The 56,125-nt window shown below is 66.9% G+C and carries 50 protein-coding genes and 1 tRNA gene (1 of these 51 cut by a window edge); 30 read left to right on the top strand and 21 right to left on the bottom strand.

Features of this window, described 5'->3' with window-relative positions; genetic code table 11:
* Window positions 1-53: 53 nt before the first annotated feature.
* From ACWIEX_RS03705 to ACWIEX_RS03680, 6 genes are all read left to right on the top strand, one after another.
* A complete protein-coding gene (locus ACWIEX_RS03705) occupies window positions 54-596 on the top strand; it encodes a c-type cytochrome (protein ID WP_061965247.1) in 543 nt (180 codons plus the stop codon).
* A gap of 177 nt (window positions 597-773) precedes the next feature.
* Window positions 774-2,642: an extracellular solute-binding protein gene (locus tag ACWIEX_RS03700; RefSeq protein ID WP_454031778.1), complete on the top strand. Its 1,869-nt coding sequence runs from the start codon at window positions 774-776 to the stop codon at window positions 2,640-2,642.
* 7 nt (window positions 2,643-2,649) lie between these two features.
* Window positions 2,650-3,735 (top strand): microcin C ABC transporter permease YejB, encoded by a 1,086-nt coding sequence (locus ACWIEX_RS03695; protein ID WP_454031777.1) that lies wholly within the window; start codon window positions 2,650-2,652, stop codon window positions 3,733-3,735.
* Between the two features lie 2 nt (window positions 3,736-3,737).
* Window positions 3,738-4,910, top strand: coding sequence for an ABC transporter permease (locus tag ACWIEX_RS03690; protein WP_454031776.1), 1,173 nt, complete (start codon window positions 3,738-3,740; stop codon window positions 4,908-4,910).
* Complete coding sequence (locus ACWIEX_RS03685) at window positions 4,907-6,535, top strand: ABC transporter ATP-binding protein (RefSeq protein ID WP_454031775.1); 1,629 nt, start codon at window positions 4,907-4,909, stop codon at window positions 6,533-6,535. The genes ACWIEX_RS03690 and ACWIEX_RS03685 overlap by 4 nt, the downstream gene beginning before the upstream one ends.
* A 2-nt stretch (window positions 6,536-6,537) precedes the next feature.
* Complete coding sequence (locus tag ACWIEX_RS03680) at window positions 6,538-7,755, top strand: phosphopentomutase (protein ID WP_454031774.1); 1,218 nt, start codon at window positions 6,538-6,540, stop codon at window positions 7,753-7,755.
* 3 nt (window positions 7,756-7,758) lie between these two features.
* Here ACWIEX_RS03680 and ACWIEX_RS03675 read toward each other — a convergent pair whose 3' ends face one another.
* On the bottom strand, window positions 7,759-9,216 hold the full coding sequence (locus ACWIEX_RS03675; protein WP_454031773.1) for a methyl-accepting chemotaxis protein: 1,458 nt from the start codon (window positions 9,214-9,216) through the stop codon (window positions 7,759-7,761).
* A complete protein-coding gene (locus ACWIEX_RS03670; protein ID WP_454031772.1) occupies window positions 9,213-9,587 on the bottom strand; it encodes a hypothetical protein in 375 nt (124 codons plus the stop codon). Before ACWIEX_RS03670 ends, ACWIEX_RS03675 begins: the two co-directional genes overlap by 4 nt.
* Before the next feature lie 179 nt (window positions 9,588-9,766).
* Here ACWIEX_RS03670 and ACWIEX_RS03665 point away from each other — a divergent pair, with 179 nt between their 5' ends.
* Both ACWIEX_RS03665 and ACWIEX_RS03660 read left to right on the top strand, forming a co-directional pair.
* Complete coding sequence (locus ACWIEX_RS03665) at window positions 9,767-10,195, top strand: TadE/TadG family type IV pilus assembly protein (RefSeq protein ID WP_454031771.1); 429 nt, start codon at window positions 9,767-9,769, stop codon at window positions 10,193-10,195.
* Window positions 10,196-10,234: 39 nt separating this feature from the next.
* Window positions 10,235-11,971 (top strand): pilus assembly protein TadG-related protein, encoded by a 1,737-nt coding sequence (locus tag ACWIEX_RS03660; protein ID WP_454031770.1) that lies wholly within the window; start codon window positions 10,235-10,237, stop codon window positions 11,969-11,971.
* Window positions 11,972-11,977: 6 nt separating this feature from the next.
* Here ACWIEX_RS03660 and ACWIEX_RS03655 read toward each other — a convergent pair whose 3' ends face one another.
* From ACWIEX_RS03655 to ACWIEX_RS03630, 6 genes are all read right to left on the bottom strand, one after another.
* On the bottom strand, window positions 11,978-12,382 hold the full coding sequence (locus tag ACWIEX_RS03655) for an arsenate-mycothiol transferase ArsC (RefSeq protein ID WP_454033454.1): 405 nt from the start codon (window positions 12,380-12,382) through the stop codon (window positions 11,978-11,980).
* A gap of 107 nt (window positions 12,383-12,489) precedes the next feature.
* Window positions 12,490-12,978, bottom strand: coding sequence for a UPF0262 family protein (locus ACWIEX_RS03650; protein WP_454031769.1), 489 nt, complete (start codon window positions 12,976-12,978; stop codon window positions 12,490-12,492).
* A gap of 37 nt (window positions 12,979-13,015) precedes the next feature.
* On the bottom strand, window positions 13,016-14,308 hold the full coding sequence (hisD, locus tag ACWIEX_RS03645; RefSeq protein WP_454031768.1) for a histidinol dehydrogenase: 1,293 nt from the start codon (window positions 14,306-14,308) through the stop codon (window positions 13,016-13,018).
* Window positions 14,309-14,349: 41 nt separating this feature from the next.
* The gene (locus ACWIEX_RS03640) at window positions 14,350-14,796 is read right to left on the bottom strand and encodes a DUF2948 family protein (protein ID WP_454031767.1); all 447 of its coding nucleotides are present in this window, start codon (window positions 14,794-14,796) and stop codon (window positions 14,350-14,352) included.
* Window positions 14,797-14,827: 31 nt separating this feature from the next.
* Window positions 14,828-16,117: a UDP-N-acetylglucosamine 1-carboxyvinyltransferase gene (gene murA / locus ACWIEX_RS03635; RefSeq protein ID WP_454031766.1), complete on the bottom strand. Its 1,290-nt coding sequence runs from the start codon at window positions 16,115-16,117 to the stop codon at window positions 14,828-14,830.
* A gap of 61 nt (window positions 16,118-16,178) precedes the next feature.
* Window positions 16,179-16,340: a hypothetical protein gene (locus ACWIEX_RS03630; protein WP_170843316.1), complete on the bottom strand. Its 162-nt coding sequence runs from the start codon at window positions 16,338-16,340 to the stop codon at window positions 16,179-16,181.
* Window positions 16,341-16,761: 421 nt separating this feature from the next.
* Between ACWIEX_RS03630 and ACWIEX_RS03625 the strand changes: the two genes are divergently transcribed.
* From ACWIEX_RS03625 to ACWIEX_RS03610, 4 genes are all read left to right on the top strand, one after another.
* Entirely contained in the window at window positions 16,762-17,703 is a 942-nt protein-coding gene (locus ACWIEX_RS03625) for an enoyl-CoA hydratase-related protein (RefSeq protein ID WP_454031765.1), read from the top strand.
* Window positions 17,704-17,860: 157 nt separating this feature from the next.
* On the top strand, window positions 17,861-20,191 hold the full coding sequence (locus ACWIEX_RS03620; protein ID WP_454031764.1) for a putative bifunctional diguanylate cyclase/phosphodiesterase: 2,331 nt from the start codon (window positions 17,861-17,863) through the stop codon (window positions 20,189-20,191).
* 105 nt (window positions 20,192-20,296) lie between these two features.
* Window positions 20,297-21,742, top strand: coding sequence for a dihydrolipoyl dehydrogenase family protein (locus ACWIEX_RS03615; RefSeq protein WP_454031763.1), 1,446 nt, complete (start codon window positions 20,297-20,299; stop codon window positions 21,740-21,742).
* Window positions 21,743-21,753: 11 nt separating this feature from the next.
* Window positions 21,754-23,202: a sensor histidine kinase gene (locus ACWIEX_RS03610; RefSeq protein WP_454031762.1), complete on the top strand. Its 1,449-nt coding sequence runs from the start codon at window positions 21,754-21,756 to the stop codon at window positions 23,200-23,202.
* A 14-nt stretch (window positions 23,203-23,216) separates the two neighbouring features.
* Here the strand turns inward: ACWIEX_RS03610 and ACWIEX_RS03605 are convergent, their stop codons facing one another.
* Window positions 23,217-23,846: a S24 family peptidase gene (locus ACWIEX_RS03605; RefSeq protein ID WP_454031761.1), complete on the bottom strand. Its 630-nt coding sequence runs from the start codon at window positions 23,844-23,846 to the stop codon at window positions 23,217-23,219.
* 167 nt (window positions 23,847-24,013) lie between these two features.
* On the opposite strand from ACWIEX_RS03605, the gene ACWIEX_RS03600 reads away from it, so the two are divergent.
* Together ACWIEX_RS03600 and ACWIEX_RS03595 are read left to right on the top strand one after the other, a co-directional pair.
* The gene (locus ACWIEX_RS03600; protein ID WP_454031760.1) at window positions 24,014-24,358 is read left to right on the top strand and encodes a DUF952 domain-containing protein; all 345 of its coding nucleotides are present in this window, start codon (window positions 24,014-24,016) and stop codon (window positions 24,356-24,358) included.
* The gene (locus ACWIEX_RS03595) at window positions 24,355-25,443 is read left to right on the top strand and encodes a quinone-dependent dihydroorotate dehydrogenase (RefSeq protein ID WP_454031759.1); all 1,089 of its coding nucleotides are present in this window, start codon (window positions 24,355-24,357) and stop codon (window positions 25,441-25,443) included. Before ACWIEX_RS03600 ends, ACWIEX_RS03595 begins: the two co-directional genes overlap by 4 nt.
* A gap of 3 nt (window positions 25,444-25,446) precedes the next feature.
* Here the strand turns inward: ACWIEX_RS03595 and ACWIEX_RS03590 are convergent, their stop codons facing one another.
* The 3 genes from ACWIEX_RS03590 to ACWIEX_RS03580 form a co-directional block, all read right to left on the bottom strand.
* Window positions 25,447-25,701 carry a DUF6460 domain-containing protein gene (locus tag ACWIEX_RS03590; protein ID WP_454031758.1) on the bottom strand — a complete coding sequence of 85 codons (255 nt, stop codon included), beginning with the start codon at window positions 25,699-25,701 and terminating at the stop codon, window positions 25,447-25,449.
* A gap of 103 nt (window positions 25,702-25,804) precedes the next feature.
* Window positions 25,805-26,485, bottom strand: coding sequence for a response regulator transcription factor (locus ACWIEX_RS03585; RefSeq protein WP_454031757.1), 681 nt, complete (start codon window positions 26,483-26,485; stop codon window positions 25,805-25,807).
* 145 nt (window positions 26,486-26,630) lie between these two features.
* Entirely contained in the window at window positions 26,631-28,268 is a 1,638-nt protein-coding gene (locus ACWIEX_RS03580) for a cisplatin damage response ATP-dependent DNA ligase (RefSeq protein WP_454031756.1), read from the bottom strand.
* Window positions 28,269-28,381: 113 nt separating this feature from the next.
* On the opposite strand from ACWIEX_RS03580, the gene ACWIEX_RS03575 reads away from it, so the two are divergent.
* On the top strand, window positions 28,382-29,152 hold the full coding sequence (locus tag ACWIEX_RS03575; RefSeq protein ID WP_454031755.1) for an SGNH/GDSL hydrolase family protein: 771 nt from the start codon (window positions 28,382-28,384) through the stop codon (window positions 29,150-29,152).
* Between the two features lie 7 nt (window positions 29,153-29,159).
* Here the strand turns inward: ACWIEX_RS03575 and ACWIEX_RS03570 are convergent, their stop codons facing one another.
* Window positions 29,160-30,224 carry a ligase-associated DNA damage response exonuclease gene (locus tag ACWIEX_RS03570; protein WP_454033453.1) on the bottom strand — a complete coding sequence of 355 codons (1,065 nt, stop codon included), beginning with the start codon at window positions 30,222-30,224 and terminating at the stop codon, window positions 29,160-29,162.
* Between the two features lie 29 nt (window positions 30,225-30,253).
* Here ACWIEX_RS03570 and ACWIEX_RS03565 point away from each other — a divergent pair, with 29 nt between their 5' ends.
* The 4 genes from ACWIEX_RS03565 (at window position 30,254) to ACWIEX_RS03550 (ending at window position 34,827) form a co-directional block, all read left to right on the top strand.
* On the top strand, window positions 30,254-31,213 hold the full coding sequence (locus ACWIEX_RS03565; protein WP_454031754.1) for a methyltransferase domain-containing protein: 960 nt from the start codon (window positions 30,254-30,256) through the stop codon (window positions 31,211-31,213).
* A 234-nt stretch (window positions 31,214-31,447) separates the two neighbouring features.
* Window positions 31,448-33,934 carry a ligase-associated DNA damage response DEXH box helicase gene (locus ACWIEX_RS03560; protein WP_454031753.1) on the top strand — a complete coding sequence of 829 codons (2,487 nt, stop codon included), beginning with the start codon at window positions 31,448-31,450 and terminating at the stop codon, window positions 33,932-33,934.
* Between the two features lie 44 nt (window positions 33,935-33,978).
* Entirely contained in the window at window positions 33,979-34,641 is a 663-nt protein-coding gene (gene pdeM / locus ACWIEX_RS03555) for a ligase-associated DNA damage response endonuclease PdeM (protein WP_454033452.1), read from the top strand.
* A 111-nt stretch (window positions 34,642-34,752) separates the two neighbouring features.
* Window positions 34,753-34,827: transfer RNA gene (locus tag ACWIEX_RS03550), tRNA-Thr, on the top strand.
* A 319-nt stretch (window positions 34,828-35,146) separates the two neighbouring features.
* Here the strand turns inward: ACWIEX_RS03550 and ACWIEX_RS03545 are convergent.
* Both ACWIEX_RS03545 and ACWIEX_RS03540 read right to left on the bottom strand, forming a co-directional pair.
* On the bottom strand, window positions 35,147-35,836 hold the full coding sequence (locus ACWIEX_RS03545; protein ID WP_454031752.1) for a response regulator transcription factor: 690 nt from the start codon (window positions 35,834-35,836) through the stop codon (window positions 35,147-35,149).
* The gene (locus ACWIEX_RS03540; RefSeq protein ID WP_454031751.1) at window positions 35,833-37,281 is read right to left on the bottom strand and encodes a sensor histidine kinase; all 1,449 of its coding nucleotides are present in this window, start codon (window positions 37,279-37,281) and stop codon (window positions 35,833-35,835) included. The genes ACWIEX_RS03545 and ACWIEX_RS03540 overlap by 4 nt, the downstream gene beginning before the upstream one ends.
* 278 nt (window positions 37,282-37,559) lie before the next feature.
* Between ACWIEX_RS03540 and ACWIEX_RS03535 the strand changes: the two genes are divergently transcribed.
* The gene (locus ACWIEX_RS03535; protein WP_454031750.1) at window positions 37,560-38,162 is read left to right on the top strand and encodes a hypothetical protein; all 603 of its coding nucleotides are present in this window, start codon (window positions 37,560-37,562) and stop codon (window positions 38,160-38,162) included.
* 266 nt (window positions 38,163-38,428) lie between these two features.
* Entirely contained in the window at window positions 38,429-42,550 is a 4,122-nt protein-coding gene (locus ACWIEX_RS03530) for an autotransporter domain-containing protein (protein WP_454031749.1), read from the top strand.
* Window positions 42,551-42,683: 133 nt separating this feature from the next.
* On the opposite strand, the gene ACWIEX_RS03525 is transcribed toward ACWIEX_RS03530, so the two are convergent.
* On the bottom strand, window positions 42,684-43,784 hold the full coding sequence (locus tag ACWIEX_RS03525; protein WP_454031748.1) for an NAD/NADP octopine/nopaline dehydrogenase family protein: 1,101 nt from the start codon (window positions 43,782-43,784) through the stop codon (window positions 42,684-42,686).
* 68 nt (window positions 43,785-43,852) lie between these two features.
* Here ACWIEX_RS03525 and ACWIEX_RS03520 point away from each other — a divergent pair, with 68 nt between their 5' ends.
* Genes ACWIEX_RS03520 through hydA form a run of 6 tightly spaced genes read left to right on the top strand, consistent with a single transcriptional unit; the run spans window position 43,853 to window position 49,038 of the window.
* Complete coding sequence (locus tag ACWIEX_RS03520; protein ID WP_454031747.1) at window positions 43,853-44,719, top strand: substrate-binding periplasmic protein; 867 nt, start codon at window positions 43,853-43,855, stop codon at window positions 44,717-44,719.
* The gene (locus ACWIEX_RS03515) at window positions 44,719-45,480 is read left to right on the top strand and encodes an amino acid ABC transporter ATP-binding protein (protein WP_454031746.1); all 762 of its coding nucleotides are present in this window, start codon (window positions 44,719-44,721) and stop codon (window positions 45,478-45,480) included. The genes ACWIEX_RS03520 and ACWIEX_RS03515 overlap by 1 nt, the downstream gene beginning before the upstream one ends.
* Window positions 45,481-45,482: 2 nt before the next feature.
* On the top strand, window positions 45,483-46,154 hold the full coding sequence (locus ACWIEX_RS03510) for an amino acid ABC transporter permease (RefSeq protein WP_454031745.1): 672 nt from the start codon (window positions 45,483-45,485) through the stop codon (window positions 46,152-46,154).
* Between the two features lie 5 nt (window positions 46,155-46,159).
* Complete coding sequence (locus ACWIEX_RS03505) at window positions 46,160-46,813, top strand: amino acid ABC transporter permease (RefSeq protein WP_454031744.1); 654 nt, start codon at window positions 46,160-46,162, stop codon at window positions 46,811-46,813.
* A 29-nt stretch (window positions 46,814-46,842) separates the two neighbouring features.
* Window positions 46,843-47,589, top strand: a complete 747-nt coding sequence (locus ACWIEX_RS03500; RefSeq protein WP_454031743.1) for a GntR family transcriptional regulator — start codon at window positions 46,843-46,845, stop codon at window positions 47,587-47,589.
* Between the two features lie 6 nt (window positions 47,590-47,595).
* Window positions 47,596-49,038: a dihydropyrimidinase gene (hydA, locus tag ACWIEX_RS03495; protein ID WP_454031742.1), complete on the top strand. Its 1,443-nt coding sequence runs from the start codon at window positions 47,596-47,598 to the stop codon at window positions 49,036-49,038.
* 47 nt (window positions 49,039-49,085) lie between these two features.
* Here hydA and ACWIEX_RS03490 read toward each other — a convergent pair whose 3' ends face one another.
* Window positions 49,086-49,874, bottom strand: a complete 789-nt coding sequence (locus ACWIEX_RS03490; protein ID WP_454031741.1) for an AraC family transcriptional regulator — start codon at window positions 49,872-49,874, stop codon at window positions 49,086-49,088.
* A gap of 210 nt (window positions 49,875-50,084) precedes the next feature.
* Between ACWIEX_RS03490 and ACWIEX_RS03485 the strand changes: the two genes are divergently transcribed.
* From ACWIEX_RS03485 to ACWIEX_RS03475, 3 genes are all read left to right on the top strand, one after another.
* The gene (locus ACWIEX_RS03485) at window positions 50,085-52,313 is read left to right on the top strand and encodes a TonB-dependent siderophore receptor (protein WP_454031740.1); all 2,229 of its coding nucleotides are present in this window, start codon (window positions 50,085-50,087) and stop codon (window positions 52,311-52,313) included.
* A 5-nt stretch (window positions 52,314-52,318) separates the two neighbouring features.
* On the top strand, window positions 52,319-53,461 hold the full coding sequence (locus ACWIEX_RS03480) for an ABC transporter substrate-binding protein (protein WP_454031739.1): 1,143 nt from the start codon (window positions 52,319-52,321) through the stop codon (window positions 53,459-53,461).
* Between the two features lie 86 nt (window positions 53,462-53,547).
* The gene (locus ACWIEX_RS03475) at window positions 53,548-53,727 is read left to right on the top strand and encodes a hypothetical protein (protein ID WP_454031738.1); all 180 of its coding nucleotides are present in this window, start codon (window positions 53,548-53,550) and stop codon (window positions 53,725-53,727) included.
* 38 nt (window positions 53,728-53,765) lie between these two features.
* Here the strand turns inward: ACWIEX_RS03475 and ACWIEX_RS03470 are convergent, their stop codons facing one another.
* The 4 genes from ACWIEX_RS03470 to ACWIEX_RS03455 form a co-directional block, all read right to left on the bottom strand.
* Window positions 53,766-54,239 (bottom strand): nucleoside deaminase, encoded by a 474-nt coding sequence (locus tag ACWIEX_RS03470; RefSeq protein WP_454031737.1) that lies wholly within the window; start codon window positions 54,237-54,239, stop codon window positions 53,766-53,768.
* 16 nt (window positions 54,240-54,255) lie between these two features.
* Window positions 54,256-54,849: an ankyrin repeat domain-containing protein gene (locus tag ACWIEX_RS03465; RefSeq protein ID WP_454031736.1), complete on the bottom strand. Its 594-nt coding sequence runs from the start codon at window positions 54,847-54,849 to the stop codon at window positions 54,256-54,258.
* 178 nt (window positions 54,850-55,027) lie between these two features.
* Window positions 55,028-55,948 carry a DMT family transporter gene (locus tag ACWIEX_RS03460; protein WP_454031735.1) on the bottom strand — a complete coding sequence of 307 codons (921 nt, stop codon included), beginning with the start codon at window positions 55,946-55,948 and terminating at the stop codon, window positions 55,028-55,030.
* Between the two features lie 52 nt (window positions 55,949-56,000).
* Window positions 56,001-56,125 carry the end of an ArgE/DapE family deacylase gene (locus ACWIEX_RS03455; RefSeq protein WP_454031734.1) on the bottom strand. The gene runs 1,165 nt beyond the window's last position, so only the last 125 of its 1,290 coding nucleotides appear in the window; its start codon lies off the right edge, out of view; its stop codon occupies window positions 56,001-56,003.

The following is a 56,125-nucleotide window of genomic DNA, read 5'->3' as shown; positions in this document are numbered from 1 at the left end:
CGCTATCTCGTCTCCCGCGCCTCGGACGCGGAGGGCACCAGGGTTCGGATACGATGAACATCGAAGCCAACAAGATCGCCGGCGCGGTTCTCTCCACGCTGCTCGTCGTGCTGGGCCTCAATATGACGGCCGGTATCGTCTTCGCGCCGAAGAAGCCGGCAGTGACAGGCTTCGACCTGCCGAGCGAGGAGCCGGCTGCCGCAGGTGGCGCCGCCGCTGCCCCCGCAGCCGAGGAGCCGATCGCGGTGCGCCTCGCCAAGGCCGATCCCGCCAAGGGCGAGAAGGCCACCGCCGCCTGCAAGGCCTGCCACACCTTCGAGAAGGGCGGCGCCAACAAGGTCGGCCCGCATCTCTACGACGTCTATGGCCGCAACGAAGGCACGGTCGCCGGTTTCGGCTACTCGGCCGCGATGAAGGGCCGCAACGACAAGACCTGGGATGCCGAAGGGCTCGACCATTTCCTGAAGGGCCCGAAGGCGTATGTGCCCGGCACGATCATGGCGTTCGCCGGCATCGCCAAGCCCGAGACCCGCGCCGATGTGATCGCCTATCTCAACAGCCTCTCCGAAGCGCCGAAGCCGCTGCCGAAGCCCTGAGACGGCCCGGCAAACAGCCGATCAGCGATCACGAAGCCGGGCTCTGCCCGGCTTTTTCGTTTCGTGCCTTGCTCCCGCCCTGCGGCTGCCCGCACAATCCGCGCCTCACCAGCCATTGCGGTCGCGCCGCACGCAGGCGACACAGGACAACGGCGAATCAGACGGAGACGCGAAACGATGGCGATGCGCATCACACGCCGCAGATTGCTGGAAGCCGCAGGCACGGCCGCGGTCGCGGGCACCCTGCCCGGGTTTTCCGGCACGGCGCTGGCGCAGGATGCCGAATCGCATGGGCTTTCGACCTTCGGCGAACTCGCCCTGCCGCCGGACTTCCCGCATTTCGCCTATGTGAATCCGAAGGCGCCGAAGGGCGGCATGCTGACCGTCCAGATCAAGCGCGGCGGCGGCAACCAGAGCTTCGACACCTTCAACACGCTCAACACCTTCGTGCTGCAAGGCGATGGCGCTGCCGGCATGGATGCCTGTTTCGACAGCCTGATGGCCGGCTCGGGCGACGAGCCGGGCTCGCTCTACGGCTTGCTGGCCAAGAGCGTCGCGGTCTCCGCGGACAAGCTGACCTATCGCTTCCGCCTGCGGCCCGAAGCGAAATTCCATGACGGCTCGCAGGTGACGGCGCGCGACGCCGCCTTCTCGATGAACATCCTGAAGGCGAAGGGCCACCCGTCCTACCGCCTCCTGCTCAACGAGCTCGTGTCGTCGGAAGCGGAGGGCGACGACATCCTCGTGGTGAAGCTCTCGCCGAAGCGCGGGCGCGACCTGCATCTCGTCGTCGCCGGGCTGCCGGTCTTCTCCGAAACATACTGGTCGACGCGGGACTTCACGGCGTCGACGCTGGAGCCGCCGCTCGGCTCCGGCGCCTACAAGGTCGGGCGCCTCGAGCAGGGCCGCTTCATCGAATTCGATCGCGTGCCGGACTACTGGGCCAAGGACCTGCCGGTGAATGTCGGCACCAATAATTTCGACCGGGTGCGCTGGGAGTATTTCCGCGACCGGCAGGTCGCCTTCGAGGCCTTCAAGGCGGGCGCCATCACCTTCCAGGAGGAGTTCACCTCGCGCATCTGGGCGACGGGCTACGACTTCCCCGCCCTGCACGAGGGCAAGGTCAAGAAGGAAGCCCTACCGAAGACCGAGCCGGTCGGCTCGCAGGGCTGGGTCTACAATACAAGGCGCGAGAAATTCGCCGACCCGCGCATTCGCGAGGCGCTGGGGCTCGCCTTCGATTTCGAATGGACACGCAAGAACATCATGTTCGGCTCCTTCGAGCGCATGACCTCCTATTTCGAGAACTCGGATTCGAAGGCGGTCGGCAAGCCTTCGCCGGAAGAGCTCAAGCTGCTGGAGCCCTGGCGCGGCAAGGTGCCGGACGAGGTCTTCGGCGAGCCCTTCCTGCCGCCGGTCTCGGACGGCTCCGGCAGCGACCGCGCCCTCCTGCGCAAGGCCGACGAGATGCTGCGGGCCGCCGGCTGCAAGCGCGACGGCAACGTGATGAAGCTGCCGAACGGCCAGCCCTTCGAGATCGAGTTCCTCGATTCCAGCCCGGCGCTCCAGCCGCACACCCAGCCCTTCCAGGCCAATCTCAAGCGGCTCGGCATCAACGCCACTTCGCGCCTCGTCGATCCCGCGCAGTATCAGCGGCGGCTTCAGGAGTTCGATTTCGACATCATCAGCATGGCGCTCTCGGGCGGCGCGATCCCGAGCGATACGCTCAGCATCGTCTACGGCTCCGAAGCCGCCAAGACCAAGGGTTCGCGCAATGTCGGCGGCATCAGCCACCCCGCCATCGACGCGATGATCGAGACGATCGGCCAGGCCAAGACCTATGCCGACTGCATCGTGGCCGCAAAATGCCTCGACCGGCTGCTGCGCGCCGGGCGCTACTGGATCCCGATGTGGTGGAACGACGAGGAATGGCTGGCCTATTGGGACATGTACGACCGGCCGGCGACCAAGCCGAAATACTCCTCCGGCGCGCCGGGCATCTGGTGGTACGACGCCGAGAAGGCCAAGCGGATCGGAAAGGCGTGACCCGGGCATGCTGAGCTATATCGCCCGGCGCCTCGCGCTGATGGTGCCGACTTTGTTCGGCATCCTGCTCGTCTCCTTCGTCATCGTGCAGTTCGCGCCGGGCGGGCCGGTCGAGCGCGTGATCTCGCAACTCCAGAACCCCAATAGCGGCGCGGCCGACCGCGTCGGCGGCGGCCAGGGCGGCGATGCCGGGGCGCAGGGCGACGGATCGGCCTATCGCGGCGCGCAGGGGCTCGACCCCGCCTTCATCAAGGAACTGGAGAAGCAGTTCGGCTTCGATAAGCCGGCGCATGAGCGCTTCCTGAAGATGCTCGGCGACTATGCCCGCTTCGATTTCGGACGGAGCTATTTCCGCGACGCGCCGGTGCTGCAGCTCATCAAGGAAAAGCTGCCGGTCTCGATCACGCTCGGGCTTTGGATGACGCTGATCTCCTACGCGATCTCGATCCCGCTCGGCATCCGCAAGGCGATGAAGGAGGGCTCGCGCTTCGACACCTGGACGAGCGCCGTCGTCATCGTCGGCTATGCCATCCCGAGCTTCCTGTTCGCGATCCTGCTGATCGTGCTCTTCGCCGGCGGCTCGTTCTGGCAGATCTTCCCGCTGAGAGGCCTGACCTCCGACAACTGGGCCGAGCTCAGCCTGATCGGCAAAGCGAAGGACTATCTCTGGCACATCACCCTGCCGGTGCTCGCCATGGCGCTCGGCGCCTTCGCAACCTCGACGCTCCTGACCAAGAACTCCTTCCTCGACGAGATCAGGAAGCAATACGTCCTGACCGCGCGGATGAAGGGGCTCAGCGAGCGGCGCGTGCTCTACGGCCATGTCTTCCGCAACGCGATGCTGATCGTCATCGCCGGCTTCCCCGGCGCCTTCGTGCATGCGCTCTTCGCGGGATCGCTCCTGATCGAGACGATCTTCTCGCTCGACGGTCTCGGCCTCCTCTCCTTCGAGGCGATCGTCAATCGCGACTACCCGGTCGTCTTCGCCAATCTCTTCATCTTCTCGCTGATCGGCCTCGTCGTGCACCTGATCACCGACCTGACCTATAGCTGGGTCGACCCCCGCATCGATTTCGAGAGCCGGGAGGCGTGAGCATGGACACGCTGATCGACGCTCCCCCGCCGGCCCTGCGCAGCGACGTCCCCCTCGCGCCGGCCGAGGCCAAGCAGGGCTGGCTCAAGCTCTCGCCGATCAACCGGCGCAGGCTCAACAACTTCAAGGCCAACAAGCGCGGCTGGTGGTCGCTCTGGCTTTTCCTCGCGCTGTTCGTGCTGACGCTCTTCGCCGAGTTCATCGCCAACGACCGGCCGCTCGTCGTCCGCTACAAGGACGAATGGCTGTTCCCGGTCGCGGTGAACTATCCGGAAGAGAAATTCGGCGGCTTCCTCGCGACCACCGATTACCGCGACCCGGTCATCGCCAAGGAGATCGCCGCCAACGGCTTCGCGATCTGGCCGCCGATCCGCTACTCCTATCGCACGCACAACCTAGACCTGCCGGTGCCGGCCCCAGCTCCGCCGACCTGGCTGCTCAAGGACGAGCAGTGCAAGCCGATCGCGGAACGCACGGGCGGATCGAGCTGCCGCGACCTCGAATGGAACTGGCTCGGCACCGACGATCAGGGCCGCGACGTCGTGGCGCGACTGATCTACGGGTTCCGCATCTCCGTGCTGTTCGGGCTGATCCTGTGCGCCTTCTCCTCGGTGATCGGGATCACGGCCGGCGCGATCCAGGGCTATTTCGGCGGCTGGACAGACCTGATCTTCCAGCGCCTGATCGAGATCTGGACCTCGATCCCCGCGCTCTATCTGCTGATCATCGTCGCCGCCATCATCACGCCGAGCTTCTTCGTGCTGCTCGGCATCCTCCTGCTGTTCTCCTGGGTGGCACTGGTCGGCGTGGTGCGCGCCGAGTTCCTGCGGGCGCGCAATTTTGAGTATGTCCGCGCCGCCCGGGCGCTCGGCCTCTCCGACCGCACCATCATGATCCGGCATCTGCTGCCGAACGCGATGGTCGCGACGCTGACCTTCCTGCCCTTCATCCTGAACGGCTCGATCACCACGCTGACGTCGCTCGACTTCCTCGGCTTCGGCCTGCCGCCGGGCTCACCGTCACTCGGCGAGCTATTGGCGCAGGGCAAGGCCAATCTCCAGGCGCCCTGGCTCGGCCTCTCCGGCTTCATCGTGATCGCGCTGATGCTGTCGCTGCTGATCTTCATCGGCGAGGCCGTGCGCGACGCCTTCGACCCGCGGAAGACCTTCGCATGAGCGCACCGCTGCTTTCCGTCGAAGACCTCTCCGTCGCCTTCCGCCAGGGCGGGCGGGAGACGCTTGCGGTCGATCATGTCTCGTTCTCGATCGCCAAGGGCGAGACGCTGGCGCTGGTCGGCGAATCCGGCTCCGGCAAGTCGGTCTCGGCGCTCTCAATCCTGAAGCTGCTGAACTATCCGGCGGCGCATCATCCCTCCGGCAAGGTGATGTTCAACGGGCAGGACCTGATCGCGGCCGACGAGGACGCGATGCGCAAGGTGCGCGGCAACGACATCACCATGGTCTTCCAGGAGCCGATGACCTCGCTCAACCCGCTGCATACGATCGAGCGGCAGATCGGCGAGATCCTCGAACTGCACAAGGGTTTGCGCGGCGAGAAGGCGCGCGCGCGCACGCTGGAACTGCTCGACCTCGTCGGCATCCGCGACGCCGCGAGCCGGCTCGATGCCTATCCGCACCAGCTCTCGGGTGGGCAGCGTCAGCGCGTGATGATCGCGATGGCGCTCGCCAACGAACCGGAGCTGCTCGTTGCCGACGAGCCGACGACCGCGCTCGACGTCACCGTGCAGGCGCAGATCCTGACGCTGCTCAAGGAGCTGCAGGGCCGGCTCGGCATGGCAGTGCTGTTCATCACCCACGATCTCGGCATCGTCCGGCGCATCGCCGACCGGGTCTGCGTGATGCTGAAGGGCAAGATCGTCGAGCACGGCCCCGTCGCCGAGATTTTCGGCAATCCGCAACATGACTACACCAAGCGCCTGCTCGCCGCCGAGCCGAAGGGGCGCCCTGCCCCGGTTCCGGCAGATGCCGCGACGCTGCTGGAGGCCGGGCCGGTCAAGGTCTGGTTCCCGGTCAAGTCCGGCCTGCTGCGCCGCGTCAGCGGCCATGTGAAGGCGGTCGACGGCATCTCGGTGAAGGTGCGCGAGGGCGAGACGCTCGGCGTCGTCGGCGAATCCGGCTCGGGCAAGACCACGCTCGGTCTCGCCATCCTTCGCCTGATCGCGTCGGAGGGACCGATCGTCTTCCTCGGCGACCGCATCGACGGCTTGTCCAGCAAGCAGGTCAGGCCCAAGCGCAAGGATTTGCAGGTCGTCTTCCAGGACCCCTATGGCTCGCTCTCGCCGCGCATGTCGGTGGCCGAGATCGTGGCCGAAGGGCTCGCCATCCAGCAGCCGAACCTGAGCTATGAGCAGCGCCGCGAGGTCGTGGCGCAGGCGCTCGCCGATGTCGGACTCGATCCCACAGCGATGGACCGCTACCCGCACGAGTTCTCCGGCGGACAGCGCCAGCGCATCGCGATCGCGCGGGCGATGGCGCTCGATCCGAAATTCGTGGTGCTGGACGAACCGACCTCGGCGCTCGACATGTCCGTGCAGGCGCAGATCGTCGAATTGCTGCGCGGCCTGCAAGCCAAGCGCAAGCTGGGCTATCTCTTCATCAGCCACGACCTCAAGGTCGTCAGGGCGCTGTCGCACCGGGTGGTGGTGATGCAGAACGGCAAGGTGGTCGAGGAAGGCCCGGCGGAAGAAATCTTCGCTTCGCCGCGCGAGGCCTATACGCAGGCGCTGCTGGCGGCGGCCCTCAACCTCGATACCGCCAGTACCGCCGCGGTGAGGGACTGAGCATGGCCCGCGCGCTCCTGATCGTGCTGGACTCGGTCGGCTGCGGCGGCGCGGCCGATGCGGCTGCCTATGGCGATGCCGGCTCGGACACGCTCGGGCACATCGCCGAGGCCTGCGCGAACGGGCGCGGTGATCGGGAGGGGCTGCGCAGCGGGCCGCTCAAGCTGCCGAACCTCGTTCGCCTCGGGCTCGCCCATGCCTGCGAGGCCTCGACCGGCCGACCGCTGGCCGGCGCGACGAAGCCGGCCCAGCCCGAGGGTCGCTGGGGCTATGGCGTCGAAATCAGCCAAGGCAAGGACACGCCATCGGGCCACTGGGAGATCGCCGGCTGCCCCGTACCATTCCAATGGGGCTATTTCACCGATCTGGAGCACTCGTTCCCGGCAGAGCTGATCGCCGGCATCGTCAAGGAAGGAGCGCTCCCCGGCATCCTCGGCAACAAGCATGCCTCGGGCACCGCCATCATCGACGAGCTCGGGCCGGAACACATCCGGACCGGCAAGCCGATCTGCTACACCTCGGTCGACTCGGTGCTGCAGATCGCGGCGCATGAGGAGCATTTCGGGCTCGACCGGCTCTATGCGCTCTGCAAGGTCACGCGCGGGCTCGTCGATCCGCTGCGGATCGGTCGCGTCATCGCACGACCCTTCGTGGGATCGCCGGAGGACGGTTTCACCCGCACCGCGAACCGCAAGGATTTCGCCATTCCGCCGCCGGGCGAGACGCTTCTCGATCGACTGACGACGCAAGGGCGGACGATCGTCACCGTCGGCAAGATCGGCGACATCTTCGCCCACCGCTCGACAGGGACGGAGATCAAGCCCTTCGGCAATGCGGCGATGCTGGACGCGGCGCTGGAGGCTTGGGATGGGCTGCCGGATGGCGGATTCTGCTTCGTCAATCTCGTGGATTTCGATACCGAGTTCGGCCACCGACGCGACATTCCCGGCTATGCGGCGGCGCTTGAAGCCTTCGACCGCCGCCTGCCCCATATCGAAGCGGCGCTGAGAGCGGGCGATATCGCCGTGATCACCGCCGACCACGGCAACGATCCGAGCTGGCCCGGAACCGACCATACGCGCGAGCATGTGCCGATCCTGGCCTTCGGCCCCGGCATCGGCACTGAGCCGCTCGGGCGCCGCGGCAGCTTCGCCGATATCGCGGCGAGCCTCGGCAGCTTCCTCGGCATCGGGCCGGTCGGCCCCGGCCGTCCCTGGTAGAATTCAGCCTGTAGCGACCCGGCCGCAGAAGCTCGCCACGTCCTGGCGGATTTCCTGCGCCTGCCGCGCGAGCGCGCTGGCCGCGTCCTGCAATTGCTGGGCGGCGCCATGGGTCTGGCGGGTCATGACCTCGAAGCCGCCCGCGACATCGGCGCTGCGCTGCGCGCCCTCGAAGGACAGACGGACCTGATGGGCGATCTCGGCCGTGGCGCGGCTCTGCTCATCGACGGAGAGCGCGATCGCATTGGCGACGCTCTCGACATCGCCAATCGCCTCGACGATATCGCGGATCGCCTTGAGCGAGCGCTGCGAGGCCTGCTGCATCGTGCCGATCTGGTGCGAGACCTCGTCAGTGGCCTTGGCCGTCTGGGCCGAGAGCGTCTTGACCTCGCTGGCGACGACTGCGAAACCGCGCCCCATCTCGCCGGCGCGCGCCGCCTCGATCGTGGCGTTGAGCGCCAGCATGCTGGTCTGGGCGGCGATGCCGCGGATGATCTCGACGACGGCGCCGACATTCTCGCTGCTCTGGGCGAGATGCTCGATCTCGGCGCTCGCGCGCCGCGCCAATTCCGCCGCCGCCTTCGAGCCATCGGCCGATTGCCCGGCATTGCGGCCGATCTCGCCGATGGAGGCGACGAGCTCCGTGCTCGCAGCCGATAGATGGTCGATGCTGTCCATGGTGCCGGCAGCGGAATCGGAGACCATCGCGGTCTGGCGCCGGACATGGTCGGAGGTTTCGGTCAGCGCCCCGGCCTCGGTGTTCATCGCCGCAGCGGAGTTGTCGAGCACGGCCATCGCCTGCTCCATCTGCAACCGGAAGCCGGCAACGACGTCGCGCAGCATCTCGGCGCGCCGCCCGAGTTCCTCGGCGAGATTACGCTCCTTCTCGCCGGCCACGCGCTCGCGCTCCGCCACTTCCTGCGCCCGCGCCAGGTTCTGCTCGTTGACGGCGAACATGCGCTGCAGCACCACGGCGAAGACCGCGAGGAACGACGTCTCGATGATGACGATCACCGCATGGAGCATCACGCGCCACAGGTTGCCGCCCTGGTAGAAGACGGCGGCCGGCAGGGCGTATTGCAGCACGAGATGATGCGCGGCCGTCAATGTCGCGCCCATCAGGATCGGGCGCCAGTCGCAGAAGCCGGCCAGCAGCGCCAGCACGGCGAAATAGTACATGTGGATGTCCGGCTGCCAGGGATGGCCGGCGAAGCTGAACACCAGGATCGAGACCTGCCCGATCAGCACAGCCGCGATGACGAGCTGCGTCACGATCGCCGGGCCGGCGAAACGATAGACCAGCACGGCGGCAAGGGCCGCCAACCCCGCCATGACGGCCGGGACCGCGCCAGAAGCTCCATTCGCCCAGAAGCCCAGTGCGATCAGCGGGACATGGAGCAGCCCGAGCGCGAGCAGGGCCTGCGTGACCCTGTGGCGTACCGCTGACAGGGACCAGATCATGACAATGCTTCCGTTCCGGCTGGGCTGTCGAGGCATCCGGCAAGGCCGGCCAGGACGAGGGAAAGCCACGCGCCTTTCGGCAAGGCCGGTGCCTGCCCGTTCAGGGTCGGGGCGACGACGACGATCGCACTGAAGCGGCCACTGCGCAGGACGCGGTGGCCGGCGGCGAAGCTCCGTACCACGGCTTCCGCGCCATCGACCCAAGGCGGAAAGACGATCGCGACCGGCGCGGTGCCGTCGGTCGCCCGCGGCAGGCTCGCAAGGGCTCCGACACTGACCAGCAGGCAGACCAAAGCGACGAGAAGACCGCCGCCAAGCGACAACCGTTCCGCGCCAGCCGCACCGGGTTCCGCAGGAGATGTGGAGGGCATTGGTGGTGAATCACTCGGAGCGACGGCGGCGTATCGGCGAAGCAAACCCACTCGCGTAAAATTTTACTTAAGCGATTCACGCGCGTGGAACGGCGATTACCCGCTCTGGCCCGCATTTACCTTTCATCAACAGGAGAGATTTACAACCACTAGTTGCATTGATTGATTGAGGAACGGCCATGCTCCGCGCACTGTCCCGCCTCTTGCGAAACCAGCACGCGACCACCGCGATCGAGTTCGCCTTCATCGCTCCGATCCTGCTGCTGCTCCTCGTCGGCATCATGGGATATGGGTATGTCTTCGGCATCTATCACAGCATTCAGCAGATCGCAGCCGAAGCGGCACGCTCGTCCGTATCAGGCCTCAGCGACACCGAGCGCTCCCAGATCGCGCGCGATTTCATCATGGCTCATGCCGGCGCCTACGCCTTCATCGATCCGGCGAAGCTGCGCATCAGAACCGGTCAGACCGGCCCACAAATGCAGAGCTTCGAGGTCTCCGTCGCCTACGACATGAGCGGCTCGATCTATGACGACCTCAGCCGGCTGGTTTCGCTTCCACAACCCATGATCGAACGCCGGGCCGTCGTCCAGCGCGGCGGATACTGAACGCTTTTTCGTGGGCTCAAGGCCAAAAGGGGGCCATCCATGCTCAGGCTCGTGAACTTCGCCGGGAATCAGAGAGGCGGCGCAGCCATCCTCTTCGCGGCCTCCGCGACAGTCCTGTTCGGCTTCGGTGCGATGGCCGTCGATGTCGGCAATTTCTATTACGAGAAGCGCAAGCTGCAGACTGCCAACGATCTTGCCGTTCTCGCGGCGGCCAGCGACCTGCCGCGCGCCCAGGCCGCGGCCCGGGCCAGCGCGATGCAGAACGGTTTTTCCGGCAGCGCGATCCAGATACTGCAGACCGGCATATACACACCCGATCCGAAGCTGGCGGTGGGGGCACGCTTCGTCCCGAGCTCGGCCGCCAGCGTCAACGCCGTCAGGATCGACATGCGGACCACCACGCCGCTGCTGCTCGGCCGGGTCCTGGCATCGTCAACCGCGACATCGCCGACAACGGGCGCGGCCCCGAGCCCTGCCGGGGCCCCGCAGCCCGTGGCGAGCCTCCGCGGCGGGGACGTGCCGATCGGTTCCAGCGCCATCGCCTTCCAGGATGCCCAAGCCTCGTTCGCCGTCGGTTCTCGCCTGCTCAAGCTCGATGGCGGCCTGCTCAACAGCCTGCTGGGTGGCCTGCTCGGGGGCGGCGTCTCGCTCTCCGTGATGGATTACGACGCCCTGATCAAGGCGCGGGTCGACCTGTTCGACTTCTCGAAGCACCTCGCCACCCGTCTCAACCTGACCGCGGCGACCTATGACGACGTGCTCAAGGCCGATGCCCGCCTCGGCGACGTACTGGCGGCGATCGTCGACGCTTCGCGCGATCACGACACGCGCAGCGGCACCGCCACCGCGGCACTGGGCCGGCTCGCGAGCGCGTCGGCGAGCAACCTGCCGGTCAATCTCGCCTCGCTGATCTCCTTCGGCCCGGCCGGCGACAAGCCGCTCTCCGGGCCGAAGCCGCTCGCGGCCTCGCTCTCGGCGCTGGACATCGTCTCGGCGGTCGCGCAGATCGCCAATGGCAACCGCCAGATCGATGTCGGGCTCAACCTGAACCTGCCCGGGGTCGCGGCCGTATCGCTGAAGCTCGGCATCGGCGAGCGGCCGATCGGCACCAGCCTGGTGCGGGTGGGCCGTGCCGGCGCCAGCGTCCACACGGCGCAGACCCGGCTGCTGCTGACGGTCGACCTCCTGGGCTCGGGCGCTGCCTCGCTGGTTCGGCTGCCGCTCTATCTCGAACTTGCCGCGGCGACGGCCCGGATCACCGGAATCCAGTGCTCGCCGGGCGACGTCTCGACCTCGCGCGTCACACTCGGCGTCACGCCCGCCGTGGTCGACGCCTGGATCGGCCAGGTCTCGATGGCCGAGTTCAACAATTTCAGCAGGGCGCCGAATCCGCCCGCCGCGACGCTCGTCAACGCCGCCGGGCTCGCCAAGGTCACGGGCCGCGCCCATGTGACGATGACCAATCTCTCCGAGGCCGCCGTCAGCTTCAGCTATCCGGAAATCCAGCGCAGCGACAAGAAGACGACCTCGACCCAGAATTTCGTCGCGACCTTGCTCGGGCGGCTCGTGGGAGATCTGGAGCTGCGCGTGGAGGCCCTGGGGTTCGGCCTCGGCCTGCCCGGCCTCGACGGGCTGGTCAGCGGCGTCATCGGCAATGCGGCGACGCCGCTCGACCAGATCCTGAACGGCGTGCTCGGCACGCTCGGCATCGGTCTCGGCCAGGCCGATAGCTGGGTCAGCGGCGTGCGCTGCGGCGGGGCCGTACTGGTGCGGTGAGCACCGTCAAACCTGGAGGCGGTGCTTGATCCGCTTGATCAGGCCGTCCCGGACATCGCGATAGGCGTCGAGCTTCTGCTCGCGCGAGCCCTGGAAAATGGTGGGATCGACAGTGGGCCAGTATTCCACCTCGGCGGCATGGGTCCGCGTCAGGTCCAGAGCCTTGTGATGCGCTTCCGGCGAGAGCGTGATGATCAGGTCGAAGTTGAGCCCCTCCCATTCCTCCAGCTCTTCGATCGATTTCGGCTTGTGCTTGCTGAGATCGATGCCGATCTCGTCGAGCACCGCCAGCACGAAACCATCGGCCTCGCCTTTGCGGGCGCCGGCCGACTGGACATAGATCGACTTGCCGAAGAAGTGCTTGGCCAGAGCCTCGGCCATCGGCGAGCGCACGGCATTCATCGCGCACATGAACAGCACGCTTTGTACCTTGCGCGGAACGTCACGCGCATTCGGCGCATTTTCGACAGGCGAGCCGGGGGCCAATTCGCTCGAAAATGCGTTGGGCTTCAAGCGCGTCAGCCCTTCCAGTGCAGGGCGTAGATCAGCGTGAAGAGGCGGCGCGCGGTGTCGAAATCGACCTCGACCTTGTTCGCCAGCCGCTCTGCCAGGATGCCGGCTGCCTCGTCATGCAGGCCGCGCCGGCCCATGTCGATCGCCTCGATCTGCGCCGGCGTCGAGGTCCGGATCGCCGCATAATAGCTGTCGCAGACCATCTCGTAGTCCTTGATGATGCGCCGGAACGGGCTGAGCGAGAGATGATGCGTCACGACCGGCGCGCCATCCGCCTGCTTGATCTCGAAGACGAGGCGCCGCTCGACCATGGCCAGATGCGCGAGATAGGGGCCGCCATCATGCTCGGGAATGACGAAGCTGTTGCGCTCGATCAGGTCGTAGATCGCGACCGCGCGCTCGTGTTCCTGGTCGGGCGAGCCCCGGCCGAGCGAGGTCTCGTCGAGGGTGAGGCCGACCAGGCGCCGGTTGGTGTCAGTCGAGACGTCGGACATCGCTCCTCCGGCCATGGCGCCGCCTGTCGGACGGAGCTCAGATATTCAGTCTGATCGTCACGGATCGGCCGTGCGCCTGCAAGCCCTCTGCCTCAGCCAATCGCGTCGCGGCCGAGGCCAGGACGCGCAGGCCTTCCGCGCCGCATTTCAGCAGCGAGGTCCGCTTCATGAAATCGCCGACGCCGAGCCCAGACGAGAAACGAGCCGAGCGCGCCGTCGGCAGGACGTGATTGGGGCCGCCGACATAGTCGCCGATCGCCTCCGGCGTGTGGCCGCCGAGGAAGATCGCGCCGGCATTGCGGATCAGCCCCGCAAGGCGCTCGGGATCGGCCGTCATGATCTCGAGATGCTCGGGCGCGAGCCGGTCGACCAGCGGCACGGCGGCTTCGAGATCGGCAACGAGCAGGATCGCGCCGAATTCCTGCCAGCTCCGGCCGGCGATCGCCGCCCGCGGCAGCGTCGCGAGCTGGGCCTCCACCGCCTTCTCGACCTCGGCGGCCAGTGCGGCATCATCGGTCATCAGGATCGACTGGGCGGAGACGTCATGCTCGGCCTGCGCCAGCAGATCGGCCGCGATCCAGTCGGGATTGGCGCTGCGGTCGGCGATGACCAGCACTTCGGAAGGGCCGGCGATCATGTCGATGCCGACCTGGCCGAAGACGCGGCGCTTGGCGGCGGCGACATAGGCATTGCCGGGACCGACGATCTTGGCGACCGGCGCGATCGTAGCCGTGCCATAGGCCAGCGCCGCGACGGCCTGCGCACCGCCGATGCGGTAGACCTCGTCGACGCCGGCGAGCCGGGCGGCGGCGAGCACGAGCGGATTGGTCTCCCCGCGCGGCGTCGGCGCGACCATGACGATGCGCGGCACGCCAGCGACCTTCGCCGGAATGGCGTTCATCAGCACGGAGGAGGGGTAGCTCGCGGTGCCGCCGGGCACATAGAGGCCGACCGCCTCGATCGCGCTCCAGCGCCAGCCGGCCCCGACGCCCGCCGCATCCTCGACCCAGGAATCGGCCGGCTTCTGGCGGCGGTGATAGCTCTCGATGCGCTCGCCCGCCGTCTCCAGCGCCGCCAGCAATTCGGGCGAGCAGGCGGCGACGGCCGCATCGATCTCGGCCTCGGAAACGCGCAAGGTTTGAGGCGTCAGATCGAGCACATCGAAGCGGGATGTGTAGTCGATCAGCGCCGCATCGCCCCTCTTCCGGACATCTGCGATGATATCGGCGGCGACGCGGTCGACCTCCTCCGACACTTCGCGCTTGGCGGAGAGCAACGCCGCGAAGCCCTCAGTGAAGCCGGCATCCCTATCGTCGAGCCTGATCGGCATCGCTGGTCCTTGGACTATTGTCGAGAAAGGGCGTTGGAGACTCAGGCGCCGTCGGGATGGCCGGGTGTCGCCACGGCTTCCCAGACCGGGCCGAGATCCTTCATCTGGGCCTCGATGCATTCGACGGACAAGCGGATCGCTGCCCCTTCCGAGAAATGCAGCGTCACCTCGCCGGCCGGGTCCTCGCCGAGATCGAAGGTAATGGCGAGGAGATTCAGGACCTTGTCCGGATCATTCTTGTCCAGCTTGGCGCTACGCACCGTCTGGACGCGGTCGAAATGCAGCGCGGTCAGGCGCCGCCGTCGCTGGCCGTGCTGAGCGCCTTCCCAATCGAAGCGGCGCAGCGCGAGCGCGAAGCGCTGCTCGCGCGGCAGGTAGACGAGGTCGGCCGCCTTCAGCACCGCATCCTGGAGATGGGCTGAGACGATCGCGAGATCATCGGCGTCGAGTGCGATGAGCTTCAGCGGGTCGGCGGCAGCGTCTGACATGGTTTTGTTCTGACGAGCCGCCCCGAGAAAATCAACTGCTGATGCGTTCCACCAGCGCGCCGCAGCGGCTGAGCTTCGCTTCGAGCGCCTCGAAGCCGCGATCGAGATGGTAGACGCGGTTGATCGTGGTGTCGCCCTCGGCAGCGAGACCGCCGATGACCAGCGAGACCGAGGCGCGCAGGTCCGTCGCCATCACCGGCGCGCCGGTCAGCTTCTCGACGCCCTCGACATGGGCGACATCGCCGTCCAGCCGGATCTTCGCGCCGAGGCGGGCGAGCTCCTGCACATGCATGAAGCGGTTCTCGAAGATGGTTTCGCGAATGCGCGAGGTACCCTTGGCCTTGGTCATCAGCGCCATGAACTGCGCCTGGAGATCGGTCGGGAAGCCGGGGAAGGGATCGGTATCGATGTCGACCGCCTCGATGCCATGGCCGTTGCGGCGCACGCGGATGCCCTCGTTGGTCGAGTCGATCTCGACCCCGGCCTGACCCAGCACATCGAGCGCCGATTGCAGCAGCTCCGGCCGGGCGCCTTCGAGGACGACGTCTCCGCCGGTCATCGCCACGGCCATCGCATAAGTGCCGGCCTCGATGCGATCGGGCAGCACGGCATGATGCGCGCCGCCGAGGCGCGCCACCCCGGTGATCACGATGCGCGAGGTGCCTGCGCCCTCGATCTTGGCGCCCATCTTGACGAGGCAGGCGGCGAGATCGGTGACCTCCGGCTCGCAGGCGGCGTTCTCGATCACGGTGGTGCCCTGGGCGAGCACGGCCGCCATCAGCGCGGTATGGGTGCCGCCGACCGTCACCTTCGGGAAGACGATCTCGCCACCCTTCAGGCCCTTGGGCGCGCGCGCCAGCGCATAGCCGTTCTCGATGACGATCTCGGCACCGAGCTTTTCCAGCGCCATCAGCAGCAGATCGACCGGGCGCGTGCCGATGGCGCAGCCGCCCGGCAGCGAAACCTTGGCCTCGCCCATCCGGGCCAGGATCGGCGCGATCACCCAGAAGCTCGCCCGCATGGTCGAGACCAGTTCATAAGGCGCGCAGGTGTCAACGATCTGGCGGGCCGTCAGCGAGATGGTCTGGCCGGTCTCGGCGGACTGGCCGATGCGCTTGCCGGCGACAGTGCGGTCGACGCCCTGGTTGGACAGGATGCGCGAGAGCGCCGTCACGTCCGAGAGGCGCGGCACATTGGTCAGCGTCAGCGTCTCGTCGGTCAGCAGGCTGGCGATCATCAGCGGCAGGGCGGCGTTCTTCGCGCCGGAAATCGGGATGGCGCCATTGAGGCGCTGGCCGCCGGTGATGCGGATCTTGTCCATCGTCGGGTCCTGCTCGGCCGGCCGGGCACAGGGCCGGCGGCGCATGGGAGAATAAGGGAGTTCAGGTCCGGGAGGAATCGGCCTGAGAGGGCGGGGCCGGCTCACGCGCTTGCGCTTCGTCCGAACGACGAGCGCGAGCCTGGGCCTTGCGGCGCTTCAGGTTCTCGCGGAGCGCGGCGGCAAGGCGCGCCTGCTTCTCGTCCTCGGCTGTCTGGCGGGTCACGGCATCAGCTCGGCAAAAGATGTTTGAACGCGGGAACGCGGCGAATTCGCGGCGGTATCGTTAGACCCACAGCCGCCGGGGGACAAGCGCTGTCGATCGCCGACCGCCCTGCCCCATGACGGGCCAGCATCGTGCCGGAGCGAGCCAGCTCCGATCCGGTTTTCCCGCCGGGGAACGATCCTTCCCCTACCGGCCGCGACAGGGACCGTTTGTTTCCGGATTCCAGCCCTCCACGCAATGATCGTTCGCATCGCGGCGGCGCGGCTCTTGCCTGGTCGGAGGCCGAGCGTCCCGGAACGCATCACATGACGCAGCGTCATCGAAAAAAGCTTAATGCTATTAACCATTTCCGCCTGATTTCGTTTACACTTCGTTAAGCTCGTTTACGCTGCGGGCATCAAGGAGTTCGTGGGGTAGCGTCATGTTGCAGTCCTTGAAGACCAGAGCAGGAAGCCTTGCGCCGACCCTGCTGGAGAGTTGCGAAGTCATCGATGCGATCCGCTACAAGGCAGGCTTCCTGCCGGAGGTGGAGATCGCCTACGAGCCGGACATCAAGACGCTCTGGGTCACGATCCGGCCGGAGCTGAAGCCGGTCTTCACGCTGCAGCTGCTCGACAGCCTGGTGAAGATTCAGAGCGCGATCGTCGCGCTATGGGGCGCGCCCGACCAGTATCACCGCGCCCCGGTGCGCTTCCTCGCCTTCCGCGGCACGGGGCCGTTCTTCACGCTCGGCGGCGATCTCGATTTCTACCTGGACTGCCTGGCCAAGAACGATCGCGCGTCGCTGACCGAATATGCCCGGCTCTCGGCGGAAGGCGCGATCTTGAACTCCGGCGGCCTCAACGGCCTTGTGGTGACGCTCTCGACGATCCACGCCAAGGCGATCGGCGGCGGCATCGACGCGCCGCGCTCATGCAACGTCATGATCGCCGAAGAACAGGCCTCGTTCGTCTACCCGGAGATCAAGTTCAACCATTTCCCGATCACGGCGGTGGCGATCCTGTCGCGGCGCATGGGCCAGCGCGCCGCCGAGCAGATGCTGCTCTCCGGTGAGGAGATGAGCGCGCAGGAATTCATGGCGGCGGGCGGTCTCGAGGCCGTGGTCCCGGCCGGCACGGGCGAGGACTGGATCCGCAAGTACTGCGCCGACTCGCTGCCGATCCACGCGGCCAAGACCGCGCTGTTCTCGGCCTTCAACCGTCGCCATGGCGACCTGCGCGAAGAACTCGGCCATCTCGGCGATATCTGGACGAACTGCATGCTGCGCCTCAGCCCGAGCGCGATCTCGAAGTTGCAGCGCATCGCCCAGACGCAAGACCGGATGCTGGCCCGCGTCTATCAGCGCCACCTCGCCCCGGTCTGATCGAAGGCGCGTATCAGGTCCCGCCAGATTTTCGAGGGAACGGCCCCCGGAAAACCACACGAAGCATTTACCTCTGCTCTCGTACAACCCTTCGGCACGATGCGCGACGTGCGAGCTTCGCGCGTTGTAATGCGCGGGGCGGCAAAGGCAGGAGTAGATGGCAGGCGCGCTCAAGCGACTGATGACAGCTGGCGAGCGCGAGCAGGGCGAGACCGTCGACCTGACCGGCTATACGCTGCTGGTCAGCTCGCTGTTCTCGTCGCCGGCCTCGATCGTCCCCGGCGGCATCGCCGGCATCCTGACGCCGTTCCTGTGCTGGGTGTCCACCGGCATGGACATCTTCATGGTCCTTACCGTGCTGGTGACGCTCATCGTCATCCTGCGCATCATGACGGTGATCGCCTATCGCCGGCGCAACCACGCGCAGGACAGCTATGCCGAGACCCGCCGCTGGGACCGCGACTATTTCATGGGCGCAACGGCGTTCAGTGCCGTCCTCGGCTACAGCTGCTATGTCGCGCTGGTCCAGACCGACGATGCCGCCGCGCATATCACTTCGGTCGCCTCGACCATCGCGCTCGCCTCCGGCTATGTCGCGCGCAATGCCGGCCGGCCGAAATTCGTCGCGGTGCAGCTCCTCACCTTCTGCATCCCGATGGCGATCGGGCTGATCGGCGCCCATAATCCCTATTACCGCTATATCGGCTATTTCGCCTTCCTCTACGTGGCGGCCAATATCGCGATCACCAACTCGCTGCATCGCAACCTGCTCGCGCTGAGCGACGCCAACAAGCAGTCGAAGGCGCTCGCTTCCGCCCTGCACTCGCAGAACCTGACGCTCGATGCCGCGCTCAACACCATGATCGACGGGCTGGCGATGTTCGACCGCAGTCTCAAGCTCGCGGTCAGCAATGCCCCCCACAGCACGCTCTACGGCCTGCCGGAGACGCTCGCCCTCCCCGGCACGCCCTTGACGGCGATCGCGCGTTTCCTGGTCGAACGTCAGGTGATCAGCCAGGACCAGTTGCGGGACATCCGCACGGCACTGACGGAGGTACAGGCGACCCAGCAGGCGACCAGCCGCGAGCTGGTGACTCGGGGCGGCCTCGTCCTGGTCGTGACGCTGGCGCCTGCTGCCGAGGGCGGCATCCTGATGCTCACCGAGGATGCCACCCAGCGCAAGGCGACCGAGGCGCGCATCGAGCAGATGGCGCGTTTCGACGAGCTCACCGGGTTGGCGAACCGGTTCGAGTACAGCACGCAGATCGCGGAAGCCTTCGCCAAGCTCGAGCGCACCGGCGATGCCTTCGCGCTGCTCTACCTCGACCTGGACGGCTTCAAGCAGGTCAATGACAGCCTCGGCCACGATACCGGCGACCACGTGCTGATGGAGACCGCGAGCCGCCTGCGCAGCGCGATCCGCAGCAACGACCAGCTCGCCCGCTTCGGCGGCGACGAGTTCCTGCTGATCCTGCCCTCCGCAGACCATGCCGTCGTCACCGCCATCGCCCATCGCATGATCGACGTGATGGCGCGGGCCTTCGACGTCGACGGCAAGACCATCTACGTGACGGCGAGCATCGGCATCGCGATGGCGCCACACGACGGCGCCAATCCGGCCGACCTGCTGCGCCATGCCGATACCGCGCTCTACAAGGCCAAATCGGCTGGCCGGAACACCGTGATGTTCTTCAACCCGGCCATGGCCGAGGAGATGATGGAGCGGCACGAGATCGAGATCGATCTGCGCAAGGCCTGCACCGACGGCACGCTCGAACTCTATTACCAGCCGATCATCGACCTGAAGACCCAGAAGGTCGTGTCGCGCGAGGCCCTGATGCGCTGGCGCCACCCGACCCGCGGCATGGTGCCGCCCGGCGTGTTCATCCCGATCGCCGAGCAGTCCGGCCTGATCGCCGGCATGGGCGACTGGGCGATCCGCCAGGCCTGTCGCGATGCCGCAAGCTGGGAGCCCGGCATCGGCGTCTCCGTCAACGTCTCGCCGCTGCAGTTCCGCGAACCGCGCCGGATCGTCGAGACGGTCAAGGAAGCGCTCCTCGCCTCGCATCTCGAATCGCGGCGATTGATGCTCGAGGTCACCGAATCGCTGCTGATCGAGGACGACAAGCTGGCGTTGTCCGTCCTCGACGAGTTGCGGGCTCTGGGCGTCACTTTCGCGCTGGATGATTTCGGAACCGGCTATTCCTCGCTCGCCTATCTCTCGACCTACCCGTTCGCGCAGGTGAAGATCGACCAGAGCTTCACACGCGAGGTCCACACCAACGAGGCCTCCAAGGCCGTCATCGAGGCGGTCTGCCAACTGGCGCGCCGCCTCCAGATGAACGTCGTGGTCGAGGGCATCGAGACCGAGCAGCAGCGCATCGCCGTCCAGCTCCTCGGCGCCCATCGCGCCCAGGGTTTCCTGTTCGGCCGCCCCGAGCCGCTCGCCGGCATCAAGGCCAGGAACGGCAGCCGCAGCGTGGCCTGAACGGGCGAGCACCGTTCTTTTTCCGAAGCGCCTGCGCAGCGGCCTTGATTCCGCCGGCCCGGCAACGCATCAGCGATTGGACAAGCGAGCGAAACGGGACATCCGGTGAGCGACGGCACGGCCAAGGCGGCGAAACCAGCCGCGTTGACACCCGATATCTGCGTCATCGGCGCGGGCGCGAACGGCATTGCGCTCGCGATCGCCGCGGCGACTTTCGGCGTCCCGGTCGTTCTGGTCGAGCGCGACGCCATCGGCGGAAGTCGCGGACCGCTCGCAACTCAAGCCCTTATCGCGATCGCCGCCCGGGCGCAGGCGCTGCGCGATGCGGCACGCTTCGGCCTCGCGGCGGCCGAGCCGCAGCCGAACCCGGCCCAGATCCACGACCATATCCAGCGCGCCCTGTCCGCCGACGGCGCCAATCATTCAGCCGAGCGCCTGGCTGCGCTGGGCATCACCATCGTCCAGGGCGAGGCCCATTTCACCAGCCGCAGCACGGTCACCGTCGATGGCCGCCCGATCAAGGCACGCCGCTTCGTGATCGCCACCGGCGCGCATGTCGTGCCGCCGGCGATAGCGGGGCTCGATTCCGTCCCTGTTCTCCATGAGGCGGACCTCGCCGGCCTGACCCGATTACCCGAACGGCCGATCGCGATCGGCGGCGGGGGCATCGCCCTGGCCCAGGCCCTGCGCCGCCTCGGGTGCCTCGCAAAGCTTGTCGCTCCGGACGGGCTGCTCGCAGGTCACGACGACGAAGCTGCAACGATCCTGCGGCGCCGGCTGCTGCGCGAGGGGCTGGATCTCCATGAAGGCTGTGAGCCGCTGCGGGTGGAACGCAGCCGCTCGGGGCTTCGCCTCGTCCTCGCGACGCCCGCGGGCGAAACCACGATCGAAGGCTCGCATCTTCTCGTCTGTGGCCAGCGCCGCCCCGAGATCGGCAGCCTCGACCTCGATCTCGCCGGGATTCGGCACGATGCATCCGGTGTCAGCGTCGACCGGAGCCTGCGGACGAGCAATCGCCGCGTCCATGCTATCGGGGCCTGTGCGGGTGGCGCAGCCGCCGCCTCGCCCGACCGGGCCGGCGACGACCATGTCGGACTCGTGCTGCGCAACGTCCTGTTTCGCCAGCCGGTGAAGATCGATCTGGCGAGCGAGCCGCGCGTCGTCTGGAGCCGGCCCCAGGTCGCCGCGATCGGTATGACGGAGGCTGACGCCCGTGCCAGGGCCGGAGCGATCCGGGTGCTGCGCTGGCCGTTCTCCGAGAACGCGGCCGCACAGGCTGCCGGTGATACGGAAGGTTTCGTCAAGGCGGTCGTCGACCGCAAGGGCCGCATCCTCGGCGCCACCATCGTCGGCGACGATGCAGGGGAGTTGATCGCCCCCTGGTGCATCGCAATGCGGGCCGGGCTCGGCGTCGGCGAGCTCGCCGGCATGCCGCTGCCCGCAACCGCCCGCTCCGATGCCTCGCGCCGCGCCGCGCTCTCGTTCCATGCGACACTGACCACGCGGCCGGCCTTGCGCCGCCTCATCGGCTTTCTCAGGCGTTTCGGCTAAGATCACCGACGATGCATGCACCCAAGTCAGCCTTGTCGGTCAGCCAGCCGCGCGGCCTCACGCGCCTCGGCCTTTCGGCCAAGCTGCTGCTCGTCACCGTGCTCTTCGTCATGCTGGCGGAGGTGCTGATCTATCTGCCCTCCATCGCGAATTTCCGCCGCAACTGGCTGCATGACCGGATCGCCGCCGCCCAGGTCGCGGCGCTGGTGCTGGAGGGCGCGCCGGAGGACGGCCTGCCCGAGGGCAGCGAGAACCGCCTGCTGATGGGCGTCGGAGCCCGCGCGATCGCGGCGCGCGTCGGCGGCGCACGCCGGCTGCTCAGCCTCGACTCGATGCCGCCGCCGGAGGTTTCCCGCTCGATCGACCTGCGCAGCCTCGACTGGATGAATGCGATCAAGGAGGCGCTCGCCGTCCTCGTCGCACCCGCGACCATGCCGATCCGCGTGGTCGGCGAAGCCGTCGGCGGCGCCGATTTCGTCGAGATCGTCATCGATGAGGCGCCGCTGCGCCGGGCGATGCTGAAATTCTCGTGGAGCCTGCTGCTGATCTCGCTGCTCATCACCGGCCTGACGGCCTTGGCCGTCTATATCGCGCTCAATGCGCTGATCATCGGGCCGATCCGGCATCTGGCGGCCAATGTCATGGAATTCGAGGCCGACCCCGAGAATCCGCGGCGGATCATCGAGCCCTCGCTGCGCGCCGACGAGATCGGCGAGGCCGAACGCGCACTCGCCCGCATGGAAGCGACGCTTGCCGATGAATTGCGCACCAAGAAGCACCTCGCCGAGCTCGGCCTCGCCGTCTCGAAGATCAACCACGACCTGCGCAACATGCTGGCGGCGGCGCAGCTCATGTCCGACCAGTTGATCGAGACCCGCGACGCGAAGATCCGCCGCTTCGCGCCGCGCCTGATCGCGACGCTGGGGCGCGCCATCGATTTCTGCCAGGCGACCCTCGCCTATGGCCGTGCCGCCGAGGCGACGCCCGCGATCCGCGATGTCCCGTTGCGGCAGCTCGTCGCCGAGCAGGCGGAGATGCTCGGCCTCGGCGACGGCAAGCAGCCGCGCTTCGAGAACCGGGTTCCGCCCGAACTGTCGGCGCCCTGCGATCCCGACCAGATGGCGCGCGTGCTGACGAACCTGATGCGCAACTCGATCCAGGCGCTGACGCGGGCCGGGGCGGAGCCCGGCGACCTGCCAGTGCTGACGGTGACGGGCGGGCCGGAGAACGGCTCGGTGGCTTTGCGCATCATCGACAACGGCCCCGGCGTGCCGGAGCGGGCGCGGGCCAATCTGTTCCAGGCCTTCCGGGGCTCGGTGACCCCTGGCGGGACCGGCCTCGGCCTTGCGGTCGCGGCCGAGCTGGTCCGGCTCCATGGCGGCTCGATCGCGCTCGAGCCATCCGATGCCGGCGCGGTCTTCGCAGTGATGCTGCCGGCCCGCCGCGCCAACGGACACTGACGGATCATCTCCGCCTACTGGCTTGCCCAGATCACCCGCGCCATGAAGGCGATCTCGGCGAGGTTCAGCACGCGGTCGGCATGCTCCGGGTTGAGCGAGGCGAGCTCGATCGTCTTGGCGGTCTGGCGCCTGAGCTGCTTGGCCAGCACCTCGCCCTCCACCGTCTTGACCACGACCCGGTCGCCGCGCCGAACCGTCGCGGTCGGCGAGACGATGATGGTGTCGCCGTCGCGATAGAGCGGCAGCATCGAATCACCGGAGATTTCCAGCGCATAGGCCTTCTCGTCGGCGACGCCGGGAAAGGCGACCTCCTCCCAGCCCGTGCCGGCCGGAAAGCCGCCATCGTCGAAGAAGCCGCCCGAGCCCGCCTGGGCGAAACCGATCAGCGGGATCGTCCGGGCAGGCGCGGGATCGCGGCGCAGCACCACGCTCATGAACTCGTCGAAGGAGGCGCCGGTCGCGGCCAGGATCTTGGAGATCGATTCGGTCGAGGGCCAGCGCTCGCGCCCGTCGGGGGCGACGCGCTTGGAGCGGTTGAAGGTGGTGGCGTCGAGCCCGGCCTTGCGCGCCAGCCCCGAGGCGGTGAAGCCGTAACGCTGGGCCAGCGTGTCGATCGCCCCCCAGATCTGGTCATGTGACAGCATCGCTGAGGGCCTCGCTTCGCTCTTGCCGTTCGGCGGGGATTGAAGATAGGAAATATCCCCTATCCGATAAGATTTCAATCCGAATCTTGCCGCAATCCGACAGCGACTTGCGGAATCCTCCTGCCAGCGTTTAAGCCGGTGCCCGACATGCGCGTGCGAGACCTCCGGTGACCCTGATCTACAAGATATGCCCTGCCGCGCTCTGGTCCGAGGCAGAGGCCAAGGGCCGCTTCGACGGCGCCCCGATCGACCTCACCGACGGCTACATTCATTTCTCCACGGCCACCCAGCTCGCCGAGACCGCCGCGAAGCATTTCGCCGGTCAGGACGGGCTCCTGCTCATCGCCATCGACGACGGGCGCCTCGGCCCGGCCTTGCGCTACGAGCCTTCGCGCGGCGGGGCGCTCTTTCCGCATCTCTACGCCCCGCTCGATCCGAAGGCGGTTCGCTGGGTCGCTCCCATGCCGCTGAAGCGCGACGGCAGCCACGCCATTCCGGAGACGCTCGCATGATTGGCGGCCTGTTCAACCTCGCCCGACCGCTGATCCACCGCATGGATGCGGAGACGGCCCACCGCCTGACCGTCGCGGCCCTGGCCGCGGCGCCTGCCCTGAGGCCAGGTGCCGACGACCCCGTGCTCGCGACCGAGGCCTTCGGGCTGTCCTTTCCCAATCCGGTCGGCCTCGCCGCCGGCTTCGACAAGCATGCGGAAGCGGTCGACGGCGCGCTGGGCCTGGGCTTCGGCTTCGTCGAGATCGGCGGCGTGACACCGCTGCCGCAGCCCGGCAATCCGCGCCCGCGCGTCTTCCGGCTGCTCGAAGACGAAGCCGTCATCAACCGCTACGGCCTCAACAGCGAGGGCATGGAGGCCGTCGCCAAGCGGCTCGAAGCCCGGCGGGGACGTGGTGGTCTCGTCGGCGTCAACCTCGGTGCCAACAAGGATTCGGCGGACCGTGCCGCCGACTACGCTACGCTGGCGCGCCGGCTGGCACCGCTCGCCGATTTCCTGACGATCAACGTCTCCTCGCCGAACACGCCGGGCCTGCGCGACCTGCAGGCGGAAAGTGCGCTCGACGACCTCGTGGCGCGCACGCTCGCCGCACGGGACGAGGCGACAGCCGGCGGCAAGCGCACGCCGGTCCTCGTCAAGGTCGCGCCGGACCTGACCCTGCCCGAGCTCGACGGCATGATCGCGGTCGCACGCAAGCGCAACATCGATGGTCTGATCGTCTCGAACACCACGGTCACGCGCCCGCTGACCCTGCGCAGCACCAGCAAGGCCGAGACGGGCGGGCTTTCCGGCAAGCCGCTCTTCACCGCCTCGACCCGCATCCTGGCCGAGGCCTTCCTGCGCGTCGAAGGTCAGCTCCCGCTGATCGGCGTCGGCGGCGTCGATTCGGCCGAGACGGCCTTCGCCAAGATCCGGGCTGGGGCTACGCTGGTGCAGTTCTATTCGGCGATGGTGTTCAAGGGGCCGGGCCTCGCCAAGCAGATCAAGGCAGGGCTCGCCGCCCAGGCGCGCCGCGCCGGCCTGACGCGCCTGACGGCCCTGATCGGGCGCGATGCGGCTGCTATCGCGCGCGGCGAGGGATTGTAAGGCCTACTTCCGCGCCGCGAAGAGCCGCATCAGCAGCCAGAGCGGCACGACGATCAGGGCGCCGGCGATCAGCCACTGCGCGACCTCGCGCACCGCGCCGAAGCCGAGCCCGGTGATTGAGCGCAGGAAGCGTGCGGCCGCCTCGTATAGGCTCTGCGGCGAGAGGCCAAGAAAAGCCATCGCCGCGCCGACCAGCAGCGAGATGAAGATCAGGCGGACGAGGACGCTGAGGGGCGAGCCGCCGAGAAACCGTTCCATGGAAGCCATCGTCATCCCGTTGCGCCCCAAGCCGTTCCGGGGCGCTTCCGCGCTGTCTTAACCTGAAACCCGCCGCGCTTGAATGGCGCCTGAACGGATGGCTTCAAGCTGTCGCGCTGGCGCCCGCCGTCGCCCAGGCGGTGCCGGCGATCTTCGAGGCGGCGATCACCGCCTGCGTGCGGCTGTCGACGTCGAGCTTGGTCAGGATCGCCGAGACATGGGCCTTCACGGTCGCCTCGGAGACGCCGAGCTCATAGGCGATCTGCTTGTTGAGGAGCCCTTCCGACAGCATCATCAGCACGCGCACCTGCTGCGGCGTCAGCGTCGACATGCGGCGGACCATGTCGGCGATCTCGGCATCGACCGGGGCCGAGAGATCGACGCCTGGCGGAGTCCAGACCCCGCCGTCGAGCACGGCGCGGATCGCCTCGCCCATCTGGGCGACGTCCGCGGTCTTGGGCAGGAAGCCGAGCGCGCCGAACTCGATGCAGCGGCGAATCACCGCCGGATCGTCATTGGCGGAGACGACGATGACCGGGATCTCCGGATGGTCCGCCCGCAGGAAGAGCAGGCCGGAAAAGCCCTGGACGCCCGGCATGGTCAGATCGAGCAGGACGAGATCGGCATCGCCGCCGCTGGCCAGCGCCTCGGTCAGGGCTTCCAGCGAGCCGACCTCACTGACCTCGGCCCCGTCGATCGCGCTCGACACGGCCTGGCGGAGCGCGCCGCGAAACAGCGGATGATCGTCCGCGATGACGATCCGCGTCGAAGGCTGCTTGCTCATCGCCCACTCCTTGAAGCCTGCATCGCACCACCCGAAAACCGCGTGACCCGTCCCGGGCCGATGCATTCGTCCGACCCGGGCATTTTGCCCCAGGCCGGCCGCGCATCACAAGCATTGCCAGCGCAGGGCTGCAACCCATTCCGGCTCAACCATTGGTCGGCAACAGCGCTTCGAGCACCTCGATATGGTCGGCCTCAACAGGCGGCTTGTCCCAGCGGATGCGGTTGATCCGGGGAAAACGCATGGCGAGACCGGATTTATGCCGGGTCGAACGCTGCAAGCCTTCGAAGGCGACCTCGAAGACGAGGCCGGATTCAGCCTCATGCGTGACCTCGCGCACCGGGCCGAAGCGATTCAGCGTGTTCTTGCGGACATATTTGTCGATCTCGATCAGCTCCTCGTCGGTGAAGCCGAAATAGGCCTTGCCGACCGGCACGAGTTCCTCGCCGCCATCCTCGCCCACGCGCCAGACACCGAAGGTGTAGTCCGAATAGAAGGAGGAGCGCTTGCCGTGGCCGCGCTGGGCATACATCAGCACGCAGTCGACGAGCCGGGCATCACGCTTCCATTTCCACCAATAGCCCTTGGGACGGCCGGGCAGATAAGGCGAATCGCGGCGTTTGATCATGCAGCCTTCGACGGCTTCCGCATCGGCGCCCGCCCCTGCTCCGGCCGGATCGGCGCGGGCCGCCGTCAGGTCCTCCCAGGAGGCGAAGGGAATCACCGGCGAGAGATCGAAGCGGATGCTGGCGAGGCGCGACAGGAAGCCTTCCAGCCGCTGACGCCGCTCCTCCAGAGACAGGTGGCGGATATCTTCCTCACCATCGACGAGCAGGTCGTAGACGCGGATATGGGCGGGGAACTCGCCCAGCATCTTGGCGGTGACGGTCTTGCGGTTGAGCCTTTGCTGCAGCGTGTTGAAGCTCTGGACGGCATTTTCGCGCATCACCAGCAACTCGCCATCCAGCGCGCCGTCGATCGTCAGCTCCTCGACGAGATCGGGGAAGGCGGCGGCGATATCCTCGCCGGTGCGGGAATAGAGTCGCGTCACGCGCGTGCCGTCGGCCTTGCGGCCGCTGACGGCCTGGACGCGGATGCCGTCCCATTTCCATTCGGCGGAGAATTCGGCCGGGCCGAGCTTGTCGAAATCGCCGTCCTCGATCGGATGCGAGAGCATGACCGGGCGGAACGGCGCAGGATCGCGCGCCTCGGGACGCGGTCCCCTGCCCTCCAGCCAGGCGAAGAGCTCGGCATAGGGCGGCTCCAGCCCGTGCCAGACCTGCTCGACCTCATCGGGTGCGACGCCGCCGAGGCTGGCCGCGGCCGTCTTGGCGAGGCGGGCCGAGACGCCGATGCGCAAGGCCCCGGTGATGAGCTTCAGCAGCGCCCAGCGGCCGGTCTCGTCGAGTGCGTCGAGCCAACCGGCGACGAGGCGCGGCAAGTCGGTCTTGCCGGCCTCGCGCAGGCTTTCGACCACCTCCGGCAGATGCGGTACCGCGTTGGCGCCGTGCCGGGCCGGCCACATCAGCGCGACCGTCTCGGAGAGATCGCCGACATAATCATAGGACAGCGCGAAGAGCACGGGGTCGGTGCGCTCGGCGATCAAGGCGCGGATCAACCCGGCCTTGGCATTGCGGAAGACGAGCCCGCCCGTCATCGCCGCCAGCGCATAGCCGCGATCGGGGTCGGGCGTGGTGCGCAGGTAATCGGCGATCAGCGCGATCTTGGCGTTGCGGCGCGGCTCATAGGCGAGGCGGTCGAGCAGCCAGGCGAAGCGGTTCATGCTGTCGCCTCCGCGCCACAGTGCCTGGGTTTGTTCCTGCTGCAGCGCATCGTTCAGATACCGTTCATGAAGCAAACCTTAACGGCAGCGGAGTAGCCGGGAGAGAGACGCCGATGCGCGCCGCGATGCGGTTCCTTGCCTTGCCTGTCATCGCTGCAACGCTTTCGGTCGGAGCCCCCGCACAGGCGGCGAGCTTCTCCTGCCGCGAGACGCCGATCGTGCACTCGAATGCCGCACTCGCGCCGCTCTCCGCCAAGGTCTCGCAGGGCAAGGCCCTGACGATCCTCGCCATAGGCTCCTCCTCGACGGAAGGCATCGGTGCCAGCGCCAAGGACAGAACCTATCCTGCCCGCCTCCAGGCGCTTCTCGCCAAGTCCTGGCCCAAGTCCCAAATCGAAATCGTCAATGCCGGCATCGGCGGCGAGACCGCTCCGCAGACACTTGCCCGCCTGAAGACCGCGCTTGCCGCGCGTTCCTATGATCTCGTGATCTGGCAGGTCGGCACCAATGATGCCGTTAAGGGCGGCGATCTCGACGCCTTCAAGGCGATGGTCGGCGAGGGAATCGCGCTCGTTCGCGAGGCCGGCCCGGCGCTGGCCATCCTCGACCCGCAATATTTCCCGTCCGTGCGCGATCCGCAGCGCTATGGCCGATATGTCGAGGCGGTCGGCGAAGTCGCCCGCAGCGAGGCCGTGCCGGTCTTCGGCCGCTATGACGCGATGCGCGAATGGCACCGCAACGATGCCGAGGCCTTCAAGGCCGCGCTCTGGACCGACGGCTTCCACATGAGCGATGCGGGCTATGACTGCCTCGCCCGCGACATGGCGAACGCCATGGTCGGCATGGCCGCGCCGTCGCGCCCGGTCGTCGCAGCGTCGCGCTGATCGGAACCTAGACGGCCGCCGCATCCGCAGCCTCCTCGACCGGATCGGCCTCGCCCTCGTCGCCATAGCCGACGAGATGCAGCGGCTTGGCCTTGAGGCCGGCTGTGCCGCACCAATGGACGAGCGCGTCGGCTTCGCCATGCGTCACCCAGATCTCGCCGGCCTGGACCTCGCGGATCGTCGCAAGCAGGTCGTCCCAATCGGCGTGATCGGAGATGACGAGCGGCAGTTCGACGCCCTTCTGGCGAGCGCGTGCCCTGATCCGCATCCAGCCCGAGGCGAAGGCGGTGACCGGATCGGGAAAGCGGCGCGCCCACAGATCCTGCGTCGCGCTCGGCGGGCAGATGACGATCTCGCCGCCCAGCGTCTTGCGATCGGTCTCGGAGACCAGCCTGATCTCGCCAAGCGGGATGCCCTCGGCTTCGTAGAAGGCCGTGATCTTCTCGACCGCGCCGTGGATATAGATCGGACGCTCGTAGCCGGCCTCGCGGATCAGGGCCATGACGCGCTGCGCCTTGCCCAGCGAATAGGCGCCGACGATATGCGTGCGCTCGGGGAAGAGCCTCACGGATTCCAGCAGCTTGGACACCTCACCCGAAGCCGGCGGATGGCGGAAGACCGGCAGGCCGAAGGTCGCCTCGGTGATGAAGATATCGCAGGGCACGGGCTGGAAACCGGCGCAGGTCGGGTCGCGCTCGCGCTTGTAGTCGCCGGAGGCAACGATGCGCAGGCCACGGCTTTCGACCGCGATCTGGGCGGAGCCGAGGACATGGCCCGCCGGCACGAAGGTGAAATCGACCTCGCCGATGCGGATGGCCTCGCCGGACAGGGCAACCTGCTGCGAGCCGGCGAAAGCCTCGCCATAGCGCAGCGCCATGATGGCCAAGGTCTCGCGCGTCGCCAGCACGGCGCCATGGCCGGCGCGGGCATGGTCGGAATGGCCATGGGTGATCAGTGCCCGCGCCACGGGCCGGACGGGGTCGATATGGATGTCGGCAGGCGGGCAATAGAGCCCGGCCGGCGTCGGCAACAGCAATTCGGAGGGGCGCCAGCGGGCGCTTTGTCTGGCCAGCGTCACACTCCTGGGCTAGATCGGTCGGTATGACCGATACAGGCTCGACCACGCATTTCGCCTCGTCCGGCGACCCCGTGCTCGACCGCCGCTATGGCTGGGCCGAGGCTGCGCTGAAGGACGGGGACGCGCAAGCGGCCGTCGAAATCCTCGACCAGACCCTGTCGCAGGCCTACCATTTCACTGCGGCCTGGCATCTCTACGGGCTGGCGCAGGAGGCGCTCGGCCACAAGGAAGACGCCGCCACCGCCTGGCGGCAATGCCTCGATCTCGATCCCAACGACCATTTTGGGGCACGGCTCGACCTTGCCCGCATCGGCGCCCTGCCGGCCGAACAGGCGACCTCGGAGAATTTCTCCGGCGCTCTGTTCGACGCCTATGCCGACCGCTTCGACAGCCATCTCACGCAAACCCTGCATTACAACGCGCCCGACCTGCTGAAGGCTGCGCTCGTCCGCTGCTGCAACAACGCCGGCCGGCCCTTCCGGTTCGACATCGTCTATGATCTCGGCTGCGGCACCGGGTTGATGGGCGAGGCGATCCACGAGCAGAGCGGCTTCATCGCCGGCTGCGATCTCTCGCCACGCATGATCGAGCGGGCGCGGACCAAGCTCGCGCCGGATGGCACCCCACTCTACGACAAGCTCGCCGTCGCGGGTCTCACGGCCTTCCTGACCAGCCGGCCGGATGCTTCGGCCGACCTCGTCGTCGCGGCCGATGTCTTCGTCTATCTCGGCGAACTTGCCGCCTGCTTCGCCCAGAGCGCGCGTGTGCTGGAGCCGGACGGATTGCTGGCTTTCACGGTGCAGAGCCATGACGGCGATGGCGTCGTGGTGGGCGATGACAGGCGGTTTGCACATGCGGAAGGCTGGCTGAGGGAGCGGCTCGCGGAAGCCGGGCTTACCCCCGTACTCGTCGAGCCCGCCAGCACGCGGCAGGATCGCGGCGCGCCCGTGCCGGGGCTGCTGGTCGTGGCGGAGCGGCGGTGAAGACAACCAGCCTCGACGGCTAAATGTAAGAGACCCGGCCGCAAAGGGGGGTTCGCGACCGGGCCAGCCCCAGATGCGGCTTTGAGGAGGGGCCACACCTCACAACCTATACGTCGCGGCAGCGCCTTTGGATGCGTGGCGGCAGCGATGCTCCCGACTCTTTGACCCGATCGACTATGGCGGCGCCGCCATTCCCCTTTCGTTCCCCCTCGCCACCGCCTATCTTCGGCCGGCATGACCGCCCCCTCCCCGCTCCCTCCCGCTTTCGAGGCCTGGTTCACTGGGCGCGGCTGGAGCGTGCGGCCGCATCAGCTCGCCTTGCTGGAGGAAGCCCGCGCCGGGCGCTCGACCTTGCTGGTTGCCCCCACCGGCGCCGGCAAGACGCTCGCCGGATTCCTGCCCTCGCTGGTCGAACTGGCCGAGCGCAAGGGCAAGCATGATGGCCTGCACACGCTCTATATCTCGCCGCTGAAGGCGCTCGCTGTGGATATCGCCCGCAATCTCGAAGCGCCCGTGCGTGAGATGGGGCTGCCGATCACCATCGAGACCCGCACCGGCGATACCTCCGCCGCCAAGCGCGTTCGCCAGATCCAGCGCCCGCCCGATATCCTGCTGACGACGCCGGAGCAGCTCGCGCTGCTGGTCTCGCATCGCGACGCCGCGCCGTTCTTCGCCAACTTACGCCGCATCGTGCTCGACGAATTGCATGCGCTGGTCACCTCGAAGCGCGGCGATCTGCTCGCGCTCGACCTCGCGCGATTGAAGGCCCTGGCGCCGCAGGTCTCGGGCGTGGGCCTCTCGGCGACGGTGCGCGAGCCTGCCGACCTGCAGCGCTATCTCGGCGGCGCCGAGACACCGGCCGGACTCGTCACCGTCGCGGGCGGCGCCAAGCCGCGCATCGGCATCCTCGACACGGAACGGAACCTGCCGATCGCCGGGCACACCACCCTGCATGCGATGGCCGAGGTCTATCAGGCCATCCGCACGCACAAGCTGACGCTGGTCTTCGTCAACACGCGCATGCAGGCGGAGTTCGCCTTCCAGGCGTTGTGGAACCTCAATGACGACAACCTGCCGATCGCGCTGCATCACGGCTCGCTCGATGCCCAGCAGCGGCGCAAGGTCGAGGCGGCGATGGCAGATGGTCGCCTCAAGGCCGTGGTCTGCACCGCGACGCTCGATCTCGGCATCGACTGGGGCGATGTCGACCTCGTCGTCAATCTCGGCGCACCGAAGGGCGCGAGCCGCCTGATCCAGCGCATCGGCCGCTCCAACCACCGCATGGATGAGCCTTCCGAGGCGCTGCTGGTGCCCTCCAACCGCTTCGAATTGCTGGAATGCCGCGCCGCGCTCGAAGCCGTGCACGAGGCCGCGCAGGATACGCCGCCGCCGCGCCTCGGCGCGCTCGACGTGCTCGCCCAGCATGTGCTCGGCGTCGCCTGCTCGGACGGTTTTCAGGCCGACACGCTCTATGAGGAGGTGCGTACCGCCTCGCCTTACGCCGATCTGACCCGCGAGGATTTCGACGCCGTCGTCAATTTCGTCGCCACCGGCGGCTATGCGCTGAAGAGCTATGAGCGCTTCACCAAGCTCCGGCAGGACAAGGCCGGACTCTGGCGCGCCAGCCATGCCCGCGTCATCCAGCAATACCGCATGAATGTCGGCACCATCGTCGAGGCGACGATGCTGAAGGTCCGGCTCGGCCGCGCGCGTGCCGGCAGGCCGGGCCAGCCCGGCATGATCACGCGCGGCGGCCGCATACTCGGCGAGATCGAGGAGTATTTCGCCGAGACCATGGTGCCGGGCGATACCTTCGTCTTCGCCGGCGAGGTTCTGCGCTTCGAAGGGATCGTCGAGAACGAGGCGGTCTGCTCGCGCGCCGCCGCCGGCACCGATCCCAAGATCCCCTCCTATGACGGCGGCAAGTTCCCGCTCTCGACCTTCCTCGCCGCCCGGGTGCGCGCCATCCTAGGCTCGCCCGGCCTCTGGCACACGCTGCCGGAGGAGGTCTCCGCCTGGCTGCATGCGCAGAAGCGGATATCCCGGCTGCCACAGCCCGGCGAGCTCCTGGTCGAGACCTTCCCACGTGGCGGGCGCTTCTATCTCGCCGCCTATCCGTTCGAGGGGAGGCTCGCCCACCAGACGCTCGGCATGCTGCTGACACGCCGGCTGGAGCGCGCCCGCATGCGCCCTCTCGGCTTCGTCTGCAACGATTACGGCATGGCCTGCTGGACACTCGGCGACATGAGTGCCGCGATCGCGCGCGGCGCGCTCGATCTCGACGAGCTCTTCGCGCAGGACATGCTCGGTGACGATCTCGAAGACTGGATGGCGGAATCGGCGCTGATGAAGCGCACCTTCCGCTCCTGCGCCATCATCGGCGGCTTGATCGAACGGCGCTTCCCCGGCCAGGAGAAGAGCGGCCGGCAAGTGACGATCTCGACCGATCTCGTCTACGACGTGCTGCGCCGGCACGAGCCTGACCATATCCTGCTCAAGGCGGCCCGCGCCGATGCGGCGACGGGTCTGCTCGACATTCGCCGGCTTGGTGAGATGCTGACACGGATCAGCGGCCGAATCGTGCATCAGCCGCTCGATCATGTTTCGCCACTCGGCGTCTCCGTGATGCTCGAGATCGGGCGGGAGGCAGTCTATGGCGAGGCCGCGGACGAGATTCTGGCGGAAGCAGAGGCGATGCTGACGGAAGAGGCGATGGCGTGACGGTTGCAGCGGCAGCCCTGCTCGCGAAGACGAACGAGGCCTTCATGCTGGGCCGGCTCGCGCTCGTGCCCGATCTCTCCGGCGCGCTCTGGCTGCCGGAGGAGCGCACGCTCGTTGTCGCCGACCTGCATCTGGAGAAGGGCTCCGCCTATGCGGCGCGCGGCGTGATGCTGCCGCCCTATGATTCGACCGCGACGCTCGCGGCGCTCGCCCACGCGATCCGGCGCCACCAGCCGGCGCATGTGATCGCGCTCGGCGATTCCTTCCACGATCGCGATGCCGAAAACCGCCTTGCGCCCGAGACACGGGCCGCGCTCAGCCTGATGCAACAGGGCCGCGACTGGCTCTGGATCACCGGCAACCACGATCCGGCGATCAGCCGCGCCATGGGCGGCGAGAGTGCGGCGGAGATCGTACTGGCCGGCGTGACCCTGCGACATGAACCAAGCGCTTCCGAAGGCAGCTACGAGATCGCCGGGCATCTGCATCCGGCGGCAAAGGTCAGGATGCGCGGGCGGGCGATCCGGCGGCGCTGCTTCGCGATGTCGGCCCGGCGTTGCGTGATGCCGGCGATGGGCGCCTATGCCGGCGGCCTCAACCTGCGCGACGCCGCTTTCCGGCCGTTGTTCCGTGCGGGATTGAGCGCACATCTCATCGGCGACGGCCGGCTCTTCCGGATCGATCCACGGTTATTGCTGCCGGATTGAGAGAGCGGGTTGCGTCCGTCACAAGGTTGTGGCATCAGGGCGCCGCTTCGGAACGACGCCAGCGCCCGCAACCGCCTCAGAGCGACCGCGAACGCTTCGGCCGCCGGACCTGCTGCGGTAGCTCAGTGGTAGAGCACTCCATTGGTAATGGAGAGGTCGCGAGTTCAATCCTCGCTCGCAGCACCAGCCATTCTCCGGATAACCTGCGAGTTTCCGACGGCGTGGAAAAGCCGTGGCTTTATCGTCATTTATGAACTGCGCAGCCGATATCTGGAACGTCCGCTCTCGGGCGGCCTATCCGGGCTCATTTGGATGAGGCTGGCGGACGGCTCATTCCCGCTGCTATGCGGTTTCAAGGAAGCCGGCTGCCAGTGTGCAGGGCGTGCTCCGGCTTTTCATTCTGCGGGATTTGATGAATTTCGTGCGGAATTCGGCTGGCCGCATGACACATGCTTTCGCAGCGCGCGTCGAGCGCGGACAGGCTCCGGCAACCGTTCAACCGAGGTCATTGCAAGGTTGCGGTAAAGGTATAGCCGACGCCGTAGACGACCTTGATCGGCGCTGGCAGGCTGGTGCGCTCCTCGATCTTGCGGCGCAGCCGGCTGACGATGGCATCGAGGTGACGGTTGCCGAAATTCGACCTCGGGCGGGCAAGCGTCTCCATCAGTTCCTCGCGCTGGCAGATGTCGCCACCGCGGCTGCACAACGCACTCATGAAGGCGAATTCGGTCGCGGTCAGCTTGAGCGACCGGAGATTGGGTGCGACCAGCATCCAGTTCGTGCCGTCCAGCAACCATTGATCGCTGCTGCCGCTCGCCGCGCTGGGCAGGTTTCCGCTCCGCCGCAGCAGGCTGCGAATGGCCGCCTCGATCTCGCGCAGCGTGCTGTGCTTGACGAGGTAGATGTCCGCCCCGCTCTCGAAGCCACGGATGCGGTCGTCACTGTCGCCGAGCGCCGTCAGCATGATGATGCCGCAGTGATGGGATTCGCGAATCTGGCTCGCGAGCTCGAAGCCATTTCCATCGGGCAGGCCGACATCGAGAATGATGATGTCGGCGGCGTGGCCGGTTGCGAGCGCCTGGCGCAATTCCTGCGCTGATGCGACCCCGCTGGCCGAGAAGCCGCACAGCCCCAGGAAATCGACCAGGTCCTTGCGCAGCCGTGTTTCGTCCTCGACGATCAGAATCTGCGTCACGCTGCGGTCTCCTCTGGCAAATCGGCGGCGGAGGCCTCACGCGACGAAGGCAGGCGCACGATGGCCGTCGTACCCTCGCCGTTGTCGGAGACGAGCTGCAGGGTTCCGCCGTGATAGGCCAGGAACTTGCGCGCTGCGTAGAGCCCCAGGCCGGTGCCGGTGATCGCCTTGGCATTGGAGGCGCGAAAGAAGCGGCGCCCGATCTTGCTTTCTTCGGCGTGGGGAATGCCGATGCCACGATCACGAACCTGGATCACGATGGAATCCGCTTCCTCCCGGGCTTCGATGCGGATCGCCGGGTCGTCGGGTGCATATTTCAAGGCGTTGTCGATCAGGTTGATGATAACCGTCCCGAGCATTTCCGGGTCGGCATGAAGGGAGGCGGCTTCGTCGGCCACGGCAAAATGGAGCCTGCCGCCGCGTGCCGTCATCTCGAAATGCAGGCGCGCATCCCCGATCAGGGAGCCAAGCTGGATCGGTTCGGGCTGGAAGCCGTTCTCGCGGTCATCCGCCATGAATCTGTCGATGAGGGCGAAGAGGCGATTGAGCGCCTCGCCGATGCCGGAGAGGCGCTCTCGCGTGGCTTCGGGCGACCTGTCGCCGACGAGACCGATCATGTCGACGGCGTTGCGGATGATCGCGAGCGGCGTGCGGAACTCATGGCTCACCACGCGCATGAAATCCGCCTGTTCATCGCGCAGGGCCCGCTCGGCCTCGATGCTGGCATTCAGCCGGCTTGCGAGCCTGCGGCGCTCCTCCACTTCCTGCAACAGGGCGTCGTGCTTCCTGCGCAGATCGGCCGAGAGCCGCGAACTGACCATGAAGAGCAGGCAGGCGAACAACGCGATCAGGAAAAGTGTGCCCTGCAACAGGTACCAGGCGTTGCGGTCCGCCAGAATCGGGCCACCGTCGAAATCGGCGGGCAGGCGATATTCGAGGACGCTCTGCAGGATGCTGGCCGCCATGTACTCGGCGAGAATGGCGATGGTGATCAGGCGCAGGAGCGGGGGTTGCGTCCGGTCCCGCACGAGGCCCAGGCACATCACCGACATCATGATCACGGTAAAGACGGTCGAGCTGTAGATCCGGGTCGCGATGTCGTCCGGGTCGATCGCGACGGCCGCGCTCCAGACGACGACCTGGAAAACCAGGAGCGAGACGCCGATCCAGGTATAGCGCGGCTGCCCCAGGAAGCGGGCCAACCCCTCCGCGAGCAGGACGAGCCCCAGCTTGATGACCGTGTTGTGCAGCACGATAGCCAGGGCACCCGGCTCCGGACCACGGATGATCATCAGGAGGAGGCCGAGGGCGATCGCCCCGAAGCCCGCGGCGAGAAACCTGAGCTCGTAGAGATGGCGCCAGGCCCGCCAGACGAAGATCCAGGCCACCGCCTGCAGGCTTGCAGTCGCCAATGCCACGATCAGGACCGTTTTGAGATCAAGCATCTCGCCGCATTCTCATGCCCCAGCCAATACTCGATATTGGATAAAATTCTACCCTTAATAACCTATGTATAGATTCAGTAGAAGATATTCATGTTTGATTCCGTCAGAATCTGAATGAATTCATAGGTAGAAATCCGCTCCTTCTTTGATCTATCCAATACGAAATACTTTTGGCGCCCTGACTGAGGCAAAGTTGACCGACGGTCACAGGGCAGTGGCCCGATCGCCTCGCGAAAAGACACCCTGCCGAAACCGCTCTCACAAGGGGGAGATTGCGGATGCGTGTTCGCGTGCTGTTGGGGGCCGTCGAAGCCCTCAAGTCCAGGTTGCTTGATCGCTGGGCCGCCGGCTGGTCGGTGCCCACCGACGAGGTCTTCGTCCCGGCTCGCCTTCCGTTGCGCGATGTCGAGGCGGGAGGTGGCATCGCCGAATCCTGGTTGCGGATGGCGGCGCGATCCGCCGCCATGAAATGGCGCAGCGAGGTGTGCGGCGTTCATCGGGGCCGGGTCCGGAGCGTGGTGATCGCCGGAGCGGGATTGCCGCAACCGGCGTCGAACACGGTGCATGGAGCCGTGCATGTCACCGCCCGCTACTGTGGCCGGGTCCCGGATGGAGGCTTCTGCTTTCGGCATGGCCTCTGCGATACGAACGGCTCCGAGGTCCTGCATTTCGTCTCTCAGGTTTACTTCAACCCGCCACCGGATCTTCCCGCGTATCCGGCTCTGAAATTCGATTTCGACGATGATTCCGGAGCTTCGTACCAAGTTTCCAGGCATTCAACTATGGCTTCTGCAGCATTATCCGGCGTCGATTTCTCCGAAAATTCGGCTATCGCCCCGATTGATACGAAACAACATGCCGTATCGTCAGGCGTTTCGTAAGAATCTGTCAGAATTCAACTGAATTCAACGGTAGCCTGACCAGAGGCAGAAATCTAACCTGAGAATCGGCTTGCTTCGTTCTTCGCCAGGCGGTTGCCGGAACCGTCGACGCGGCGCCGAGCGCGGCGCCAACGACAATATCGCGAGATGAGTGGCAAACGGGCTCTCGCTCCAGTCGCTCGGCAGGGGGAATGATGACGCTTCGCAGCCGCGATTTGCCGATATGCGCGCTCACTCCCCGCAGCGCCGCGACGCCGGTGACCTCTATGCTGGGATTGCATGCCATCTCTCCGGCCAGCGCCGATCGAGAGATTGGCACGATCTCCAGTTCCCTTGCCCAGCAGCGCAGCAGCCTGCGCACGACCACTTCCGGGATCTGCCTGACCCTCGCCTTGTCGCTCGGTGCGGGATTGCCGTTGTGGCCGCACGCTGCTTCTGCGCAGCAGATCACCCAGGGAGGCGGCAACGGCGCGGGCGACCGCTTCGGCCTGGGCGGCATCGCGGGCGGCGGCGGCGGCGGCGGCGACCGCACCATCGGCTTTTTCGGGGGCGATGGCGGTTCGGCAGCACAGACACCCGGCGGTTCGGCGACCGCGGGAATGCGTGGTTACGACGATGTCGGTGGGTCCGGCGGAGCAGGCGGGGCGCCGGGCGCTCCCAATGACCTCTCTGCCGGCGGCGGCGGCGGCGGCGGCCGCGGCGGTTATGATCCCGGTTTCCCCAGCAATGGCGGAGCGGGCGGAGCCGGCGGCGGCGGCAACCTCCTCACGACAACCTCTCCGCTCTCCCTCGGCTTGGATTATGCTGGTGGCACAGGAGCGACCGGGTCCTTTGGCGCCGCCCCAGCGGGCAGTGGCGGCGGTGGCGGTGGCGGTGGCGGCCTCATCCTGACGGGTGCCGGCGTCACCATGAATACGAACGGGTTCGCTGTCTCGGGCGGCGCGGGCGCTGGCGGTGCGGGCGCTGGCGGCGGCGGCGCCGGGCTGGTGCTGCTGAACGGCGGCACGATCACCGTCGCGGCCGGAGCGGGCGGCACCAGCGTCATTGCCGGCGGCGAGGGCAGTGACGAATATGAGGGCGGGCACGGCGGCGCCGGGCTGTTCCTGTACAATGGCGGCAGCCTGTCCCATCAGGCCGGCTCGATCACCGGCGGCGCGGGCGGGGGGTGGGCCTGGGCCGGCTCCGGCGGTGCCGGTGTGCTGAGCAATCTCGGCATTATCGACAATCGGGCCGCGATCACAGGCGGCAAGGGAGGCGACTCGAACGCAGGCGGGACCGGCTATGGCCGAGGCGGCGCTGGCCTGGAAGCCTGGGGCGGCTCGATCGCCAATATGACAGGCGGCAACATCACCGGCGGGGCGGGCGGGAACCAGTCCGACCTCAATCCTGTCTATGTCGCGGGCGTCGGCGGAGACGGCATCGTCTTCCGTGATGGCCAGATCGCCAGCCTGGACAATGCCGGGACGATTTCAGGCGGCAGTGGCGGTATTGCCGCTTCCACCAGCCATGGCGCCGGCGGTGTCGGCATCGTCGGCGCAGCGAGCGGCGGCATCTCGATCGTCAATTCCGGAGCGATCGCGGGCGGGCTTTCCGGCGACGGCGTGACGTGGGCCAATGCGGTCGCGCTCTTCGGCAGCAATAACCGCTTCGAGATCCGAGCCGGCTCGACGACCACAGGCAATGTCGTGGTGCAGGGCGGCGGCGCCAACAATGTGCTGGCGCTGGGCGGGGCCACGAATGGCAGCGTCGACATCGGCAATCTCGTGGCTTCACATACCGGCTTCACAGCTTACGAGAAGACGGGTTCGTCGACCTGGACGCTATCGGGCAGCGGCAGCCAGAGCTGGTCCATCCGGGAGGGGACGCTCAGCGGCAATTCCTCCAGCATGGCCGGCGACCTGACCTTCGATACGGGAGCGGGCACGCGCGGCGTCGTCTTCACCCAGGCATCGGGTGATAGCTATTCCGGGACCATCTCGGGGGATGGCAGCTTCACCTTGACGGGAGCGGCAGGCGGCGGCCTCACTCTGACGAGTGCGCAGAGCTATACCGGGACGACCACCATCCAAAACGGGACGCTGCGGATGGGCGCCGCGAACGCCCTGTCCTCTTCGGCCGGCATCGACGTTCAGGGCACCAGCACATGGGATCTCAACGGCTTCGATCAGACGGTCAGAGGATTGAGTGGAAATCCCGGTACGACCGTTGAACTCGGTACTGCAACGCTGACCGCCGATATCGCCGGCGCCGGCGGCTACTATGGGACCATTTCCGGCTCGGGTGGCTTGACCAAGCTGGGGTCGGGTTGGCTCAACATATTTGGGGCCAGCACCTATTCCGGGCCGACCAATGTCACTGGCGGGACGCTGGGAATCGGCCATGGTGGATCCATCCGCAATTCGACCGCGATCAACATCTCCAACGGCGCCCGGTTCAACGTCTATGAGCCCAACGCCCTGTCGCCCGTGGCGGCCGTCAACCTGACCGGGACGGGTTCGGAGTTCTCGCTCATCTTCGACCAGCAGATCGGTTCGCTCAGCGGCGAGGCGGATACGCAGGTGCGCTTCAATCCCGGGATTGTCCTGACGACGGGGACGAGCAACACGGATGCCGTCTTCGATGGCAATCTCGGGGCCAGTTCCCAAGGGGCCTTGACCAAGGTTGGCACGGGCAGCTTCACCCTGAACGGCACGAACTTTTACAATGGTGCGACGACGGTCAGCGCCGGTTCGCTGATCGTGAACGGCTCGATCGCGTCGTCCTCCGGCGTGACGGTGGCGGCCGGCGCGCTGCTGGGCGGCTCGGGCGTGGTCCCGACGACGATCATCAACGGCGGAACTCTTTCGCCGGGCAACTCTCCCGGAACGCTGACGGTCCGGGGGAACCTGACCTTCAATCCCGGCTCGACCTATCTCGCCGAGATCCAGGGCGCGAATGCGGACCGCGTCGACGTGACCGGCACGGCGGCACTGGCAGGCACGCTGCGGCTGGTACCGCTGGGCGGCGCCTATGCGTTCAACAGCGCTTACACGCTGCTCTCGGCTGCAGGTGGGCGAACCGGCACGTTCAGCCCGGTCGACACGACGGGAACCTTCGGCGACGGCGTCACCACGACGGTGAGCTACACCGCCAACGACGTGCGGCTGACGCTCACGCCGAAGCCGCTGACGCCCGAGATCCCCGGTGATCCCGGCTCGCCGCCGGGCTCGCCGACGCTGGGCGTGACCCATCCGCGCAACGCCTATGCCATCGCGCGCTCGATCGATACGGCGGTCGAAAATGGCGGCGACCCATCCTCGCTGTTCGGTATCTACAACCTCCCCGCAGCTTCGATCCCGGCCGCGGTGAACAGCCTGTCGGGCGAGATCCATACGGCGGCGCCGGCGATCGCGAGCCTCGCCTCCGACCAGTTCCTGCGCACCATGCTCGACCCGTTCGCGGCCGGGCGGTTGAACGGTGCCGGCGTCGGACCGGGCACAGCGGCCTTCTCCGGTCTCGTGCGCAAGGGCGCGGACGAACCCGCCCTTCCCTCGCGCCTCGACACCCCGTTCTATTCGGTCTGGGGCTCGGCCTATGGCTCCTATGGACGCATCGACGGCAATGCCGCCATCGGCTCGGCGAAACGCACGATCGACGATGCGCATCTGGCGACCGGCGTCGATATCCGGCTGATGCCCGGGACGGTCGCGGGCGTCGCGGTCTCGGGCGGCAGGGCGCAGGCCTCGCTGCCGGGCGTGCTCGGCAAGATCGATGCGGATGTCTTCCAGGCCGGCCTCTATGGCGTGACGCAGCTCGGCCCGGTGAAGCTCGGCGGGGCGCTGAGCTATGCGAGGCTCGAAAACGAGGTCAGCCGCGGCATCCCGGCGTTGGGCTCCAGCCTGTCCTCTTCCTATGCGACAACGGCCTGGAGCGGCCGCTTGCAGGCGAGCGCGGCACTGCTCTCCTGGAATGGCATCTCGGTCTCGCCGCTGGCGGCCGTGCAGGCGACGCGGGCGCGCAGCCCGGCGGTGGTCGAGGCGAACTGGGCCGGCGCCGAGGCCGGGGCACTGGCACTGCGTCGGCGCGACGACGCCACCGCCCGCAGCGAGCTCGGCCTGCAGCTCGATGCCGATACGGTGCTCGGCTCGGTCCCGGTCACCGGCTATGTCCGGGCGGCCTGGGCGCATTATTTCCGGCGCGACGCCGACCTGACCGCAAGCCTGATCGGGCTGCCGGGCGCGAGCTTCACCGCGACCGGCGCGCAGACCGACCGCAACAGCGCGCTCCTCAGTGCCGGCCTCAACGCCAGGCTCTCCGAACGCGTCACCCTCGGCCTCAACCTCGATGGCGAGCTCTCCGCCAACAGCAACCGCCTCGGTGGATCGGCCCGGATCAGAGTCAGCTTCTGAAGGCCGCGATGGTCGAGTGGGCGCCGGCGCGCCTGCGCCATTCGGTCCGGGCCGGCACGACGCCGGCGATGTTCGAATGGCTCGGGCGCGCGCAAGATCGCGCAGGGCTGACCGGCCTTCAGTCCACGGCCTGTTATTGGCGCAGGACAGCGGAATGCGTGCGCATCCAGTCCGCCGGCAGAACCCGCTCGTCCCGGCCGATCGCCCGAAAATCGACGGCCTCCAGAATGTTCGCAATGGCGATCAGAGCGGTCGTCAACGGCGTCGCGGCGCCAACCAGCCGACCGAGAACTTCCAGCGGCACGAGCGAGCAGGGCACATCCTCATGCAGGAAACGCTTCTGCAACTTGGGTCCGAAGCGGGGGATGGCGCCGAACAACCGCGTTCCCGCCGGATAGGCCCGCTGGGAGAAGGTGGCGGACGGCAGCGGCGTGAGCCCGGCGGCGCGCATGACCTGATCGCGCTCCTGCTCCAGCGCGGCGGCGATGACATTGACCCGGCCCATGCGCGCCTCGTCGAAATGCAGGATCCCGGTCGTCAGCTCGCCCATGTCGCGGTCCAGCGTCATCGCGCCGCCGATATAGGCGGGAACGTGGCCGATACAGTTCGGGTTGTTCAAGCCGCTTTCAAGCACGTTCGCGGAATAGGTGAACTCCGGGAACTGCTCGAGGAAGGCCGCGTAGTGCGGATTTTCTTTCGCTTCAGGCAGGCCGGCGAGCTCGAGCCAGCGCTTCTGCCCCTTGAGCACGACGGTCGCTGGATTGAGCTTTCCGGCCAGGTGCAGCGTGTTGTTGAGCTCGAAGATCGCGACGCCCTGAGGCCCCCCTGCTGAAACCAGCGCGTCGGCGAAGACCTTGGAACCGCCGACATAGCCGCAATGGAGCACAACCATCTGTCCGGATGCGAGGCCGGGCGCAATCTCGCGCGCCACGGCCGCATGCCGGTCAGCCGTGGTGGAGACCACGACGACATCCGCTCCGGCGACGGCCGCTGCTCCGCTCGCGGCACTTTTCGGCAGCGCGACGGCGCCCTGCCCCCCGAGCCCCTCGAAAGATAGGCCCCCGGCCATGTCGGTCGACGAACGCACCGCATCGTCGCAGTCATACCAGCCGCAGATGTGCCCGCCCCGCGCCGCGGCGGCAACGGCGAAACCAGCGCCTGCTCCGCCGAGTCCGATCAACGCGTAGTTCAAAACCGCCATGCCTGCTCCCCCTTGCGCACCGTGCATGATCATGTTGTCATCCGGTCGTCCGTACGTTTAATGTTCATCAAAATAATGTCAAACAAGCGAGGGGAATTCCAATGTCTCTGAATGTCATCGCTTTGCTGCGAAGGAAAATCGGCCTGGCAGCCGGCGCCGCCGGTCTCCTGGCTGCGACCCTGTCCGGCGCAGCAGCGGAACCGCTGAAGATCGCGGCCGATGTCGGCTATGCGCCGTGGGCGATGCGCCAGCCTTCCGGCGAAATCGAAGGCTTCTCGATCGAGGTCGCGAAGGACATCGCCCGGCGCATCGGCCGCACCGGCGTCGAAGTCGTCGACGTCAATTTCTCCGCCATCTTCGCCGGCCTCTTCGCCAGCCGCTACGACATGATCGTGGCGCCGATGTCGATGACCAAGGAGCGCGCGGCGCAGATGCTCTTCACCGAGGGCTATATGACCGGCGGCATCGGCCTGGTCACGCGCTCCGACGATGACAGCATCACCAAGCCGGAGGACCTGCGCGGCAAGGTGCTCGCGACCAATAGCGGCAGCTTCACCGATACCTGGGCGACGGCGAACGAGGCCAAATACGGCTACAAGATCCAACGCTACGACAAGGACAGCGACGCATTGCAGGCCGTGATCGCCAAGCGCGCCGATGCCGATGTGGTCAACCTCAATGTCGGCCAGTACGCGGCCTCGAAGAACCGTCGCATGAAGGTCGTGCACCGAATCTTCGTTGACTACGATCTCGGCTACGGCTTCCGCAAGGATGCCCGGGAATTGCGCAACCAGGTCGAGAACGCGCTGGAATGCATGAAGCTCGACGGTTCGCTGCAGGGCCTGCACGAGAAATGGTTCGGCGAGCAGCCCGATCCGGCCGATTCCAGCATGAAGGTCTTTGCCGGATACGGTCCGATCGGACTGGAAGGCTACGAGCGCAGCTATCACAAGCCGGATTGCAAGTGATGGCCGCAAGCGCGCCTGCCAGGGCCCTGCTGAGGATGCGGAGGATCGAGAAGAGCTTCGGTGCCGTCCCGATCCTGAGGGGTATCGACCTCGATGTCGACGCCGGCGAGCTGGTCGCGATCATCGGCCCGTCGGGCTCCGGCAAGTCGACGCTTCTGCGCTGCATCAATCGCCTGGAGGAGCCGCAGGCCGGCTCCATCCACCTCGACGATGTCGAGATCACCGGAAAGCGCGTCAACCTGAGCAAGATCCGGCGCGATATCGGCATGGTCTTCCAAGCCTTCAATCTCTACCCGCATTTCACGGCCGAGCGGAATGTCAGTCTCGCCCTGTCGAAGGTGCTGAAGCTGAAGGCGGTGGAAGCCTCGGCGCGGGCGCTGGCGGCGCTCGAGCAGGTCGGCCTGCGCCACAAGGCCAAGGCCTTTCCGGCCGAGCTTTCGGGCGGCCAGCAGCAACGCGTCGCCATCGCGCGCTCGATGGCGATGGCGCCGAAGCTCTATCTCTTCGACGAGCCGACCTCCGCGCTCGACCCCGAACTCGTCGGCGAGGTCCTTGCGGTGATGCAGGAGATGAAGGCGAAGGGCCAGACCATGGTGGTCGTGACCCACGAGATGGCCTTCGCCCGGCAGGCCGCCGACCGGGTGATCTTCATGGATGAGGGCGTCATCGTCGAGCAGGGGACGCCCGACGAGATCTTCCGCACCTCCGTCAATCCGCGCCTCGGCAGCTTCCTGCGCAATTATCGCGGCAAGGAGGCTTGAACATGGGCGAGATCGGCAAATTCTTCTTCGACGGCCCCATCGCAGCCGCCGTGCTGCCCTTCCTGTTCCAGGGCTTCCTCGTCACGCTGCAGTTGTCCGCCCTGACGATCCTGTTCGGGCTGTCGCTCGGTCTCGCGCTCGCCTGCGCCCGCGCCTATGGCATCACGGCGCTGAACCTGCTGATCGTCGCCTTCGTCGACATCCTGCGGTCGCTGCCGGCGCTGGTGATCCTGATCTGCATCTATTTCGTGCTGCCGGAATACGAGATCCGGATCGACGCCTATTGGGCGACGGTGCTAACGCTCGGCCTCGTGCTCGCCGCCTTCTCCGAGGAGATCTTCTGGGCCGGCATCACCTCGGTCCCGAAAGGGCAATGGGAAGGCGGACTCTCGACCGGCCTGACCTTCACCCAGACGCTGTTCTACATCGTGCTCCACCAGGCGGTGCAGATGGTCATCCCGCCACTGACCAACAAGACGATCAGCATCACCAAGAACACGGCGCTCGCCTCGGTCGTCTCGGTCTCGGAACTGCTGAACCAGGCCTCGAGCCAGCAGGCGCTCTATGCCAACCCGACGCCGCTTACCGTCGCCGCCTTGTTCTACCTGGCCGTGTTCGCGCCGCTGGTCGTGCTCAGCCGCCACATCGAGAGCCGCTATGCGGTGAAGAGGTAGGCACCATGTTCCATCCCGACACCGTCGCGCTGACCATTCCCTACCTGCTCTCGGGGCTGAAGGTCACGCTCCTGCTCGCCGTCCTGATCGTGCCGCTGGCCTTCGGCGTGGGCACGCTGGTCGCCATCGTCGCGAATTCGAGATCGCGGCCGGCGCGGATCGTCGCCTATCTCTATATCGACTTCTTCCGCGCCTTCCCGCCGCTCGTCCTGATCATCTTCGTGTTCTATGCCCTGCCCTTCCTGGGCCTGCGCCTGCCGGAGATACCGGCCTTCGTCCTGGCGATGACGCTGAACGGCTCGGCCTATTTCGCCGAGATCGTCCGGGCCGGGCTCGCGGCGGTACCGAAAGGCCAGTACGAGGCCGCGCAGGCCACCGGCCTCACCGGCTTTCAGGTGCTCGCCTATGTCGTCCTGCCCCAGGCGCTCAAGAAGGTGCGCCCGCCGCTGCTCAGCAATGTCCTCGAACTCGCCAAGGCGACCTCGCTTGCATCGGTCGTCGCGATCGCCGAACTGCTGCGCAACGCGCGAATCGCGCAAGGCGTCGTCTATGATCCCACGCCCCTGCTCATGGTGGCCCTGGTCTATCTCGTGATGTTCTGGCCTTTCGTGCGCCTGCTCTCGCTGATCGAGAAGCGCCAGTCCTTCAAGCCGGCATGAAGACCGGCCCTCGCAACTCTGGAAACGCCATGCCCGTGCCGCTTCATCTGCAGATCCAGGCCGACATCATGGGAGCGATCGAGCGCGGCGACTTCCCGGTCGGCGAGCAGCTCCCTTCGGAGACGGAGCTGCAGGCCCGCTACGGGGTCAGCCGAGCGACCATCCGCAAGGCGATGGAGGAGCTGTCGGCCGGCGGCGTCGTGATGAAGCTCCAGGGGCTCGGGACCTATGTCAACGATCGCGTCCAGGTCGGCCAGAGCGTGCGGCTGCGCGGCTATCTCGACGATATCCTGATCTCCGACGAGCGCCTGAGCTTCCGGACGCTGGCGATCGACGACGTTGAACCGGCGCCCGATATTGCTGCCCTGTTCGCGCCGGCCGACCGGGGGGCCGCGACCCGCTATCGTTCGCTCATCCTGCAGGCCGGCAAGCCGCTGATGATCGGCACGTCCCATATTCCCGTCTCGGTCTCGCCCCGCGTCGACGACGCGGAACTGCCGCCTGGCGAACAGCAGACCGTGGTGCGTTTGCGCCGGGCCGGGCTCGCGATCCAGCGCGGGCAGCAGACGCTGGGCGCGATCGTCGCCGATGCCGAGCAGGCCTCGAATCTCGGCGTGCCCGCAGGCACCGCTCTGGTCGCCTCGCGCCGCCTCTATTACGACCGCTCCGACAGGCCGCTCATCGTCATCGACGGCATCTTCCACCCGACCAATTACAGCCTCGTCGTCGATCTCGTGCCCAGACCGGGCGGTCGCTTCGTCAGCCCAAGCCGGTAGAATCCCATGTTCGATCTCGTCATTCGCAATGCCCGCTGCGCCAGCTCCAGCGACGTCTTCAACGCCGATATCGGCATCCGCGACGGCCGGATCGCCGAACTCGGCGCCATCGGCGACAAGGCGCCGGAGATCATCGATGCGGCGGGCCGGCTGGTTATGCCGGGGGGCGTCGACAGCCATCTCCATATCGACCAGCGCAAGGGCCATGGCCGCATCAATGCCGACGACTTCTATTCGGGGACGGTCTCGGCCGCCTGCGGCGGCACGACGACGGTCCTGCCCTTCGCCCCGCAGCACCGCGGCGAAGGGATCGCATGGGCGGCGGCCGACTATCACGAGCGCGCGCGGAAGTCGGTGCTCGACTATAATTTCCACATCGTCGTCACCGACCCGTCCCATCCCGATTTCGACCGAGACCTCGCTGAGGCCGCGGCGGGGGGCCTGCGCTCGCTGAAGATCTTCACGACCTATGCCGCCGTCGGGATCGCCGATCGCGACATCGTCACGGTCTTCGCCGCCGCCCGCCGGCACGGCTTCATGATCATGGTCCATTGCGAGAACACCGACATCATCGACCATGTGACCCAGCAATTGCTGGCGCAGGGCCATGTCGCGCCGAAGTTCCATCTCGCCTCGCGGCCGACCATCGCCGAGGCCGAGGCCGTGTTCCGGATCTGCGCCTACGCCGAACTGTTCAACGTGCCGACCATGATCGTGCATGTCTCGACCGGGCGGTCGCTCGACGTGGTCGCGCTCTCCCGCGCGAAGGGCACCACGCTCTTCGTCGAGACCTGCACGCAGTACCTGACGCTCGATGGCAGCCTGCTCGACAAGCCCGGTCATGAAGGCGCCAAGGGCATCTTCAGCCCGCCGATCCGCGACGCCGCCAATCGCGCCGAACTCTGGCGCGCCGTCGCCGACGGGCGCATCGACGTGCTCTCCTCGGATCACTCGCCCTATAGGTTCGACGAGGTCGAGAAATTCCCGAACGGCTTCGGCGCGAGCTTTGACAAGATCGCCAGCGGCGTGCCCGGCGTCGAGATCCGCATGCCGCTGCTGTTTACGCAATGCGTCAAGGGAGGCCGGATCAGCCTGCCTGAATTCGTCCGGCTGACATCGACCAATGCCGCACGGATCTACGGGCTGGCACCGCGCAAGGGCGATCTCACCATCGGAGCCGACGCCGATCTGTGCATCTGGGACGAGAATTACGACCGCGTCATCGACAACGCGATGATGCATCACAATGTCGACTTCACTCCCTATGAAGGCCTGAAGGTCACGGCCTGGCCGGCGGTTACGCTGAGCCGTGGCGAGGTGATCAGCCGCTATCACGCGTTCTGCGGCACGCGCGGGCGGGGACGCTTCCTCCCGGCGACGGCGACGGCCCCTCATCAGGACCGGACGGATGCGGAGAAGGAGCTGGAAGCCTTCGGTCTCGCCTGGTAAGGCAGTCAGTGGCCAGTTGATTCCCCATCAAGCCGGGCTGAACAATTTTATCTGTTCAGCTCCGACGACGGCGGCAAGACCGTCGTCGTCAGCGTCCGGCGCATCATGTCGCGCAGCGCATTGGCATTTCGGTAGCCGGCGGTCACTGCCGCCTGCCGCAGCGGGACGCCGTTGGCCTGGAGCGTCAGCGTATGGAGCATGCGTAACCGCCGCCGCCACTCCGCGAAGCTCAATCCGGTCTCGCCGCGAAAGCGGCGCGTGAAGGTGGAGCGGCTGACGCCGGTCTGCTCCGCCCAGCCATCCAGGTCGTGGGCCAGCGCCGGCTTCTGGATCATGTCGCGCGCCAGTTTCCGCAAGGGCGGCGTCTGCGGCATCGGCAGCGCGATCTGGATCTCGCTGGCTTCGCGGATCTCATCGACGATCAGCGCCGCAAGATGCCCGCCGCGGCCACCGAGATCGTAGAGCAAGGGCCCGCTCGCCAGGGCTCGCAGCGAGACATCGAGCAATTCCGAGACGGCGATCACACGACAACTGTGCGGAACGGCATCGCCGAGCGCCTCGTCGGTGAAGAAAGCCGCACGCATTTCGCAACAGCCATAGGCCGCGAGCTCATGCGGCAGATCGGCCGGCACGAGGAGCGCATAGCCCGACGGGACCGTCCAGGTGCCGATCTCCGTATGGAGCAGGAGCAGCCCGCCGGAGGCATGCAGGAGCTCGATGCGGCGATGGCTGTGCCAGCGGGTGCGGGCGCCGTTGAGAAACGACTGGTGCAGGACCGTGACCGGACGAGGCGTTTCCTCGCTCAGCCACAATCTGTCGATGGTCTGCGGCCCCACTTGATCCGAACTCGGTGCTTTTGCCTGAACGCGCATGAGGGCGACCAAATTTGACCCGAACACGGTCAATTATGATCCACGTCCGTAGAAGGATCGCAGTTATAATTCAAGAGCAGTCGAGCTAGTTTATAATCGATTCAAACTAGATCGACCTAAGGATATCCGTCAAGCAACGTTAGATTAAATTCAAATCCAGGGCCGACGACGCGTATGCTATACACCACCGTATTCCGGCGCTTCACCGCGATACAAAGAAGCGTTCGCGCCTGTGCCCTGTCACAGATTTCGCTGTCGACCCTGTTCGTTGCGCTTGCCACGGGCGCCTCGGCCCAGCCGGGGGAGCCGGCGATCCGCCTCGACACCATCGAGGTGCAAGGCACCCGCGAGCAGGCGCTCGGCCCGGTCAATGGCTATGTCGCGACCCGCAGCGCCACCGGCAGCAAGACCGACACGCCGCTCATCGAAGTGCCGCAGACCGTCAACGTCGTCACGGCCGACCAGATCAAGGCGCAAGGCGCCCAGAGCGTGAGCGAGGCCTTGCGCTATACGGCGGGCGTTCGCGGCGAAACCTATGGGGCCGCCTCGCAATTCGACAGCTACACGCAGATCCGCGGCTTCAAGGGCGATCTCTTCCTCGACGGATTGCGCCTGCCTGACGGCGCGGCCACGGCCGACTGGACGACTTCGGTCGTCGAGCCCTATGGGCTGGAGCGCGTCGAGGTTCTCAAGGGCCCTTCCTCCGTCCTCTACGGCCAGAGCGGCCCGGGCGGCCTCGTCAACATGGTCAGCAAGCGCCCCACCGCCACGCCGCTGCGCGAGATCCAGCTCCAGACCGGCAGCTTCGGGCGCCTTCAGGGGGCCTTCGATCTGTCGGGGCCGATCGATCCGCAAGGCACCTTCCTGTATCGCCTGACCGGGCTCGCGCGGAATTCCGGAACGCAGACCGATTTCATCGACGACGACCGGCTCTTCATCGCGCCGGCCTTCACCTGGCGCCCAAGCGCCGACACCACGCTGACGGTGATGGGCCAGTACCTGCGCGAGCGCAACGGCAAGACCAGCTTCAATTACCTGCCGACCTCCGGCACGCTCTATCCCAATCCGGTCAATGGTCGCCTGCCCTGGAACCGCTATGCCGGGGAGCCGGGCTTCGATCGCTTCGAGCGTGACCAGGGCTCGATCGGCTATGCTTTCGAGCATCGCTTCAACGACAGCCTGACCTTCAGCCAGAACCTGCGCTACACCCAGAACGACGTCTACCTGCGGGCGCTCAACCGCAACGGCGAATTGCTGGCCGACAACCGCACGCTGAACCGCGCCGCCTTCCGCATCGACGCCGCGGCGCGCGCCTTCACGCTCGACAACCGGCTGGAGGCCAGATTCGGCACCGGGCCGCTGTCGCATACCGCGCTCATCGGCCTCGATTACCGCAACGAGATCAGCCAATACGATGTCGGCCGCGGCCCGGCGCCCTCGATCCAGATCTTCAACCCGGTCTATGGCGCGCCCGTCGCCGATCCCGGCATCAACTTCCAGCGCAAGGATGCGGAGCTGCGCCAGCTCGGCTTCTACGCGCAGGACCAGATCAAGCTCGACCGCTGGATCGCGACCTTCTCCGGCCGCTACGACATTGCCGAGACCCGGACACGCACGCAAACCCTGACGACCAATACGCTGGCCCGGACATCGACGACGGACCGCGCCTTCAGCGGCCGTGCCGGATTGAGCTACGTCTTCGACAACGGCATCGCGCCCTATGTCAGCGTTTCGACCTCGTTCCAGCCGACGGCGGCGACCGACTTCTCCGGCGCGGCCTTCAAGCCGCTGACCTCCCGGCAATACGAGGCCGGCGTCAAGTATCAGCCGACCTGGATGAATGCCTCGCTGACCGCGGCGGTGTTCGACATTCGCCAGGACAATACGCTGACGGGCGATCCGAACCCGGCGCATCCCTTCGCGCAGGTCCAGCTCGGCGAGGTTTCCGTGCGCGGCTTCGACGTCGAGGCAAGGGCGCAACTGACCGAAGGCCTCGGGTTGATCGCCTCCTATGCCTTCCTCGACCACGAGATCACCAAGAGCTCGATCGCAGCCGATACCGGCAAGCGCCTGCCGGGCACACCGATGCATCAGGGATCGCTCTGGGCCGACTATGCGATCCAGGGCGGCCCCTTCGCCGGCCTGTCGCTCGGCGGCGGCGTCAGGTTCGTCGGCAACACCTACGACACCAACAACACCGTGCGCATCCCGCCCTACACGCTGGTCGACGCCACCATCGGTTACGATCTCGGCAAGCTGATGCCAGCCTTGAACGGCGCCAAGCTGTCGGTCGTCGCCAAGAACCTGTTCGACCGCTACTACGTCTCGCAATGCGGCAACGTCCCGGGCTGCACGCTGGGCTCTCGCCGCACGGTGCTGGCAACGCTGAGCTATCGCTGGTGAGAATGATGAACCGCGCGACCGGACTCGTGAGGCGCGCGGCCGCGCTGGTCGGCCTCGCCGTCTCGCTGGCGCTTGCTACGCCGGCTGCGGCGAAGGATATCCGCGTCACCGATCTCGCTGGCCGCGAGGTGGTCCTCAAGGAGCCGGCGAAGCGGATCGTGCTCGGCGCCTGGGTCAGCCTCGATGCGCTGTCGCTGCTGCATCCCGATCCCGTCAGCCTGCTCGCAGGCTGGGCGGAGGGCGGCGCCAATGCGATCCAGCCTGCGATCCTGCGCGGTCGCTTTCCGGCGATCGACCAGATCCCGGTCGTCGGCCGTGGCTCTTTCGAGGCCATCGGCATCGAAACAATCATCGCGCGCCAGCCGGATCTCGTCCTGCTCAGCCGCTTCGACGCCTATCGCTACGGTTCCGACGCCGCCCCGGGCATCGCGAAGCTGGAGGCGGCGGGCATCCAGGTCGCCATCGTGGATTTCTTCCTTGACCCCGTGAAGAGCACGGAGCCGAGCCTGCGCATCCTCGGCAAGCTCATCGGGCGCGAGGCGCAGGCCGAGGCGTTCATTGCCTTCTATCGCGAGCATCTGGACCGTATCGCGACACGGCTGGCCAAGGATACTGCCGAGCGTCCTTCGGTTTTCCTGCATGCTTTCGCGGCAAGGCCCGAATGCTGCTTTTCCGCCGGCCCCGGCACGGTCGACGGCTTCATTCGCCTGGCCGGGGGCGAAAACATCGGCGCGGAGAAGATTCCCGGCGCGGTCGGACAGCTCAGCCTGGAGTTCGTCCTGACGCGCAATCCCAAGGTCTATGTCGCAACCACGACCTCCGACAATGCCGACGCCGAAGCCTTCGCGCTTGGCCCCGCCGTGTCGGCCGAGAAAGCCGCTCGCAGTTTCGCCAAACGCCTGGAAGCTCGCGACCTCGCGGCTCTGGATGCAGTCGCGCAGGGCCGCGCCCATGGTCTCTGGCACCTCTTCGTCCATACGCCCGCGCATGTCGTTGCAATCGAGGCTTTGGCAAAATGGCAGCACCCAGGACTCTTCGCGGATATCGACCTGGACGCCACGCTGCGCGAGATCAACAGCCGTTTCCTGGCGGCACCGCTGGAGGGAACATTCTGGGTCTCCGCCGGAGGACATGCCCCCCGGCAATGAGCCAGATCGGTCCTTGCACATATCGATCAATCGGCTCGCTCGTGCCACTATAGGTCGCCCAGTGTGACCGCGAAGCGGAGTGGATTGTGACCGAGCGATTTGAACGGCATCGTCAACCCTGGACAGCCGAGGAACTCCAGAAGCTGAGGTTGCTGGCCGGAAAGGGCATGGCCCTGAAGGCGATTGCGAAAGCGATGACACGAAGCGAAGAGTCCATCAAGGACCGCGCAAAGCTCGACGGAATCAGGATCGCGAAGCTCCGCTAGACCGCATCGGGGCGCCCGACCGCGAGGGAGCCATGGCCTCAGGCCGGCCCTGCCTGACGCCGCTTCCATTCGGCATAGAGATCGGGCCCGCCTTCAAGGCGAACCGGCCTATAGGCGATCTTCATCGACTGCTCGGCGAAGGGCTTTGCCAGATCGGCATAGACCGCCGCGCTCGACAGGCCATAGGGCGCGCCGTCATCGTTGGAATAGGCGTAGTAGACCTCGCTCACGCCGGAGATCCGCATCGCCGCCATGCACATCGGGCAGGGATGGCCGCTGGCATAGACCGCGCAGCCGGCGAGGCTCGGCGAAGCCAGCTTGCGGCTCGCCGCGCGCAAGGCAGTCAGCTCGGCATGGGCGGTCGGGTCGTTGGTCGCGACGGTCTCGTTGACGCCGGTCGCGATCACCTCGCCCTCCCGGACGATCACGGCCCCGAAGGGCCGGCCGCCCTTGTCCATATTGGACCGCGCGAGTTCGATCGCCTCGCAGAGAAATCGCTGTGCCTGATTCATGATCGCACCCTTCAGTTCAACGCCCCCCGGCCGCGAGCAGGATCTGCTGCATCCTGGTCTGGCCGCGGCTGCGGGCATGCTGGAGCGGGGTCACGCCATCGCGGTCGGCCAGGTTCACATCCGCACCGGCCGCGAGCAGGTCCTTGACGATCTGTTGATGCCTGTCACCGCCATCGCTGAGGATGATCGCCTCCAGAAGCCCGGTCCAGCCGAGATTGTTGATGTGATCGACCGCAACGCCGGCCGCGATCAGGGTGCGGACCGTCTCGACATGGCCGCGCTCGCAGGCCGGGATCAGCGCCGTGCCACCGTAGCGATTGGTGCTCTTCAGGTCCGCGCCATGCTCCAGCGTCAGCTTGAGGATGGCGAGGTGGCCCCGCGCGCCGGCATAGAGATAGGGGCTGTCGTTCATCCCGTCCTTGGCGTTGACGTCGGCGCCGGCCTCGATCAGGGCGCGGGCGGCGTCGACGCGGTTCTCATGGGTCGCGACCAGCAAGGCGGTCCGGCCGCGCGCGTCGCGCGCGTCGATGGCTGCGCCCTCGACGAGGAGGCGCTTGATCGCGGCGACGTCATCCCTGGCCGCGGCGGCATGCAATCCGGCTTCGGTCATGGCTTGTCCTGAGGCTGACTGCGGGCCGAAGGCCAGCAGGAGAATAACGAAGGCCAGGATCGGCGAAAATCGGGGCAATTCCGTCTCCCTGGGCCGCAACCGGCGCCGTTCCGATCGATCGGACCCGACACGCTTCGACGGGAAAGATAGCCGGAGACATCGGACATGGCACCTGGACTCATGGCCGCCGGGCCGGAACCAGGATCGCGCCGGAGGCTGCAATCACCAGGGCGAGACCGAACCAATCGGTCGGCGTCGGTCGCTCGCCGAGCAGCAGCACCGAACCGAGCACGCCGATCGCGGGGACCATCAGCGTGCCCAGGCTGGCGATGCCCGCCGGCAGGCGCGCCACCACGGTGAACCAGAGGAAATAGGCCAGTGCCTGCGCCCCGATGATATGGAAGCTCAAGGCCGTCAGCACGCGCGGCGAGAGCAGCTTCGGCACGGGCAGGCCTTCGAAGACGAGCATGCCGATGCCCGCGACCACGCCGCCGATCAGCAATTGCCAGGCGGCGATCGCGAGCGCCGGGGCCGAGACCGGCCAGCGCTTGATCACGATCGTGCCGAGCGCCCAGCTCACAGCCGCGAGCAGCGCCAGCATCAGGCCGAAGGAGAGCTGCCCGGCCAGGATCAACGGCAGGCCGAGACAGACGAGGCCGGCGATGCCGAGCGCGAGCCCGGCGAGGCGGCGGCCGTCGAAGGCCTCGCCCAGCACAAAGCGGGCGAGCAATGTCGCCCAGATCGGCATGGTGAAAGTCAGGATCGCCGCGCGCGAGGTCGGCGCCGCGAGCTGCGCGAAGGCGAGCAGGACGTTGAAGGCGGCGATCGAGAGGAAGCCGGCAACAACCAACCGCAACCACTGCGCACGCGGCACCGAAAGCGGGATGCCGCGTGCCAGCGCGACCGCGACAAGGACGAGCCCGGCGAAGCTCATGCCCGCCGCGCGCAGGGTCCAGGGCGCGATCTCGGTCAGCGAGATCCGTACCGCCGGCCAGTTGAAGCCCCAGAGCAGCCCGAGCAGCGGGACGAGCAGCAGCGCCCTGCCGGATCGCCCCGCGTCCTCCCGGGCGCGCGGCGATTCCGTTTCTGGCTTCAGCATCGGATGCTCCGAAAACCGGTTCCCACTTTTCGGTCCGATGCCCGGACCTCGCTCACCCCTCGATGCTTTCGAGCCCGCACCACTCGGCGACGAAGAGCGCCATGGCGCCGGTGATGCGCTTCACCGAAGCGAGGCTGACGCGCTCGTCGAAGGCGTGGATGTTCTCGCCCATCGGGC

Source organism: Allobosea sp. NPDC055353, assembly GCF_053644975.1.
The sequence above is the reverse complement of the archived record's forward strand: the minus strand, read 5'-3'. Positions and strand labels throughout refer to the sequence as shown.

Bases quoted from the DNA above. Each gene is read 5' to 3' on its own strand.
- ACWIEX_RS03705 (WP_061965247.1), top strand. From the start codon at position 54: ATGAACATCGAAGCCAACAAGATCGCCGGCGCGGTTCTCTCCACGCTG.
- ACWIEX_RS03700 (WP_454031778.1), top strand. From the start codon at position 774: ATGGCGATGCGCATCACACGCCGCAGATTGCTGGAAGCCGCAGGCACG.
- ACWIEX_RS03695 (WP_454031777.1), top strand. From the start codon at position 2,650: ATGCTGAGCTATATCGCCCGGCGCCTCGCGCTGATGGTGCCGACTTTG.
- ACWIEX_RS03690 (WP_454031776.1), top strand. From the start codon at position 3,738: ATGGACACGCTGATCGACGCTCCCCCGCCGGCCCTGCGCAGCGACGTC.
- ACWIEX_RS03685 (WP_454031775.1), top strand. From the start codon at position 4,907: ATGAGCGCACCGCTGCTTTCCGTCGAAGACCTCTCCGTCGCCTTCCGC.
- ACWIEX_RS03680 (WP_454031774.1), top strand. From the start codon at position 6,538: ATGGCCCGCGCGCTCCTGATCGTGCTGGACTCGGTCGGCTGCGGCGGC.
- ACWIEX_RS03675 (WP_454031773.1), bottom strand. From the start codon at position 9,216: ATGATCTGGTCCCTGTCAGCGGTACGCCACAGGGTCACGCAGGCCCTG.
- ACWIEX_RS03670 (WP_454031772.1), bottom strand. From the start codon at position 9,587: ATGCCCTCCACATCTCCTGCGGAACCCGGTGCGGCTGGCGCGGAACGG.
- ACWIEX_RS03665 (WP_454031771.1), top strand. From the start codon at position 9,767: ATGCTCCGCGCACTGTCCCGCCTCTTGCGAAACCAGCACGCGACCACC.
- ACWIEX_RS03660 (WP_454031770.1), top strand. From the start codon at position 10,235: ATGCTCAGGCTCGTGAACTTCGCCGGGAATCAGAGAGGCGGCGCAGCC.
- ACWIEX_RS03655 (WP_454033454.1), bottom strand. From the start codon at position 12,382: ATGTGCGCGATGAATGCCGTGCGCTCGCCGATGGCCGAGGCTCTGGCC.
- ACWIEX_RS03650 (WP_454031769.1), bottom strand. From the start codon at position 12,978: ATGTCCGACGTCTCGACTGACACCAACCGGCGCCTGGTCGGCCTCACC.
- hisD (WP_454031768.1), bottom strand. From the start codon at position 14,308: ATGCCGATCAGGCTCGACGATAGGGATGCCGGCTTCACTGAGGGCTTC.
- ACWIEX_RS03640 (WP_454031767.1), bottom strand. From the start codon at position 14,796: ATGTCAGACGCTGCCGCCGACCCGCTGAAGCTCATCGCACTCGACGCC.
- murA (WP_454031766.1), bottom strand. From the start codon at position 16,117: ATGGACAAGATCCGCATCACCGGCGGCCAGCGCCTCAATGGCGCCATC.
- ACWIEX_RS03625 (WP_454031765.1), top strand. From the start codon at position 16,762: ATGTTGCAGTCCTTGAAGACCAGAGCAGGAAGCCTTGCGCCGACCCTG.
- ACWIEX_RS03620 (WP_454031764.1), top strand. From the start codon at position 17,861: ATGGCAGGCGCGCTCAAGCGACTGATGACAGCTGGCGAGCGCGAGCAG.
- ACWIEX_RS03610 (WP_454031762.1), top strand. From the start codon at position 21,754: ATGCATGCACCCAAGTCAGCCTTGTCGGTCAGCCAGCCGCGCGGCCTC.
- ACWIEX_RS03605 (WP_454031761.1), bottom strand. From the start codon at position 23,846: ATGCTGTCACATGACCAGATCTGGGGGGCGATCGACACGCTGGCCCAG.
- ACWIEX_RS03595 (WP_454031759.1), top strand. From the start codon at position 24,355: ATGATTGGCGGCCTGTTCAACCTCGCCCGACCGCTGATCCACCGCATG.
- ACWIEX_RS03590 (WP_454031758.1), bottom strand. From the start codon at position 25,701: ATGGAACGGTTTCTCGGCGGCTCGCCCCTCAGCGTCCTCGTCCGCCTG.
- ACWIEX_RS03585 (WP_454031757.1), bottom strand. From the start codon at position 26,485: ATGAGCAAGCAGCCTTCGACGCGGATCGTCATCGCGGACGATCATCCG.
- ACWIEX_RS03580 (WP_454031756.1), bottom strand. From the start codon at position 28,268: ATGAACCGCTTCGCCTGGCTGCTCGACCGCCTCGCCTATGAGCCGCGC.
- ACWIEX_RS03575 (WP_454031755.1), top strand. From the start codon at position 28,382: ATGCGCGCCGCGATGCGGTTCCTTGCCTTGCCTGTCATCGCTGCAACG.
- ACWIEX_RS03565 (WP_454031754.1), top strand. From the start codon at position 30,254: ATGACCGATACAGGCTCGACCACGCATTTCGCCTCGTCCGGCGACCCC.
- ACWIEX_RS03560 (WP_454031753.1), top strand. From the start codon at position 31,448: ATGACCGCCCCCTCCCCGCTCCCTCCCGCTTTCGAGGCCTGGTTCACT.
- pdeM (WP_454033452.1), top strand. From the start codon at position 33,979: ATGCTGGGCCGGCTCGCGCTCGTGCCCGATCTCTCCGGCGCGCTCTGG.
- ACWIEX_RS03540 (WP_454031751.1), bottom strand. From the start codon at position 37,281: ATGCTTGATCTCAAAACGGTCCTGATCGTGGCATTGGCGACTGCAAGC.
- ACWIEX_RS03535 (WP_454031750.1), top strand. From the start codon at position 37,560: ATGCGTGTTCGCGTGCTGTTGGGGGCCGTCGAAGCCCTCAAGTCCAGG.
- ACWIEX_RS03530 (WP_454031749.1), top strand. From the start codon at position 38,429: ATGCTGGGATTGCATGCCATCTCTCCGGCCAGCGCCGATCGAGAGATT.
- ACWIEX_RS03525 (WP_454031748.1), bottom strand. From the start codon at position 43,784: ATGATCATGCACGGTGCGCAAGGGGGAGCAGGCATGGCGGTTTTGAAC.
- ACWIEX_RS03520 (WP_454031747.1), top strand. From the start codon at position 43,853: ATGTCTCTGAATGTCATCGCTTTGCTGCGAAGGAAAATCGGCCTGGCA.
- ACWIEX_RS03515 (WP_454031746.1), top strand. From the start codon at position 44,719: ATGGCCGCAAGCGCGCCTGCCAGGGCCCTGCTGAGGATGCGGAGGATC.
- ACWIEX_RS03510 (WP_454031745.1), top strand. From the start codon at position 45,483: ATGGGCGAGATCGGCAAATTCTTCTTCGACGGCCCCATCGCAGCCGCC.
- ACWIEX_RS03505 (WP_454031744.1), top strand. From the start codon at position 46,160: ATGTTCCATCCCGACACCGTCGCGCTGACCATTCCCTACCTGCTCTCG.
- ACWIEX_RS03500 (WP_454031743.1), top strand. From the start codon at position 46,843: ATGCCCGTGCCGCTTCATCTGCAGATCCAGGCCGACATCATGGGAGCG.
- hydA (WP_454031742.1), top strand. From the start codon at position 47,596: ATGTTCGATCTCGTCATTCGCAATGCCCGCTGCGCCAGCTCCAGCGAC.
- ACWIEX_RS03485 (WP_454031740.1), top strand. From the start codon at position 50,085: ATGCTATACACCACCGTATTCCGGCGCTTCACCGCGATACAAAGAAGC.
- ACWIEX_RS03480 (WP_454031739.1), top strand. From the start codon at position 52,319: ATGAACCGCGCGACCGGACTCGTGAGGCGCGCGGCCGCGCTGGTCGGC.
- ACWIEX_RS03470 (WP_454031737.1), bottom strand. From the start codon at position 54,239: ATGAATCAGGCACAGCGATTTCTCTGCGAGGCGATCGAACTCGCGCGG.
- ACWIEX_RS03465 (WP_454031736.1), bottom strand. From the start codon at position 54,849: ATGACCGAAGCCGGATTGCATGCCGCCGCGGCCAGGGATGACGTCGCC.
- ACWIEX_RS03460 (WP_454031735.1), bottom strand. From the start codon at position 55,948: ATGCTGAAGCCAGAAACGGAATCGCCGCGCGCCCGGGAGGACGCGGGG.